The following is a 55,917-nucleotide window of genomic DNA, read 5'->3' as shown; positions in this document are numbered from 1 at the left end:
AAGGACGGACTGGCCTACAATCGCACGTTGTTGGAAGAATACGGAATCAAACCGCCGGAAACAATGGATGATTTTATGAAGGCATTGAGACAGATTAAAGAAAAAAGCGGCGGAACAGTCACCCCCTTCTGGTTTGCCGGCTATGAGAAAAGCTCATTTGCCCAATATTACGATCAATTCGCCGCACCGCTTCTCATCACAGATCCCGCACACCGTTACAAAAAACAACTGTTAAACGGAACCTTCCGCTGGACACACTTCACCTATTTATCTGACAAACTGAAAGAGATGCAAAAGGAAAACCTGCTCAATATAGATGCCGTGACGGCAAAACGGTCCCAGCTCATTGAACTGATGGCGCAAAACAAAATCGCCTTTACGCTGCAGGGCGGCACCCTCGGCCAAGACGTCGCTCAAATCAATCCGAAGGTAAAAGTCGGAATCATACCGACCCCGGCCGTCCACAAGGGAGACGCGCCGGTTTGGATCGGAGGCGAACGTTACACGCTGGCGGCATTCAAGGATTCCCCGCGGCTTGAAGAAGCGAAACAGTTTATCGCATTTATGGCCCGACCCGAGCATGCAAAATCAATTGCCGAAGCGACCTCGCTTCCGGCCGGATTAGTGAATGTGCAAACGGACATTTTCTACGCAAATGACTATAAGCGCTATCAGCATATTAAGGTGCAGCCTTATTTTGACCGCCTTTATTTGCCGAACGGAATGTGGGATGTGATGGGAACAGCCGGGCAGGAGCTGATGGCCGATATCTTAACCCCCGCTGAAATTTCAGCGAAACTCGGCAGGGAATATAAGCGGCTCCGGCTTCAATCTGATTCACGGGGAGCTGAAAAAGAATGAGTGATCTTGCAAAAGAAACCCAAGGATTTCAACATCAAAAGCCGGTAAAACCCGCGTCACTATGGTGGATGTACGTTCCCGCTCTTGCCACGGTTTTTATTTTCATGATTTTTCCGTTTGTCAAAGGCGCTTTTATCACATTTACAAACTGGAACGGCTTCTCACAGACGTATCAATGGGTGGGGGTTACTCAATATAAAAGGCTTTTTACAGATCCGGACACGTGGCTTGTTGTGAAAAACACTTTGCTTTACGGCATCGGAAGCACTTTTTTTCAGAATATGCTCGGACTTTTATATGCGCTGCTTTTGAATCAGAGCTTAAAAATGAAGGCGCTCACAAGAACGATCGTCTACCTGCCCGTCATTATCAGTCCGCTGATTATGGGATACATTTGGTATTTTATTTTCTCATATGACGGGGGTGCGCTGAATGATGTACTTGGCGCACTGGGAATCGGTCCTGTCAACGCCTTGGCAAGCCCTGCGGCAAACCCGTGGATTATCGTCATGATTAACACGTATCAATACGCAGGCATTGCGATGATTGTATATTTGGCGGGGCTGCAAAGCATTCCAAAAGATTATTACGAAGCCGCAAAAATGGATGGCGCGGGAGGTCTTCAGCCGTTTTTCACCATCACCCTGCCTTTATTGATGCCGGCTGTCACCATCAACATGGTCATCAATATCATCGGCGGGCTGAAGCTGTTTGATGTCATTTTCGCGCTGACCGCAGGCGGGCCGGGCAATTCCTCTCAATCGATGTCGACGTTTATGTATGATTTATATTTTAAACGGCAGGATGCGGGATATGCCGCCGCCCAAGGCGTGTTTATGTCCGTCATTATTCTTGTCATCAGCTTTTCGGCTCTCGTGTATTTCAAGCGAAAGGAGACGGAAATGTCATGAAAACAGCCCGAATGCGGATTTTTACGCTGTTGGCAGCCGTTATCTCGTGCGTTCATATTGTCCCCTTTTATATTTTGCTGACCACGTCATTAAAAGCAAAAGGTGACTACAGTTCAAAATGGTCGCTGCCATCTGCCTTTTCATTTCAGAATTTTCGTGAAGCATGGGAACGTGCCTCTCTCGGGCAATCCTTTCTGAACACGATCATCATTACAGCCGTTTCCGCCGCTTTATTAATTTTCATGGGTTCGCTTGCCGCATACCCGCTCGCTAGAAGAAATACAAAGCTGAATAAAATCGTCTTCGGCCTTTTGATTTCAATCATGATCATCCCGCCTTTGACTTCCATGGTTCCTTTATACAAGATGGTCGCTGATGCGGGGCTGATCAATACGCATGCCGCAGCCATTCTCATTAATACGGCTGCATATATGCCGCTGACCGTTTTCTTATACTCAGGGTTTATCCGCTCTTCCATTCCGAAAGAGCTTGAGGAAGCCGCCAGGATGGACGGCGCGGGATTGATCAGGACTTTTTATACAATCGTGTTTCCTTTGTTGAAACCGATTACCGCAACGGTCTGCATTATTTCCTGTGTGTTTATCTGGAACGATTACCAATTTGCGATTTTCTTTTTACAAGATCAAAAGATGCAGACATTGACCGTGGCCATGGCGGGATTTTTCGGCGAAAACGCGAACAATCTTCACTTAGTCGCCGCAGCCGCAATTATGGCGATGCTGCCGATGGTCGTATTGTTTTTGGCGCTTCAAAAATATTTTATCTCAGGGCTGTCCTCCGGGGCGGTCAAAGGCTGAGAAGAAAAGGGAGGAATTTCTGTTGAAGAAAATTACGTTTATCGGAGCGGGGAGCACGATTTTCGCAAAAAATGTACTGGGGGACTGCTTACTGACTGAAGCATTAAACGGGTTTGAATTCGCGCTTTATGATATTGACGCTGTACGGCTGAAAGAATCCCAGCTCATGCTGGAAAACATGAGAGACCGCTACAATACGAGTATATCCATCATCTCCTACGATGACCGAAAACAGGCGCTGAAACACGCCGGCTATGTGATAAACGCCATTCAGGTCGGAGGCTATAAACCCTCGACGGTCATTGACTTTGACATCCCGAAGCGGTACGGTCTCCGCCAGACGATTGCCGATACCGTCGGAATAGGCGGCATTTTCCGTTCCCTTCGCACCATCCCCGTTTTATTTGACATCGCAAAAGACATGGAAGAGGTCTGCCCGGATGCGTGGCTGTTAAACTATACAAATCCGATGGCCTCTCTGACCGGAGCGATGCTCAGACATACAAATGTCAAAACGGTCGGCCTGTGCCACAGCGTCCAGGTATGTACCAAAGATCTGTTTGACTCACTCGGCATGGATCACGAAGGTACGGAAGAACGCATTGCCGGCATTAACCATATGGCTTGGCTTTTGGAGATTAAAAAAGACGGAATTGATTTATATCCTGAAATTAAAAGACGGGCACGCGAAAAACAAAAGACGAAACATAAGGACATGGTGCGGTTTGAGCTGATGGATAAATTCGGCTGCTACGTAACGGAATCATCTGAGCATAATGCCGAATATCACCCGTATTTTATAAAAAGCCGGTATCCGGAGCTGATAGATGAACTCCAAATTCCGCTTGATGAATATCCGAGGAGATGCGCGGAACAAATCAACAATTGGGAAACGATGAGAGACGGCATCATCAACAACCAAAACCTGACGCATGAACGCTCAAAAGAATACGGTTCGAGAATTATTGAAGCGATGGAGACGGGCAAACCGTTCACATTCGGCGGCAATGTGCTGAATACCGGGCTGATACCGAATCTGCCGGCGAAAGCGGTCGTTGAAGTGCCTTGCACAGCCGTCAAAAACCACATTATGCCGTGCTATTCGGGCGAACTTCCCGAGCAGCTCGCGGCGCTCAACAGAACAAACATTAACACACAGCTTTTAACCATCGAAGCGGCCGTTACATTAAAAAAGGAAGCCGTATATCAGGCGGCCATGCTTGACCCGCATACAAGCGCCGAGCTTTCCATGAATGACATCATATCTTTGTGCGATGACTTATTTGAAGCGCACAAAGACCGGCTTCCGGCTTATCACTGATCATTCGCGTTCCGGTCCTGGGCGGGCCGGACGCTTTTATATGTTCAGTACCAGTTTGACCGTCTGTAAAGTGTGTCCTTTAAAATCTTCTTCAAATTCACATACCCATTGAAACCCTTTCGCTTGATAAAAGGATAAGGCAATGCGGTTCTCTTTTTCTGCATGGACATAAAGCTTTTTTACCCCGCCGGACTGCCTGATGCTTTCTTTAAGGAGTGCCGTGCCTATCCCGCTTCCCTGGCAATCCGGGTCAATATAGATGGCGGTCAGCTCCGCATTTCCGTCTTTTTGAACCGGGGTGGCATTTGCAAAACCGAGCACTCGCCCCTCTTCTTCTGCCACAAAGAACAGAGAATGCAAGAGCCGGCGTTCCATCATCTCATCCTGATAGGCGGATTCGAGAAACTGATCCTGAATGTGTCTGGGAATAATCCCTTCATACGTATGATGCCAGCTTCGTTCTGCGACTTGCCGGACCTGTTTGATATCGTTTGTTTTCATCGCGCGGATCATCGGTTTCACCTGATTCGCCTCCCGTTTTTTTATAAAAAAAGAAGAAAAAGACGACGTCCCTTTTCTTCTTCCACTTCAAAGCGTTATTTCTTCGGCTTTGTTTCGCCTTCCCACTCCAGCATGCCGCCTTCAACATTAACCGTACGGAAGCCCTGCTCATGTAAATACATACAAACGTTCATGCTTCTTTTTCCGGAACGGCAGATAAATACATATTCCTTGTCCTTGTCTAACGCATCCATCTTCTCAGGGATGTCCCCCATGCGGATGTGAACGGCCTCCGGAATCATTCCTTCGGCAACTTCTTCGTCCTCTCTGACATCAATCAGATACAGCTCTTCTCCCGCTTTTAATTTTTCTTCCAGTGCGGCTGTGCTGATTTCATTTATTTTCAATGTGTGACACTCCCATTCATCTTTATGGTGTTAAGTATACCAAAGCCCGCGGTGCAATTTCTATGATAGAGGCCTGATAAAAAAGCCCCTCTCTGTAGGAGAGGGGCTTCGCCCGGTCAGTTTGCCACGATATTGACAAGCTTGCCCGGTACGGCAATGATTTTTCGGATCGTTTTTCCTTCAAGCTGCTCTTTTACTTTTTCGTCAGCTTGTGCGAGCTGTTCTAACGCTGCTTTATCAGCATCAGCCGGAACCATTAATTTCGCTTTTACTTTTCCGTTCAGCTGGACGACGATTTCCACTTCATCGTCCACCAGTTTTGATTCGTCATAAGCAGGCCAAGCCTCGTATGCAATCGAACCTTCGTGGCCGAGTTTTTCCCACAGTTCTTCCGCCAAATGCGGCGCAATAGGAGAAAGCAGCTTCACAAAACCTTCGATATATTCTCTCGGCAGTTCATTCGCTTTGTAAGCTTCATTAATGAAGACCATCAGCTGAGAAATGCCCGTATTAAAACGAAGGGCTTCGAAGTTTTCTGTCACTTTCATGACCGTTTCATGATAGACGCGCTCAAGAGTTTCGCCCGCGCCTTCTGTCACTTTGCCCGTCAGCTCGCCGTTTTCCTCGATAAACAAACGCCATACGCGGTCAAGGAAGCGGCGCGCTCCGTCAAGGCCTGATTCAGACCAGGCGATAGATGCATCAAGCGGCCCCATAAACATTTCGTACAGGCGGAGCGTATCTGCTCCGTGAGACGCCACAATTTCATCCGGATTGACGACGTTTCCGCGGGATTTACTCATTTTTTCATTATTTTCCCCGAGAATCATTCCTTGGTTATACAGCTTTTGGAACGGTTCTTTCGTCGGCACGACACCGATATCGTAGAGGAATTTATGCCAGAAACGCGCGTACAGAAGGTGAAGCACGGCATGCTCCGCTCCTCCGATGTAAATATCAACGGGCAGCCATTTATCCAGTTTCTCAGGTGAAGCGAGCTGATCCGGATTTTTCGGGTCGATAAAGCGGAGGAAATACCAGCAGCTTCCCGCCCATTGCGGCATCGTGTTCGTTTCTCTTCTGCCTTTTTTGCCCGTTTCAGGATCAGTGACTTCCACCCACTCTTTAATGTTGGCAAGCGGTGATTCACCTGTTCCGCTCGGTTTGATCTCATCGGTTTTCGGCAGAATCAGCGGCAGCTCTTCCGCCGGAACGGCTGTTGACGTGCCGTCTTCCCAATGAATAACCGGAATCGGCTCGCCCCAATAGCGCTGGCGGCTGAACAGCCAATCACGCAGACGGTATGTCACTTTTTTCTCACCGTTTTTCGTTTCTTCAAGCCAGGCGATCATTTTTTCAATCGCTTCCGCTTTTTTCAGTCCGTTCAGAAAGCCGGAATTGACATGCTCTCCGTCCCCCGTGTACGCTTCTTCTTCCGTGTTTCCGCCTTTTACGACTTCTTTGACAGGCAGGCTGAACACTTTTGCGAATTCAAAATCACGTTCGTCATGCGCCGGCACGGCCATTACAGCGCCTGTTCCGTAAGAGGCGAGGACATAATCCGCTATCCAGATCGGCAGCTTTTCCCCGTTTGCAGGGTTTACGGCATATGCGCCCGTGAAGACGCCCGTTTTTGTTTTCGCAAGATCCGTCCGTTCCAGGTCACTTTTCGCCTGAACTTCTTTAACATAAGCATCTACCGCTTCTTTTTGTTCAGGCGTCGTGATGGCCTCCACAAGCTCATGCTCAGGAGCCAGTACGGCATAAGCCGCGCCGAACAGCGTGTCCGGTCTTGTCGTAAACACGGTAAACGTGTCATCAGTGCCGTCGATCGCGAAATGCACGTTTGCGCCTTCTGAGCGTCCGATCCAGTTGCGCTGCATGTCTTTAATGCTTTCCGGCCAGTCAAGGTCTTCTAAATCTTCAAGAAGCCTGTCCGCATAAGCGGTGATTTTCAGCATCCATTGTCTCATCGGGCGGCGTTCAACCGGATGGCCGCCCCGCTCGCTTTTGCCGTCAATGACTTCTTCGTTCGCAAGCACCGTTCCGAGCGCCGGGCACCAGTTGACCGGCACTTCGTCTACGTAAGCGAGCCCTTTTTCGTACAGCTTGGTGAAGATCCACTGCGTCCACTTGTAATAGTCCGGATCAGTCGTATTGATTTCACGATCCCAATCATATGAAAATCCGAGCGATTGAATCTGGCGGCGGAAATTATCGATATTTTGTTTTGTGAACTCGGCCGGATCATTCCCCGTGTCAAGCGCGTATTGCTCGGCAGGAAGCCCGAACGCGTCCCATCCCATCGGATGAAGCACATTGTATCCTTGCATGCGTCTCATGCGCGAAAGGATATCGGTTGCCGTATAGCCTTCCGGATGTCCGACATGAAGGCCGGCTCCTGAAGGATACGGGAACATGTCAAGCGCGTAAAACTTCGGCTTGTCATTCTCTTCACTGACGGCGAACGTTTTATGATCCAACCAGTAATTCTGCCATTTCTTTTCTATTTTTTCGTGCTGAAAACTCAACGTAAAAACCTCCTTCTGATTGAATACGGCGTATGTAGTCCAAGTATTGACGGGATGAGAAAGATTATATTCAGATTATTCTAAAACTAAAAAAACTCCCTCATCCCAAAAAGGGACGAGAGATTTTTATTTCCCGCGGTACCACCCTCGTTAGCACGGTTTTGAGCCGCACTCACTTGATACTTTTAACGCAGTTATGCGTCAGCGGTTTTGCCGCTGCAACTCTGAGGCGAGTTCGGAAACAGACTTGATTGACTTGCACCGGCCGTCAACTCTCTGATTGCAAAATCTGCTTCTTACTGCTCCTCTTCACTGTTCTTATCGCTACCGTAATCTTACCTGTATTTTATAGAATTCTGTTCATAAGTGCAAGCAGGTTTGTATACAATGGGAATGTACCCGGAACGGGTCATGAGCGGGGATATTATTTTGATGGAGGATTTTTTTGCTGGTGTGGTTTTGCTTCGGCCGAATCACTGTTTTGTTCTCTGACAAAATCAAAGCTCCTGAGAACAGCTTCTCCGCCGTAGCCTGCGATTATGGATAAGATGACGAGTTGAATTCCTGAATCGGGGTCAGCGGATAAGACAAGTAAGATGGAAGCAGCCATTCCGATAAAACCATCTTCCAAAAAACCGAGATAGATAAACCGCTTTGTCATTCTGGGTTTCTCCAGCCTGCCTCTCTTTTTCACATGACCGAGAACCCCCATGATTCCTCCAATTACACAAGCAATTATTACCTGATGCAGCATCTTCATCACCTTCCTAAAGCCCTTATTTAGTAAAGCGACTTCAGGCCATCCAGCCCCCTTACGAATACGATGATTTTCGATATCTACATACCGGCGATTGAGCAGGAAAGTAAAAAGCTTGTTTCTTCCATTATATGTGAACACATGATCGGTAAGCTTGATGCATTAGATTCATTTTTCACCCAGTGACAATGACCTAGTCACTTACTTAGCGATGGTGTGCCTTCCCCTTATATATTCAGTGTATATGAGGACAAGCCCGAATGACAAATTGCAAACTTCGGCTGCTTGAAATCAGAACATATGTTATGCTACGGTTACTGTAGATTCATTTAAAAAGGGGAGAAACAATGGCTGAAAAAGCGCGCAGCTTTACGGCCAAAAGGGGGTTTTACATGGCTGACTCAAATGTATTCGGAAAACTGGAGCAGCTGGAGCTTATCAAAAAGGCGCTTGATCACGCACGCATCGGCGTGGTGATTACAGACCCCTCTCTTGAGGACAATCCCATCATATATACAAATCAGGGATTTATGGATATGACAGGCTACTCTTCCGAAGAGATATTAGGTAAGAACTGCAGATTTCTGCAAAGCAAAGAAACCGACCGTCAACAAGTCGCGAAAATCAGAAAGAGCTTAACCCAGAAAGAAAAGATCACGGTGCGGCTGAAAAATGTCAAAAAAGACGGCACCCCGTTTTGGAATGAACTCAACATTGATCCTCTTTATGTTGAAGACAAGCTCTATTTTGTCGGTTTTCAAAAAGACATTACAGAGCAGAAAGAATACGAAAAGCTCCTTGAGGATTCCCTCACAGAAATCACGACGCTGTCTACACCGATTGTTCCGATCCGAAACGGCATCTCCGCCTTGCCGTTAGTGGGAAACTTAACGGAAGAACGATTTGATTCAATTGTGACAACTTTGACGGACATATTAACCGCATCTAAAGATGATTACTTAATTATAGACTTATCAGGTCTGGCCGAGGTAAACGAACAGACCGCAGACCGGATTTTCAAATTGCACCACCTGCTTAAATTAATCGGCACGGAATTGATTATCACCGGGATCAAGCCTACCCTCGCCATGAGAATGAATCAGCTTGATGCCAGCTTTTCTTCATTAAAGACGTATTTAAACGTTAAGGACGCGGTCAACGTGCTTCCGGTCGTATAAACAAAAAAATCCCGCCGAAACAGCGGGATTTTTTTATGTCGTCATCGCACTTGGACGTTTTGTTTATTAACGGTTTTCAGGCGTTTGTCGTACAGCACCGTCGCTGCGATGCTGACAACAAGAAGCACCATCAGGATCAACAGCAGCACGCTCATTCCGTACTGATCAACCAGCACGCCGCCAAGGAGCGGCCCGATCATTCTGCCGCCCGTCGCCGCACTGTTGACGAATCCTTGGTAAAATCCTTCTTTCCCCTTAGGCGCAAGCTGATTGGCAATGGTAGGCACGGCAGGCCAGACAAGCATTTCTCCGACGGTTAAAATCACCATTGCGGTGAGGTACATCGGAAATTGCTTGGCGCTGAGAAGCACGCCGAACGAGACGATAAAAATACAAAAGCCGATGACCATCTGCGTTTTTAACGCACCGGACCATTTTTTCAGAACAGCTCCCATGAGAGGCTGTCCGGCGACAATTAATATTCCGTTTACGGTCCAGAGCACACTGTATAATGAAAGCGGCATACCGATGCTTTGAGTATGTGACGCAACGGTTGTGGACCACTGCGAATAGGCGATCCACCCGAGAACATACCCGCCGCTCAATATGAGAAGCGCCGTAAATTTCGTTCTGCTGCTGACAGGCTCGTAGTCCAGAACAGAAACCTGGCTCGCATTTTGGGTTTTGATATTTCGAAACCCGAAAAATACGATAAGGAAAAACAGCACATACAGCATAGCATTGGCTAAAAACACGTACGTAAACGAGTACGCCGCAACCATCCCGCCGAGTGCCGAGCCCACGGCGACACCTGCGTTCTGAGCTACATAAATCGCATTAAAAGCTCTCCGCCCGCCTTCTTTCCATACCGCTCCCGCCATGGCGTAACTGGCCGGAAACACGATACCGGAACCGAAGCCGACAATGATGAGCAGCCAAATATAAACGGGCCATTGATGAAACAGAACGAGTCCGAGAAGACTTGCCAATGTGATCATAATGCCCAGCATAATGGATTTGAATCCGCCGATTTTATCAAACAAAAATCCGCCGCATAAATTCCCCGCCACACTGGCCCCGGAATTCAGCATCAGAACAACCCCCGCAACAGTCAGCGATTTCCCTAAATGATTATGAATATAGATCGTATTCAGCGGCCACAAAAAAGATGCGCCCGTCACATTGATAAACATTCCGATGATTAATATCTTCAAAGCGCGCGGCATACCGATCCCCCTCTCTCTATAAAAAACCCCATGAAAAAACGGAAACCGCAAGCCGCGGCTCCGTATCGAACACGTTATCATAGCACATTCATTCTATCGCCGCGGACGTCTTTTTTCAACATCAGAATCTGAAAAAAATAATGCCGGAATGTTGAAAAATTACAAATGATTGGATTCACAAAAACAGGCCGGCCTCATGCTCTTTTCCTCAGCAGCCAAAACAGAATATACAGAATGAAAAAGCTCAATATCACCGCCGCTTCCATTGATAGAAGATACCACGGCCAAGGTCCGAAAACGTTCAGAAGCGAAGCGGTCTTCGGTTTTTTCATTAAATATAAGTAATTTGCATTCAGCACACGATCAATAAAAAAGACACACGCCCCGTACAGATTTACGATCAGCACCGATACCCACAGTCCGCGCGCCGACGGTCTGTACTTTTCTGCAGCGGCCATGAATAGACAGGTAAGAAAAACACAGCCGTGGGAGATGAAAAACACGATGTACCGAAAATGAGGGAAAGAATACGCCCCTAAATCAGGTGTTGCCATCGCCTGTACGGCGCTGCCCAAACCGGCAAAATAGAGGAAGGCGAACAGTTTTTTGCTTTTTGTCATGACCATCAGCATTGCCAAATAGACGGAAAGGTCGCTCAGCTGCAGCGGCAGAGCTGTTTTCAGCGACCAGGCATGATGACAAAGCAGCCATATATGATAGCTGATCTGCGACACGGCAAGGAGAATGAACAGTACATAGCGGAAAACGCGATTCGACCGGCCGTAGTTGAGCTTTTTCCGGAATACGATCACGCCCGCCCCCAGCAATCCGATGATCAACAGCGTGAAAATGTGTTCCTTGGAAAAAAGATGAAAGGCTCCTGTTTCAGATTTCAATTGAAAATACTTCTGCATAAGGCTCCCCCGCGCGAGAAAATGACGTATGTCTATTCTTTTAAAAATCGCTTTCTTCTATTCATACAAAAAAAGCCTCCGCTTATGCGGAGGCTCCTCAACTTGTTTTACAATGCGGATTGAATGACCTTTTTATAGTATAGCACCGACAGCATGCCGAAGATGGAGTACAGCAGCGTATACAGCGCCATGACGATGATCATCGGCGTCCACACTTCCGTTCCGAATAAAAACCATCCTGACTGAACGGCAAAATAGCTGTGGAACAGCCCGAGAACGAGCGGAATCCCGAAATGATACGCCTGCTTCCGGCGGATGCCTTTCAGCAGATCCCCCGTTGTGAAGCCGAGCTTCCGCAATATCGTGTAATCAGCCTTCTCATCCTCACACTCGCCCATTTGTTTAAAATAAAGGATACAGCCTGAGGTGATCAGAAAGGTTAACCCCAAAAAGCCGACAATAAACATGATCAGCCCCATGTTTTTCTTTTGGGTGTCAGCCGTTTCAAATTGTGAAAGCGCGCCGTCAGAATAGTGCTGCGCTTGAAACAGACCATCAGCTTTTTGGATGTCCTCTTCACGTTTGAGTGTAATGCCGAAAAACCGATTTGATTTTCCCTGAATGGACGGGTCGATATCTTTCTCGATCCGGTCAAATACCTGCTGCGTGACGATAACGGTCGGCAGCCCTCCGCTTGTAAATGTATATGACAGAAGGAAGTCGTTCTTCAAGCCCTTATACGCCAGCGGTATTTTATCCGTTTTGCCGTTTATATCAATGGATCCTGACGTTTTCAGGTCGAGAAATCTTTTCATCATATCATTATATCCGGTAAACACGGCTTCTCCGTCAGAAAGCTCCGTCCCTTCTGCGTCTTTCTCGCTTATAATCGGCAGCGCCAAGCTGGACGGGTCTTGTTGAAAGCTTTTCATGTCGCCGTTTATGATGTTCTTCATATTGACACCGGCTTGAATGGTCTTGATTGTTTTCACTTTGTGTTCAATTCCGTTTTTCTTCAATAAAGCGGTAAATGAGTCAGTCTCCTTTTGGTTATCAAACGCAAAGTCCGCGGCTGTATTTTGCTCAGCCGATTTTTCCGCGGAATAGTACGAGATATAGCTTAAAGACAGCAAACCGATTGCCAGCGCCGAAAGAGTCGTAATAATCGTCAGCAGGACGGCGTTTGACTTCATCCGGAACATGATGGATGACAAAGAGAGCACTTCACTGACATTCAGATACCCGCCTTTTGATTTCCGGATGAGATTTGCCAGAAAGCTGACCGAACCTTTATAAAACAGATAGGTTCCGATAATGACCGAGCCGAGAATAAACACCATGGCCGAAAACAGTTCATTCATGCTCGTAAAACTGCCTCCGAATAAATCCGCGGACACGGCATAGCCGGCGATAATGGCCGCAATACCGACAACACCGATCGACATCTGCACCCAAGAAAGCCGTCTTATGCCGCTTTCTGACGATGACGCGGTTTTAAATAAAGACAAAATGCTTTGCCGTTTAATAAATAAGTAATTCATCATCATAATCAGCACGTAAATCGCCCCGAACACAATTAACGTCTGAACGAGCGCCTTGCTTGAAAAAAACAGTGAGACAGAGGCTTTCACACCGACTGTATGAAACAGCATCATCATACATAATTTCGAGAGAGAAAAGCCGGCAAAAATACCGATCCAAATCGATCCGAAATACAAAATGAAATTTTCTGTGCTGAGTATGCGGAAAATGTGCATTTTCGTCATGCCGATTAATCGGAATAAGCCGATTTCCCGGCCGCGCCGTTTAATAAAAATGGTGTTGGCGTATAAAAGAAATACCGACACGATCGCCACAAGCAGTACAGAGGCGGCCCGGATTGCCGCCGCTCCTTTTATGGAGCTTTTCATTTCATCAAGCGCCGGATCGTATTGCATCGTGACAAACGCGAAATAAAGGGCGGCGCTGAACACCAGCGCAAAAACGTAAAGGTAATAGTTTTTCATATTCTTTTTCAGGTTCTGGAAGATCAAATGATGAATACTCATGCCTGAATCCCGCCCAATACACTTTGCGTTTTCATAATATCCTGAAAAAAGTCCGGTCTGTCCTGGCCGCCTTTATTCAGCTGTGTATACACACGGCCGTCTTTAATGAAAACCACACGTCCGGAATAGCTGGCGGCAACCGGATCATGCGTCACCATCACAATGGTGGCGCGGCGTTTTTGATTCAGACGGCTGAGTTTATTCAGTAAATCCATGGCAGCCTTTGAATCGAGCGCTCCGGTCGGTTCATCAGCAAAAATAATGCCCGGCTCGTGAATAACAGCTCTTGCGGCAGACGTCCGCTGTTTTTGCCCGCCGGAAATTTCACTCGGATACTTATGTCGCAAATCATAGATCCCAAGCTCCTCTGCCGTCTCGGCAAATCGCAGGTCCGCCTCTTTCTTAGACATTTTCGTAATGGATAACGGCAGAAGTATGTTTTCCTTCACGGTCAGGGTGTCCAATAAATTATAATCCTGAAAAATAAAGCCGAGATGCCGTTTTCTGAATTCGGCAAGCTGCTTTTCTTTCATGGATGTAATCTCCGTCTCATTCAGTTTAATGGTGCCCGCGCTCACTTTATCAATGGAGGAAAGCACATTCAAAAGGGTCGTTTTCCCTGATCCCGACGGGCCCATAATGCTGACGAATTCCCCTTTGTGAATCTGAAGATCAATTCCTTTCAGCACCTCTTGTTTATTCAGCTTGTTTCCGTAGCTTTTTTGGATATTGCCTGCTTCTAAAATCATCACGTTCTGATTCTCCTTTTACATTGGTTATCTTTATTTTAAAAACAGAAGCCGTTTTTTTCGTTTGATTAAGCGAACAAAAGAGAAAAGCATGTGACACTTTTGTCACACGCTGAACATGCTGACGGCATCGTTCTGTTTCGGAAACACCAAGGTAAAAACCGTGCCGCTTTCCGGCTCAGAGCGCACGCTGATCTGGATAAGAAGCGGAGCCGCGGCTTTTTGAGCCAAATACAGGCCCATCCCCGTTGACGCGTGATCACGCCTCATTCGCGTCGAGGTAAATCCCTTTTCAAAAATGCGCGGAAGATCTTTGGGCTCGATGCCGATGCCGCGGTCTTCGATATCCACATGCACCCGGCCGTTTTGTTCATAGCTTTTTACGGTAATGTCATCCGCCTCACTGTATTTGACGGCATTGCTTAACAGCTGCCTGATGATGAAGGAAAGCCATTTTCCGTCACTGTGAACGTCTGGTGAATCAAGCTGAATGTCAAACCCGATCCCTTTTTGTATACACCATGATTGCAGATTTTTAATTTCTTTGAAAACGAGCGGTCTGAGCTGAATTCGCTGGAATGATAAATCATTCTCAATAAAAGACAATCGTTTCTGATGAAGCTGCTGGTCCAGGAGATGGTGAATCCGCAGCCATTCATACAGCAAAGGGGCTTTCAGCGGCTGTTCATCAAGGCGCTCGATCATGAGATGCATCGCTGTCAGCGGTGTTTTGACCTCGTGAATCCATGACATCAGATCGTCCTTTTCATGCTCTGACGCCGCCTGAAGGTGAAGTGAGCTTTTTCTTAACTGCTCTGTCTGCCCTTCAATGCTTTCTTCAACGATAGACTCAAACGGACTGTCAGGCGCTTTAAGATAAGACATGTCTAAATTGGCGTCCCACTCTCTTAAGCTTTTATAATAGGCGGTCTCTTTACGATAGCGGAACAAGAGAAATACAAGAAACACAAGAAGAGACAGGTAAACGAAATACAGCACCGAAAAAAACGGAATAGACGGATCAATATACGCCGCAAAAAGAAGCACAGCCTGCTGCAAAAGAAACATCGCGATCCAGCTCTTTCTTTCGAGCAGAAATGACTTAATCATAAAGACCGTCTTCTTCCTTTGCGATGTATCCCTGCCCCACCTTGGTTTCAATCATTTTCCCGATGCCTAATTGATCGAGTTTTTTCCGCAGCCGGTTGACATTCACCGTCAGCGTATTATCACTGACGAAACGCTCATCATTCCATAGGCTTCTGATGAGTTCTTCCCGGCTGACGATTTTATTTTTCTGCTCAGCCAGCAGTTTTAAGATCAGCATTTCGTTTTTGGTCAGCTCGACCGAACCGTTTTTACGGCTGACCGTGTTGGTTTCTGTGTCAATGACCGCCCCGCACCATCTTTTCATCAGCGCCGGTTCTGTGCCGTATTGATGCACACGGCGGAACACCGCCTGTATTTTCGCGATTAACACATCAAAGTGAAAAGGCTTCTGAATAAAATCATCTGCCCCGAGCTGCATCGACATGACCATATCCGCGGGATGATCGCGCGAGGACAAAAAGAGAATCGGCACGTTTGATTGGGAGCGTATCATTCTGCACCAATGAAAGCCGTCAAATTTCGGCAGCTGTACATCAATGATCACCAAATCAGGCTTGATTTCGGTAAACTCCCGGATGACCCGGCTGAAATCTTTTATTCCGTGCACCGCAAATGACCAGCCCGTTAATCTCTCTTTCATCTCGTGAAATAAAGTGTTATCATCTTCTATTAACAAAATGTGAAACATGGTATCCGCCCTTTTCTGAGAGATAGAGGAAAAACCGGCTGATGTCCAGCCGGCTTTTTTCCTTTACAGTTCTCTTCTTAATGCGGTCAGAACGTTGGTTTTTGTCGCTTTGCGGGCCGGATTCATACCGGAAATCACCGCGACCCCCGCACAAATGACAACTGCGATCACAACGAGGCTGAGCGGGATATAGGAGAAGGTATAATGAAGATCTTCGGCTCCGGTGTTTCCCCCTACCGCTTTCAAAATAACCGGCACAGCCAGATTGACGGCAAAACTCACTCCGTAAGAAATGATAATCCCGATGACAGAACCTAATATCCCGATATAGGCGCTTTCCATCAGGAACATTCTGCGGATGATGGACGGGCTTGCGCCGATCGCTTTCATAATCCCGATTTCCTGCGTTCGTTCCGTCACCGCCATCGTCATCGTATTGAAAATACCGATGGCAGAAATCACGACGGCGATAAAGCCGACAAAGATCAGGCCGATTTTAAAGACGAGGAAAAAGGTGTTGACGCCCTTCAGCTCGGTTGTGACAGATCTGACATAAAAGCCGTCATCCGTGAGGTCATGGGTAAGCTGATCGACATGATCGAATTTGTCCGCATACACATTGATGCTTTTTTCCGCATTTCCATTCTTCAGATCCAAGAATGTTGAGAAGTCTTTCTTGAATTGATCACTCACAAAAATATTTGTATCCTCCATCCAATCTTGGGACGGTTTTTTTGTAATTCCGACTACTTTAAAGTCGTACGTTTTCGTTTTCTCAACGTCTCCGTCTTTGTTTGTTTTGGAGATGCTCAGCTGTATCGTTTTATTAAGCAGGTCTTTCGTATAGCCTTTTGGTTTTTTCACCTCCGACATGTCGCCTTGGTGATCATTTAACTCTTTGTCGTAAGCGTCAGCCTCTTTTTTCGTCAATAGGTTCTTCGCAAAATCATAGCCGACCACGATTTCATTCTCTGTACGGGCGACTCTTCCCTGATCAAGCTCCATATTGGCTTTGACTTCATCGTTCATGTTTGTCAGCACAATGGCTGAATCTTCATTTGTTCGGTTTCCCAATGACGCTTTGTTCGGTTCATACACTTGTGTTCTTTCAACGACAGACTTGACATTTTTATACTTTTCCAAGTCTGATTTCTTCACGGCTTTTCCGTTCTCTTGGCCGAGCACATTGATTTCCGTAACAATCTGCTGGCTCATCGTAATGTCTGTAATCGTTTTTTGGATGCCGAATCCGACGGACGCCAGCACCACTAAAAACGCGCACGCCATTGTCGTCGCCAGCACCGTCATGAAAACACGCAGCCGGTTTTTCTTCATATTTCTTCTGATAAAGTGAATCTGATCCTTAAATCTCAACAGTAACGCCCCCTTTTAATACACCGTCATGCAGCTGGAATTTTGAATGCGCGATCGAAGCGACTTCATCGTCATGCGTAATGATGACAAATGTAATCCCGCGCTCCCGGTTCAGCTGCTGAATTAATGCAAGCACCTCAAGTTCCGTTTCTGAATCAAGGCTGCCCGTCGGCTCATCAGCTAAAATAATTGACGGATTTAAAATCAGGGCTCTTGCGATACTGACACGCTGCTGCTGGCCGCCTGACAGCTCATTCGGATAATGATTCGCATGATTCTCAAGTCCGACCCGTTTCAGCATGTCCGCGACTTTCTGCTTGCGTTCAGACGGTTTGACGCCTTTTAAGGCAAGCGGCATTTCAACATTTTCATAGGTTGTCAGACTCGGAATGAGCTGAAAGCTTTGAAAAATAAAGCCGAAATGCCCGAGGCGGAACTGCGCCCACTCTTTTTCACTGAAGCTCGTCACATCAGTGCCGTTAATGACGATACGGCCCTTCGTCGGCGCTATGTATCCGGATATTAAATTCAGAAGCGTTGATTTTCCGGAACCGCTCCGACCGACGATACAGGCAATTTCCCCTTTTTCAACGGTCAAAGAGACATCCTTCAATACCGGAACCTCACTCTCTCTGCCTTTCCTGCCGATTTTAAATGAATGATCAATATGCTGTACTTCTATCACGTACACCACTCCCCCTTATATCTGTTTCGTTTTTTTATAGATGAAGTAATAACTGATGAAAAACCCGATAACCGCGCCGATAAGCATGCCGAATATGTAACCGGTATACGAACCGTTATAAGCATATCCGCATACCCCCGCACTTCCCAGCATACTGAGCGACATGACGAGCAATTGAATGATGCGTTCAATGTGTTTGCTCAGGATAAAATGTCCGCTTCGTTCACTCGGCATTTTCAGGAAATTCACATAGCCGAATAGATAGAAACAACATCCCATTAATGCGGAGATGAACAATGCGTGTTTCATGTAATACATCCATGATGTATGGATGTAAGCGGCAGGCATGAAATAGATCAGAAATCCGCTCCAAGGGAAATCAATATCCGGCACAGCCTGCCTGCCAAAAAGGAACTCAGCGTTTAACAGATAAATCGTCATAACCACGATCGGAAAGACGGAAACCGTGAACGCTGTAATCAGCTGCGCCGCTAAATTGCCCGTTATCGTGCCGGCAGCTGTCACTAATGCATAAATCATCAAGCTGATGACCAGCATCCCTGCGCTGAATGATTGAAAATGATGGACAGCGTCAGGTTTAAGCGCTAGAAACAATATGTCAGATACTCCGTAAGAAACAAACTGCGAGCCGGCTAACACGGCTGCTCCCAAGAAAAACTTCGTATGAAATATCCGGCTTCTCGAATACGGAAGACTCAGTGTAAACATCCTTTCAGCCCGGCCTCCTCTTATCAGAAAAAGCCCCATCATAACCGGAGGAATGAAATGAAGCCCAATCAAATTCCGATTGCTGTAATCAATACTGAACGTACAAACTGAACCTGAATATTGATGAAGCGCACTCAAACAATCCTTATAGTGAAAATACTCATTTATAATTGCCAAAGGGCCTAAAATAGCTAAGAACCCCGCTGTAAGAAGCAGCAGCGTCTGCCGCTGCTTCCATTCTTTATAAAGCAAACCGCTAATCGGCACCTTGCCTTCCTCCAAACTGTTCATTTTCAAACAGATCTACATATGCTTTGACTTCCTGTAAACCGTAAAATAACTGATGAAAAACCCGATAACCGCACCGAAGATAATGCCGGCTAAATAGCCGAACATCGTGTCTGTGACCCCATATCCGAAAACGCCGAAACCCATAACAGCAAAGGCAATCACCAAGATTTGCACCGGACGGTCCAATTTTCTCCAAAGAAAGAATCTGCCGTTCCGTTCATTCGGGTGTTTCAGAAAGCTGACATAACCGATCAGATAAAAGACAAGGCTCATCACAATCGGAATGATTAAAACCAAATCCCTTTCTCTGATCCAGTCGTTAAACACATATCCAATAGGGGTTACAAATATAAAAAGACGGGATTCGATATAACTGCTGATAAAAGAAAATTGATCTCCCACACTAAAATCGAAAACAACCTCCAAATTCGCGGCCGGCAGACCGATGAGTAAAAAGGGCAGTACCGTGACGGTAAACGCCGTTAACAGCTGGGCGAATATCTGTCCCGTTAATGCGCCGGATGCCATTAACAAGGCGTAAGCCATAAAACTGATGACAATCATTCCGATTGAAAAATGATCAAAATCGTACGTATGGCTCGGTTTCAGCAAAGATATCAGCAATGACGCCGCTCCATAGCCTATCACCTGAGGAACAACAATGACTGCCCCGCCGAGCCAGAATTTCGTCTGAAAGATTTGGCCTCTGCTGTAAGGCATGCTTAACAAAGCATCCATCGTTCCCTTTGTCCGTTCCAAGCCTAATAAGAAGACGGCAATGATGACACTTACAATCCAGCTGAAGGAAAGAGGCGACCCATTCGTATAATTGACAACGAATTCACAATCTTGAAGAGCTTGGTTATTCATACATTCTTGATATGTTGAGTAGTTGTTATAAACCAAAAAAGGGTTTGCCGCCATTAAAAGAATGCCGCTGCATAAAAACAACCACTGATTTTTCTTCCATTCTGTGTACAACAATCCCCGCGGTATCATTCCGGTCCTCCTCTCTTACACATGCTTCGTTTTTTTATATATGGCAAAATAACTGACCAAAAATCCGATCGCTCCTCCGACCAGCATCCCGGCCACATACCCTGTCATCGTCTGTCCCGTCGAGTACCCCGCCAGGCCAAAACCGAGAACGGCGATTATAATCACCACAATCTGAATGGGCCGGTCAAGCTGTCTCCAGAGAAAAAAACGGCCGTTCCGTTCCGCCGGCTGTCTGACATAGCAAAAGTACCCGATGGCATAAAATACAATGCTCATCACTGCCGGGATGATTAATATATACTTGCTGGCAGATACCCAATCTGTATCTATGTACATGATCGGAATCAAGTATTGAAAAAGATTGTTTACTTTGAGATAAGCCTCGACTGACGGCATCAGCTCATACATGCTGACTCCGAAGATGACTTCTACATTGGACAGCGGCAGCGTAATAATCAGGTAAGGCGCTATCGACACAGTAAACGCCGTTAACAGCTGGGCGAACGTATTGCCCGTTAAGCAGCCTGCACTCGCGACCAATGCAAAAGCCAAAATACTCACAATAATCTCTCCGACGCTGTAATGGTGGAAGAAATATACGCGCTCAGGCTTTAACAGAAGAATGAGCAGCTCAGCCAGCCCGTAGCCGATCACCTGAGCGCCGGTAATGACCGCCGCCCCGAGCCAAAATTTAGTGTGAAACACCTGAGCGCGGGAATAAGGCAGACTGAAAAGCGCATCAATCGTTCCTTTCGTACGTTCCAGTCCGAATAAGCAAACCGCTAAGATGACAGCGGGCGCCCAGTTCAAGTTCAGCATTCCGCTATCCAAAGAATTCACATAAAACTTACAATATGCTCCGTGGGTGTCCAGACAGCCTTGATAAACCAGATAGGTATTTAACACTTCAAATGGATTGACCGCCGCTAAAAAAATGCCGACCATCACAAGAACAGTTCGATTCTGCACCCATTCCCTGTACAGCAATCCCCTGTCTACCATCTCCGGTTCCCTCCAAACTTCGCGATGAAGACCTCTTCTAAGTTCACAGGAAGTTCATTCCATACTTTCGGCCGCAGCTCTTGCAGAAAGTTCTTTTTCTTCTCATCGTTCTTTTGAATCAGCACCGTATAAAACACACCGGCATGGTCGAGAATCGGTATGTTTTGTTCTCTGATCTTCAAGGCGACGTCCTCTTCAAATGCCATTTGGATTTTCATGTACTCTTCCTTCATATCATCCAAGTCCATCACATTCGTCAGCTGATTTCCTTCCAAAAACCCGATCCGGTTGCACATTCGCTCAATATCTTCTAAACGGTGTGAGGTAATCAGAATGCTCGTTTCCCGTTCAGCCACTTCATCCACCATAAGCTGCAGCACGTCATGACGCGTTACGGCGTCAATTCCGTCCGTCGGTTCATCCAAAAGGATAAGAGCCGGGCGTGAAGCAAAGGCAAGGACGAGCGCAAGCTGTTTTTTCAGGCCTGTCGATAATTCACGGTATTTCTTCGTTTCCGGAATGCCGTACCTGTTCATCAGCTCATTGGCGTAAGTCACATCAAAATTCGGATAGATTCTGCTTACAATTGCAACAAGCTGTTTATATGTATACTTGTCATAAAAAGGATTTTCAACAGGCATATAAATGATGTTCTGTTTTACTTTCGGATGCCGCTTTATTTCCACCTGATTAAATAAAACCGTCCCTTGATCCGGCAGCAGAATCTGCTGAATGAGCCGGAGCAGTGTTGTTTTCCCTGATCCGTTTCGCCCGAGCAGCCCGAAAATTTCCCCTTTTCCGATGGTGAGCGAAATATCCTTGAGCACTTCTTTACCGTCTATCGTTTTTGAGAGATTCCGCAATTCAATCATGATCCTTGCCTCCTTTCACATCAGCGCTGATTTCCTTTATCCATTCCTGCAGCTTCTCCAGCTCAACTCCCGCGTAATGGGCATCGATGATGAGCTGTTTCAATTGCTCTTTTATCATCGTCATCTTCCCTTCAACCAATGTCGTTTTTGCATTCTCCGATATATACGTTCCTCTTCCCCTCAGCGTTTCAATGACACCATCGCGTTCGAGCTCCTTGTACGCTTTGCTGACTGTGTTCGGATTGGCGATAATGATCGTTGCCAATTCCCTGACAGAAGGAAGTTTATCCCCCGGCTTCATGATCCCTTTTAAACAAAGCTCTTTCAGTTGCTGTATGATCTGCTCATAAATCGGAGTTGAGCTTCTCGGATCGATTTGAATCATTTACTTCCCTTCTTTCTTTTACGAGCTGCTCTCTTTCTTTAAATGTTCTGCCATTGAAAACCGATGACGACAAGAACGACAAACAGACTGCTTGCCAAAACCGAGGCGGCGATAATAAGAGGCACATCTTGTTTTACGGATCTTTTGTTTTTCATGAAAGTTCCCCTTCCCTATGCTTAACATTTATATGTCGATTTCATTTTTTGAGTGTTTTATGTGTATTACATCAAGTAGTACACGTAATACAATAAACACACTCCGCCCTATTGTCAATTCTTTTTTTAAAAAAATACAAAAAAACCCGCCGGGATTCCGGCAGGTTTGCTGAACCATTTGAAACGGCGCGGTCAGTAATCAAAATTACGCTGCAAAATCATATTGTTTTGCAAGGTCTGCAGCTGCAATCTCATTCGGTAAAGCTGCTCTCTTTGCTGATCATTCGCAGATAATGACAGCTTGTTTAATTCATTCACCGCGTTTTCAAGCATCATTTGCGCTTCACTGTACTCATTATCATTATAATGCTCTTGTTTTGAAGCGGTTATAAATTGCTCATTCGCAAATTCATACGCCTGTTCGCTTCTTTGGAGATGTTCATCTACTGATTGTCTTGTTGCCAACGAAACCCCTCCTCAGTGAATGGGAAATCAAACTTAGTTTGAGCGGACCAAAAATAATAACACCCGAAGGTTGCAGGAAAGAGAACCAAATTTTCCGAGTTTAAGCTAAAGGAATGAGAATCCTGCCTGCAGTCATAATAAACAAAAGAAAGCCGCATCCTGTTTTCAGATTGTGAACCCCCATCATTCATGCTACAATTTTAGGATGCATCTGATGTGAGGGAGGCTTTTTGAACATTGAACGAGAATAACCCTTTTCCTTATTCAAATACGGAAAAACGGTACCATACATTAAATTATCATCTGCGGGAGCATTTCGGGCATAAAGTGTTTAAAGTCGCGCTTGACGGCGGTTTTGACTGCCCGAATCGGGACGGCACGGTTGCACACGGAGGCTGCACATTCTGCAGCGCGGCGGGCTCCGGCGATTTTGCCGGCAATCGGGCCGATGACTTACTCACGCAATTTCACGATATCAAAAACCGCATGCACGAAAAGTGGAAAGACGGCAAATATATCGCATATTTCCAAGCGTTCACGAATACGCATGCTCCGGTAGAGGAGCTGCGAGAAAAATTCGAATCCGTCCTCAAGCTTGACGGCGTTGTCGGCATGTCGATCGCGACCCGTCCGGACTGCCTTCCGGACGATGTCGTGGAATATTTGGCCGAACTGAATGAGCGAACCTATTTGTGGGTTGAACTCGGACTGCAGACCGTGCATGAGCGGACCGCCCTTCTGATCAACCGCGCCCATGATTTTGACTGCTATGTTGAGGGTGTCAATAAACTGAGAAAACACGGCATCCGCGTTTGTTCCCATATCATTAACGGGCTTCCGCTTGAAAACAGGGACATGATGATGGAGACGGCCAAAGCCGTCGCTGATTTGGATGTCCAAGGCATTAAAATTCACCTGCTTCACTTATTAAAAGGCACACCGATGGTGAAGCAATATGAAAAAGGAAAGCTGGAGTTCCTTTCTCAAGAAGAATATGTAAGTCTTGTATGTGATCAGCTCGAAATCATTCCCCCGGAAATGATCGTTCACCGCATTACGGGAGACGGGCCGATCGAATTAATGGTCGGACCGATGTGGAGCGTCAATAAGTGGGAAGTACTGGGCGCCATTCAAAAAGAGCTGGAAACACGGGGAAGCTATCAAGGAAAGCTCTTCAGAAAAATCGGGGAGGAGACCGCCCTATGACCTTGATGCACATCCTCCCTTTCAGTAAAGAATTGCTGAAGTCCGCCGCACAGGAAGGTGATATCACGGTTGACGCGACGATGGGCAACGGACATGATACATATTTCCTGGCCAGCCTTGTCGGTGAAACAGGACATGTCCATGCCTTTGATATTCAAGCGGACGCACTCGCTAAAACGAAGGAGCGGCTCGGTGCCGACTTCAGTCCGCGCGTCACGCTTCACCATAAGAGCCATGATCAAATAAAGGCATCGCTGCCTGAGGATGCGCACGGTCGTGTGGCTTGCGCCGTGTTTAATCTCGGCTATCTGCCCGGCGGCGATAAAAGCATTACGACAAACGGCCACTCAACCATTTCCGCGATCGAACAGCTCCTTGAACTGCTGAAGGAGAACGGGCTGATCGTTCTCGTTGTGTACCACGGGCATCCTGAAGGCAAGACGGAAAAAAGTGCATTACTGGAGTACTGCAGCAATCTTGATCAGGAAAAAGCGCGCGTGCTGAGCTACGGCTTTCTCAACCAGCGAAACGACCCGCCGTTTATTATAGCGATTGAAAAGAAATCTGCCGGCAAATAAAGAATCGGCCTGACATAAGCGGGCCGATTCTTTTTGTGTTTACTTTTTCTGAAAAATCAATTACTATGAAATAATGGAAAAAAGTTCATCTTTTAAGTGTAACATCTGGGAGGAGCGGCAGTTTGAATATTCTTCGCATCATATTTTCAAGTGTTCCCTATGTGATGTTCGTCATCATTTTATCAAGACATTTAGGATTTGAGTTCGCAAAAACCTATTACTGGTGGTTTGCTGCATTTTTTGTCATCGGGCTGATCGGCAAATTCGCAATGCACCTTGCGGCAAAAAAGAAACCGTTAAAAAAAGAGACAGCGTAAAATGCGCATGTCTCTTTTTCATCAGAAATATTAAGCGTAAGCACTTTCACCAATTACGAACTTTTCGTCCAAGCCATCTTCTGAAATTTGCGGTAAGCTCTTCCGTTGATATAAAAGAAAAATGACGTTTTTCCGCTTGCCCTGATCAGCTTTCGCGCGAGGCGGCCCATTTCTTTTTGGCCGGCGACTTTGTCATCGGATAAATAGACGCCGAGCAGCCCCCTGTTGATCAGCCGGTGAAAATTTTCATGCGGAATGCCTTGCAAATGTTCATCCGCTTTTTCAATAAAATGCTGCAGTCTCTGCATCATTTCTTCATGAGACTGATAATACGTACAGAAATTCAGATCGCCTTCAAGCAGATCCTCTTCCTGGTCAATTAAATAATCGAGCAGTATGTGCAGCCCTTGTATGTACGGAAAATAACTGCTGCGGATTTTCTCAGCGGTATGTTCGTTAAAATCAGGCTGGAATGAGTAAGCAACGAGACAGAAAATACCTAACGTCGATCCGGCGCAGGCCGAGAACTCAAACCACTCCATTTCCGGAAGCTGTGACCGGTACTGCTCAAACCAGCCTTTAAGCCTCGGAACGCGTTCATGCTCAACGACATGCTTATGAACCTGAAGATCGCAATAATAATCACACAGCTCAAGCAAATAAGGTTTAATGATACCGTAATGTTCTATTGACCCGAGCACCCGCTGGCATGTTCTGACCAGCTCATGAAGATAACCGCCGTCATCCCGCTCGTCTCTGTACTGATAGTACGGCCGCACCTCGGCACCGACCGTCAGCGCGTCACGCATGGAGAGATGAAGCATGCGGAAGTCCTCGGGATCAAGCGAGGTGCTGCGGTCGCACAGATTGTCCAGATAATCACTGATTGTCTGATACGCGATGATAAATTGCACGCATTTCTGTTTCTGCTCTCCTGAAAGCAAGGCTAAAATGCCGCCGCCTTCACAATGAAACGACTTATCACGGATACTTGCGGCCGCCTGCTGCCGCAGTTCGGTATTTTTAATGGAATCTGATTTTTCCCGCCACATGTTCAATTCCTGATGAACGAGCGGAAAAATTTCCCGATACACTTTTGCCATAAGGTTAAAAGGATGTTCCGGTACTGTCAACATATGCACCCCCAGCGAATTCAAATATACTGATCTGTAAAGGCTTTTGCCGCCTTAAACACAGTTTCTCTTTCCGGTTCATTAAAAATTTCATGATAAAGCCCTTCCCATTCCCGGTACGATTTATTATGGGAAGCCACACCGGAAAACCATTTGCGGACCTTCATTTTATCGACGATTTTGTCATCACCGCCCTGCATAAGCAAAAGCGGCACCTTTAAAAACGCATCAGTCGGCACCATAGCGGCATCAATGGTTTTTAAAAGCTCTCTGTACCATCTTACGGATACCTTCGTGACATATAAAGAATCGTTTTGATCCGCTTCAATCATATCCGCATTCCTCGTTGCCATATCAGGTGATAAGCCGGAATCCACTCTGAGGGACGGAGCGAGGACGTTCAATCCTTTAGACGCAAAATCAAGGACTTTATTGACTTTTATTTGCAGACCCAGACAAGGTGATGATAAAATGAGTGCCGTAATGCGGGGATTTCTCTGCTGCTTAAACCATTCTATCGCAATCAGTCCGCCCATGCTGTGGCCCAAAAGGAAAACGGGCGCTTCAAGCGTTCTCGCTTTATCAATCCATATATCTACTTCATCAATGTATTCTTGGAAAGAGCGAATATGCCCTCTGGCGCGGGTCGACGTTCCCTGACCGGGCAAATCGCCCATCACCACGTTATATCCGGAAGATCTCCACATTTCAACGAGCCATTTATAACGTCCGTGGTATTCGCTTGCCCCGTGGATAATGACAATGGTACCGACGGGCCTGTCTGCTTTCCAAGTCCACATGCAGTTCACCTCTTACATAAATTTAGAGAAAGAAGGATGAGACATGATAATCTACCCTTATAAACAATTTACGCCTGACATACATCCTGAAGCGTTCATTGCGGATAACGCCGTCATTACGGGCGACGTCGTGATCGGAGAACAATCAAGCATTTGGTTCTCAGCCGTCATCCGGGGGGATGTTGCGCCGACAAGGATCGGAAAAAGAGTCAGCATACAAGACTTGAGCTGTCTGCATCAAAGTCCGAACCGCCCGCTTCTTATTGAAGATGACGTCACGATCGGCCATCAGGTTACACTGCACAGCGCAATCATCAAAAAGAATGCTTTAATCGGTATGGGCTCCGTCATTCTTGACGGGGCGGAAATCGGAGAAGGCGCGTTTATCGGCGCCGGAAGTCTCGTTCCTCCGGGCAAAACCATTCCTCCCGGCTGTCTTGCGTTCGGCCGGCCCGCAAAGGTTATCCGCCGGCTGACAGAAGAAGACATACGGGACATGGAAAGAATCAGAACGGAATATGTTGAAAAAGGCCGATACTATAAAACACTGCAAGAGAAATAAAAAAGATCAGCTTTGTTTTATTACTGTACCATTTTTCAAAATATTATTTAAGTAAAAACCATTTGCATTCTCCCGATTGTCAGGAAACAGAAGCAAAATGTTCAGGAATTTGTTTTATTCTTCCCCGCCGGCCCGATCCTATGAAAAAAAGAGCCCATGTCCCGGGCTCTTTTTTTACGCTTTTTCGGCGAATGTCTGTCCGTTTTCCAGACCTATGTCTTTTCTTTTATGGAAACCTTTCCCGTAATAGGCGGCTAATAATATGCCGAACCAGACAGGCCCGATGATGACGGCCACCCGGGTCTCTGCATTAAAAGCCATCAGCACAACGACAAAAGCGAGAAATGCCAATGAGATATATGAGGAAAAGGGGTATAAAGGCATTTTATATTTCAGTTTTTTCCGTTGTTCTGGCTGTAAGCTTTTCCGGTATTTCATTTGGGAAAGCAAAATAATCGACCATGTCCAAATCGCACCGAACGTCGCAATGCTCGTCACCCACGTAAACACTTTCGCCGGCACCACGTAGTTCAGCAAAACGCCGATGCATAACGCGCCCGCTGAAACCAATACCGCTTTTCCCGGCACACCGCCTTTTGTGACCGTACCGTATGCTTTAGGCGCTTCATTTTGTTCCGCCAGATTGAACAGCATGCGCCCCGTGCTGAAGATCCCGCTGTTGCAGGAAGAAAGGGCCGCCGTCAATACGACAAAATTAATGATTCCGGCTGCAGCAGGTATTCCGATTTTTTCAAATGTCAAAACAAACGGGCTTCCGCCTGAACCGATTTCCTGCCACGGATAAATTGACATAATGACAAACAAAGCTCCGACGTAAAAAATGAGAATGCGCCAAAAAACAGTATCTATGGCACGCGCCAGTGATTTTTCAGGATTTTTGACCTCACCGGCTGTGACACCGATCAGCTCAATCCCGAGATAGGCAAACATGACCATTTGAAGCGACAGCAGCACCCCTTTAATCCCATTCGGGAAAAAGCCGCCGTGGCTCCATAAATTGCTGATTCCGAGCGCAACGCCACCGTTTCCGAGGCCGAATACGATCATCACCAGACCGATCGCGATCATTGACAGAATCGCCAAGACTTTAATGAGCGCAAACCAGAATTCAAGCTCACCGTACGCTTTAACCGCCAGAAAGTTGACAGCCGTCATAATGACGAGTGCACAAAGCGCCCAGATCCATGACGGCACGTCAGGGAACCAGTAGCCCATATAAATGCCGACCGCGGTGATTTCCGCCATGCAGGTAACAACCCATAAAAACCAATAATTCCAGCCTGTTAAAAACCCGGCAAGCGGACCGAGATAATCTCTGGCATACCGGCTGAATGAGCCGGCTACAGGCTTTTGAATCGCCATTTCCCCTAATGCCCGCATAATAAAAAACATAATCAGCCCGCTGCAGGCGTAAGCGGCTAAAATCCCCGGCCCGGCAAGCTTTATGGCAGAAGCCGACCCGAGAAACAGCCCGACTCCTATCGCGGCGCCCAACGACATAAGCGAGATATGCCGCTCTTCCAAGCCGCGGTGAAGCGTTTTTTCTTTGTTTTGCATAACTCTCCCTCCCCCTGATTTTGACAAAGAAACAACAAACCGAGACGAAATAGCCAGAAAACACTTTCCGGAATCTACCCGATTAGTCCTATTATAACCTTTTTCTGAATATTGCGTAATACTTTGTCGAAAACAGAGCGGAATAGACGGTTTACAAAAAAACAATAGAAAAAAGGCTTTCGATAACATCGAAAGCCTTTTGGATTAAACGAAAATGACTTCTTTCGGCTGATGATTCAGCTCTTCCGGCACCAGTCTTTTTTCGACATTGATGCTGTGCCAGATCATGAAGATCAGCACGGTCCAGATTTTGCGGCTGTTGTCCGCTCTGTCGGCACAATGATCTTCCAGAAGCTGAAGGACATAATCCTTTTCAATATAAGCATCTGTTTCACTTTCACGAATGATGTTGCGAACCCATTCGTTCATTTCATTTTTCAGCCAGTGGCGGATCGGCACAGGGAAGCCGAGCTTTTTGCGGTTAAGCACATGATCAGGCACTACCCCTTCAGCAGCTTTGCGCAGAAGGTATTTCGTCGTGCCGTTTTTCGTTTTCAGTTCATCCGGAATTTTAGAAGCCACGTCAAACACGACTTTATCAAGGAACGGCACGCGCAGTTCCAAAGAGTTGGCCATCGTCATTTTGTCAGCCTTTAACAGGATGTCGCCGCGCATCCACGTATGGATGTCAACATACTGCATTTTATTAATGTCGCTGTATGAACGGCTTTCCGTAAAGTACGGCTTCGTGACATCACGGTATGAAAGCTCTGGATTGTAATGTTTGAGCAGCTGTTTTTTCACGGGCTCTTCAAAAATCTTCGCATTACCGATATAACGCTCCTCAAGCGGTGTGCAGCCGCGGACTAAGAGGCTTTTCCCTCTCATTCCTTCAGGCATGACGGACGCCACATGAAGAAGCATTTTTTTCAGACCGGACGGAATGCGTTCAAACGGTTTAAGCGAAAGCGGTTCGCGGTAAATATTGTACCCGCCGAACAGCTCGTCCGCGCCTTCCCCGGATAACGCGACCGTTACATGTTTTTTCGCTTCTTTCGCGACAAAGTACAAAGGAATCGCCGCCGGATCTGCAAGCGGGTCATCAAAGTGCCAGACGATTTTCGGAAGCTCGTTCATATACTCCTCAGGAGAAATGACTTTGCTGATGTTTTCAATCCCGAGCGCGGCAGCCGTTTCCTTCGCTACGTCAACCTCACTGAAGCCCTGCTGCTCAAAACCGACGGAAAATGTTTTGAGGCTCGGGTGAAATTCTTTCGCAACTGAGACGATAAAAGAAGAGTCGATACCGCCGGATAGAAACGAACCGACAGGAACGTCACTTCTCATGTGAACTTTGACAGAGTCAAAGATTGCGTCTCTGACTTCTTTCACCAATTTATCTTCATCAGACTGAACAGGCTTAAAGTTCGCTTTGAAATATGTTTTAAACGCGATGTCGCCTTCCGGGCGGATCGTAAACTGGCTGCCCGGCTCAACTTTTTTCACTTCAGCGTCAAGCGTGCTCGGTTCAGGAACGAATTGGAAAGACATATATTGCTGTAAAGAAGCTGTATCAAGATCAATGCCGTTTTGAGCGGCCATTAAACTTTTTCTTTCAGATGCAAAATATACTTTATCCCCGATGGTTGTGTAATACAGCGGTTTAATGCCGAACGGGTCTCTCGCGCCGTACATGACGCGGTCAGCTTTGTTCCAGATTAAAAACGCAAACATTCCGCGAAGCTTTGAAGCAGCTTCTTCTTTATAATGACGGTATGTCGCAAGGAGCACTTCGGTATCGGAATCTGTATTGAAAGTGTAGCCTTTCGCTTCAAGCTCTTCTCTCAGTTCAATGTAGTTATAGATTTCGCCGTTAAAAATGATCCAATATTTTTCGTCTTCATATGATAAAGGCTGTCCGCCGTTTTCTACGTCAATAATACTGAGCCGTCTGAAGCCGAATCCGACGTGCTCGTCATGATAATACCCATCGCTGTCAGGACCGCGGTGAACGATCATTTGGTTCATTTGTTTGATTAGCTCTTCTTGATCTGCGGTTTGAGTTAATGGATGCTTATTAAAAACACCGACAAATCCACACATAGTATAGCCTCCATAAGTGTAATTTTCTAATTGGACCCCCTTTTTATAGACGCTTTGTTACGCCATTGGTTTCACGCTATGTAAAAAATAAGCATGGCAGCATCTACAAAAAGGGAAAGCCGCTTAAGTAAGCGGCTATAAAATTATTCTCCTAGTGCTTCTTTGCGAAGCGCATCCGCCTTGTCAGTACGCTCCCAAGGAAGATCCACATCATGACGTCCGAAGTGGCCGTAAGCAGCTGTCTGCTTATAGATCGGGCGGCGCAAATCAAGCATTTTAATAATGCCGGCAGGTCTCAGGTCGAAGTTATTCCGTACGACTTCGATCAGTTTTTCTTCAGAAGCTTTTCCTGTATCAAATGTATTGATGGAAATAGAAACAGGCTGTGCCACGCCGATTGCGTATGCAAGCTGCACTTCACAAGAATCAGCAAGACCTGCTGCCACGATGTTTTTCGCTACGTATCTCGCAGCGTATGCCGCAGAACGGTCTACCTTCGTCGCATCCTTACCGGAGAATGCGCCGCCGCCGTGGCGTGCATATCCGCCGTATGTGTCAACGATGATTTTACGGCCGGTCAGACCCGCATCACCTTGAGGTCCGCCGATTACGAAACGTCCCGTAGGGTTGATGAAGTATTTTGTTTCTTCATCGATCAGTTCCTCAGGCACGACAGGATTAATGACATGCTCTTTCAGATTGCGCTGAATCTGCTCAAGCGTAATTTCCGGGTGGTGCTGAGTTGAAATGACGATCGCGTCGATGCGGACCGGCTTGTTGTTTTCATCATATTCAACGGTAACTTGCGTTTTGCCGTCAGGGCGAAGGTACGGAAGAATGTCTTCTTTGCGGACTTCGCTCAAACGGCGGGCTAATTTATGCGCCAAAGAGATCGGAAGCGGCATAAGCTCTTTCGTTTCGTTACACGCATAACCGAACATCAGGCCTTGGTCTCCCGCTCCGATTGCTTCGATTTCAGCATCGCTCATTGTGCCTTCACGCGCTTCAAGAGCTTGATCGACACCCATTGCGATATCCGCAGACTGTTCATCAATTGATGTTAAAACAGCGCAAGTCTCCGCATCAAATCCATATTTGGCGCGTGTGTAGCCGATTTCTTTAATCGTTTCACGGACTGTTTTCGGAATGTCAACGTATGTTGATGTAGTAATCTCTCCGCTTACCAGCACAAGTCCTGTCGTTACAGATGTTTCGCAGGCCACGCGCGCGTTCGGGTCATTTTTTAAAATCTCATCTAAGATACTGTCAGAAATTTGGTCACAGATTTTGTCCGGATGACCCTCAGTAACAGATTCAGATGTAAATAGTCGACGGTTTTTACTCATTCACTTTTCCTCCTGAAAAAAGATCTTTTGCAAGACCTTTTCATATGATACGGAACTCGCTCCCTCTTAATACAATGTCATACTATATCAGAGAATGTTAATTGGCATATTTTATGAAATAAAAAAACCTTTTCCACTCGAGGAAAGGGTTTGGTCTGTGTGCCTTTCACTCTTATCGCTCAAGGAAAATATTAAACCTTGCATCAGGTTAGCACCTTGGTTTCCCACAGTGTTTTCACCTGCTTTTTTACAGAGAAACCGGTTGCTGGGCTTCATCGGGCCTGTCCCTCCGCCAGCTCGGGATAAGAGTATCCGCTCAATGAAATATCTTATCGTAAAAGGGCGGAAAGTGTCAATATGAATTAAAGCGATTACGCGCCTTTATTTCGGGAAGCAATGGAAAAACACAAACAAAAAACCGCAAATAGTATAGACTATTTTCAGATATATGTTATACTAATTCCACATTCAGCGAAATACAAATAAACCGGCAAAGGAAGGTTTTTATGAAATTAGTTGATTTAACCGCAGATCTTCAAGCATTACTTGCAAGTCCGAATGTGCATCATAATTTATCAGCTCCAAAACTTACCGAAAAAGTGATCAGCCGAAATGAAGGAACGCTGACATCAACGGGCGCCGTACGCGCCACCACCGGCGCATATACAGGCCGGTCACCTAAAGATAAATTTATCGTCCGTGAACAAAGCACAGAAAATCAAATTGATTGGGGCGCGGTGAATCAGCCCATTTCTGAAGAGGCGTTTGAAAAGCTGTACGCCAAAGTCGTCAGCTACTTAAAACAGCGGGATGAACTGTTTGTGTTTGAAGGATTCGCGGGAGCGGATGAAAAATACAGACTCCCGATTACGGTCGTAAATGAATTTGCGTGGCACAATTTATTCGCGCGCCAGCTGTTTATCAGACCGGAGACGGATGAAAGAGACACGCAAGCGCAGCCTTTCACCATTCTCTCAGCTCCGCATTTTAAAGCAGATCCGGAGACGGACGGCACGCATTCGGAAACATTTATCATTGTCTCTTTCGAAAAGCGCGTCATTTTAATCGGCGGCACCGAATACGCCGGAGAAATGAAAAAATCAATATTCTCCATTATGAACTTCCTGCTTCCGCAGCAGGATATACTGCCGATGCACTGCTCAGCCAATGTCGGTGAAAAAGGCGATGTCGCCCTGTTTTTCGGCCTTTCCGGCACAGGGAAAACGACGCTTTCAGCCGATGCGGACCGCAAACTGATCGGCGATGACGAGCACGGCTGGTCAGATTCCGGCGTTTTCAACATTGAAGGCGGATGTTACGCTAAATGTATCAATCTCAGCGAGGAAAAAGAACCGCAGATTTTTCGTGCGATCCGCTTCGGGTCTGTTCTTGAGAATGTCGTGCTTGATGAAAAAACGGGTGAAGCGGATTACGACAATTCCTTCTACACGGAAAACACAAGAGCCGCATATCCGATTGAGATGATCGGCAATATCGTGCAGCCGAGCATTGCCGGCCATCCGCAGGCGATCGTCTTTTTAACGGCGGACGCATTCGGCGTGCTTCCTCCGATCAGCAAACTGACGAAGGAACAGGCGATGTATCACTTCTTAAGCGGGTACACCAGTAAACTCGCGGGAACCGAGCGCGGCGTGACATCTCCGCAAACGACTTTCTCGACGTGCTTCGGTTCACCGTTCCTTCCGCTTCCGGCGCATGTATATGCCGAAATGCTCGGGCATAAAATCGACGAACACGGCGTTCAAGTCTTCCTGGTCAACACAGGCTGGACCGGCGGAGGGTACGGAGTCGGAGAACGGATGAAACTTTCGTATACAAGAGCGATGGTCAAGGCCGCTATTGAAGGCAGACTGAACCAGACTGACATGACGGCAGACAGCATTTTCGGCCTGCGCAGTCCCGTTCATGTTCCGGGCGTGCCGGATGAAGTTCTTCAGCCTGAAAACACGTGGAGCGATAAACAAGCATACAACGAAAAAGCGCTGTTTTTGGCCAATGAGTTTAAAGAAAACTTTAAAAAGTTTTCCCATGCGGACTCGATTGCCAAAGCCGGCGGACCTCTCGTGTAATCAAAAAAGCCAAGGGCGTTTATGCCCTTGGCTTTTGTTTTTTCAGTTTGTCGAATGGAGCGACGTGAGTCTGTATGTAATGCTTGTCCGGCCGTTCGCCCATTCGAGCTTTTGGACCTCGCCGGTGCCGGATTTCTCGCCGGTTTTCGTTTTGCGCACGTCCATCGGAATATCAAGAGGATAGACGCGGTAGCCCTCTTTCTCCAATAAAAAGATATTTTCCTCTATCCGTTTTTCATTGCCTTTTGTCACAATCATGGTATTAAATTCAACAGGCATTCCCAAAATGAAAATCCCCTTTCATTCTCTTATTCTTTATTATCATATCATAAATCAGGCATCTTACCGTGTCTTCATCCATTCCGCCAGCCGCCGGACAATGCGTCTGTTTTCCTGCGGCGGAAAATAATGCGTAAAACCGCTGTAATACCAAGTTTCCACCGGTTTCCCCGCCTCTTTCAGCTTGTCCTCGATCATTCGGGCGTGTTCGATCGAAACATTCTCATCATTCTCTCCATGGATGAGCAGCACAGGGGCCTGAATGCGGTCTGCGTTTTCAAACGGTGAACGCCATCTGTATTCATCCGGCACCTTTTTCGGCGTGCCTCCGATCACCCGCTTCATCATCCGCCGCATATCCTTCCGCTCTTCATAAGTAAGCACCATATCGCTCACACCGCCCCATGATACGAGCGAAGCCGCTTGATGCCCCATTTCAATCGCTGTCAAAAGCCCCATGATACCGCCCCGGGAAAAACCGAAAATATGCACCCGCCCTTCCCTGACGTTCGGATGCTCCCGAAGCAGGCGGAAAGCGGAAAACGCGTCCTCTCTGTCCTCTCCCGCAAAATCTTCATTTCCCTCGCCGCCCTGGTTGCCTCTGTAATAGGGCGCAAACACGACAAAACCTTGGGAAGCGAATTGAACGATTCTTCCGGGGCGTACCATGCCGACATTTTTTATGCCGCCGCGCAAATATAAAAAACCGTCATATGTTCCCGGCGCCGCAGGCTCGGCAAGAAGCCCCTTTACCTTCAGCCCTTCTGACTCATAGCATACCTCAAAGAGGCGGATATGCGGACTCGGAGACGGGAACCTTTTCTTTTCTGCCAGCAAAACAATGGCCTCCTTATATCATCAGTTTTTTTATTCTTTCCCAACGTGAATATGGGCACTCACACATTTTTTATACCCATCATACGATATGTAAAGCAGAAAAGGTTATTTAACGCTTAAAACAAGGAGGTTACACCGTGAACAAATGGCTCAAAACGGGCTGCGTTTTTGTCATATGCGCCTTTTTCCTGCTCATTCTTCCGGCCTGCAGACAGGAAGAAAGTCTGACAAAGGTAAAGGTGGCGGAAGTCACACACTCCATCTTCTATACGCCTCTGTATGTCGCTGAAGCAAAAGGTTTCTTTAAAAAAGAAGGGCTCCAAGTGTCACTTCAAACAACATGGGGCGGAGACAAAACGATGACATCGCTTTTGTCAAACGGGTCAGACATCGCGCTGGTCGGTTCTGAAACATCCATTTACGTGGAGGCGCAGGGAGCAAAAGATCCGGTCATCAACTTCGCACAGCTGACACAGACGGACGGCACATTTCTCGTGTCACGGAAGGATGAGAAATCATTCAAATGGAGCGATTTAAAAGGAAAAACATTTCTCGGCCAGCGAAAAGGCGGCATGCCCCAAATGGCCGGTGAGTACGTCCTGAAAAAGAATCACATAGAGCCGAAAAAAGACATTAACCTCGTTCAAAACATTGATTTCGCCAATATTTCCAACGCATTCGCATCCGGAACGGGTGATTATGTGCAGCTGTTTGAACCGACGGCATCCCAATTTGAAAAAGAAGGCATCGGCCATATCGTCGCATCCTTCGGAGAAGCTTCCGGCCAAATGCCATACACAACCTTTATGGCAAAAGAAAGTTATTTGAAAACCAATGAAAAGACGGCGGAAAAATTCACCCGCGCCATCTATCGCGCCCAACAATGGGTGGAAAGCCATCCGGCCAAAGACATCGCAAAAACGATTCAGAAGGAATTTGCCGATACCGATCCGGCCATTATCGAAACATCAATAGAGCGATATAAAAAACAAAAGTCATTCTCTGCAGACCCAGTTCTGCAAAAGGATGAATGGGAACAGCTTCAATCTATTATGGATGAAGCCGGAGAGCTCCCGAAACACATTCCGTACAGCAAACTCGTCAACACAAAAATCGCCAAAAAAGTCACCTCAGAACAATAGGAGGAACATGAATGTCTTTTTTACATGTGGATCATGTAACACATACTTATTTCTCGCTGAAAGAAAAGACAACCGCCGTGAAAGATATACATTTTCAGATTGAAAAAGGGGATTTCATCTCCTTTCTCGGACCGAGCGGATGCGGAAAAACAACACTCCTGTCCATTCTGGCCGGCCTTATCACCCCTTCGCAAGGCCGGGTGCTGATTGAAGGAAGCGTGCCGAACCATAAAGAACACCAAATCGGTTATATGCTTCAGCAGGATTATTTATTTCCTTGGAAATCAATTGAGGAAAACGTGCTGCTCGGTTTACACATTTCAAAAACATTAACAGAAGAAAAAAGAGCTGAAGTTCTCAGCCTTCTGCCTAAGCTCGGATTAATCGGCGTTGAAAAGAAATACCCGAAAGAGCTGTCAGGCGGGATGCGGCAGCGGGCGGCACTTGCCAGAACTCTTGCACCGGACCCGGGACTGCTGCTCCTTGATGAACCGTTTTCCGCGCTAGACTTTCAAACGAAGCTTTCTTTGGAAAACCTTGTCTTCAGAACATTAAAGGATTTTCAAAAAACCGCCGTGCTCGTCACCCACGATATCGGTGAAGCCATCGCCATGAGCGATACAATCTATTTATTTTCGAATCAGCCGGGCACCATCCACCAAATATTCACCGTGCCTAAGGAGCTCGCGGCTTTAGATCCGTTTGACGCGCGTCAGGATCCGGCCTTTCAGCCGCTGTTTCAAACCATATGGAAGGAGCTGAATTCCCTTGAAAAACAGCAGCGGCACGATTGAACAGCTTCATCAGCAGTTTAAGAAAAGACACCAAAAAGAAAAGCTCCGGATCCGTGCGTATCAGGCCGCCATTTTCATCGTATTTTTTGCCGGCTGGGAAATATCGAGCAGGGCGGGCTGGATCGATCCGTTAATCTTCAGCTCACCCTCCGCCGTTTGCAGGCTTTTAGTTGAAAAGATTGCGGACGGATCCCTTGCGGCGCACATCGGCGCAACCTTAGGAGAAACCGTTCTCGGCTTTTTGCTCGGCACGCTCCTCGGCACATGCCTCGCCGCTCTGTTATGGTGGTCAAACAGGCTCGCCCGGGTTTTAGACCCGTACCTCGTCATTTTAAACGCGATGCCGAAGGTCGCACTCGGACCGATTCTCATCGTGGCACTCGGACCGAATTTCACAAGCATTGTCGCCATGGGAGCAGTCATCAGTGTCATTATCACGACAATCGTCGTCTTTACGGCTTTTCAGGAAGTGGATGAAAACTATATTAAGGTGATGAAAACCTTCGGAGCGAAAAGAAGCATCATGTTTAAAGAAGTCATTCTGCCGGCATGCGCCCCCGCGATTATTTCCGCGCTTAAAGTGAACGTCGGTTTATCCTGGGTCGGTGTGATCGTCGGCGAGTTTCTCGTTTCCGAAAAAGGTCTGGGCTACATGATCATTTACGGATTCCAGGTCTTCAATTTCACTCTTGTATTCTTAAGCCTTCTGATCATCGCGATTTTTGCGACATTGATGTATCAGGGAGTCGAACTGTTAGAAAGAAAATGGACGAAAGGAAAAATTTAAAAAAGACCCGTGCGTAAACGCCGGGTCTCCGTTTTTTATGATTGAAATACGCCGTCCTCTTTCAGCTTTTTCAGACTGATCGGAAGCACCGAATCTTTCATAATGAAACTGAATTTTTTATTTCGGGGGAGATTCTCCGGCAGTTCGCTGAACAGCACCGGCCCCTTTGTTTCAAAATAGTCAGCCTGTTTTTCAAGCTTTTCAATATCGGCAAAATAAATATTCTTCACGATTACCTTTTCCCTGCCGAGAACTTTATACTGTCCGACGTACTTCAGATGTCTTACCGCGGCGCCGGTTTCTTCTTTCACCTCGCGCAGGGCCGCTTCCTCCGCACATTCCATCGGCTCCACTTTTCCGCCCGGAAATTCAAACCCCCGGTCTTCGTGCTCAGTCAAAAGCCACTTATCTCCGTATCGGCATATGACCCATACGTGCTTCGGGCTGTCTGAAAAAGGCTGGTGTTCAAAGGAGAGCTGAACAGTGTTCTGATAATAGTCTTTAAACTCGTACATGTTTATCCCTCTAATCCGTTCCTTCATATCTTCCATACATCATACCACAGTTGCGTTTGTTCGGAAGCCCTTTATCAAAAATTCAGAGGAAAACCATCATACCCGCTAGTATAGCCTCCTTTGAAGCAAATGTTACGGTTTGCGCTTGAATTTATTTTTCAAAGTATCCAATAGGTCGACAAGCACCTGCGGAACCGGTATGCCCAGCGAGCTTGCCGTAATCACGATCTGAACCGATTCGTATAAGATATAAAACATGATAGCCAAATTACGGATGGCACCTTCGGTATGAAGCAGCTGGTCAAAAAAATGGCAAACTGAGACTAATGCCAGGGTCACGATTTTTTTGACCAGCCGCGCAAAAAGCTTTCTTGCGCTCAGCTGCTGCAAAAGAGATTCTTTTAAGCTTGTACTGATAAACTCAATCGCCATGACCGATAGCAAAATCAGAAACGAATACTGAAAACCTCCGAAGAAAAACCCCGCTGCCGACATGATCACTGCAAAAAACGAAAAGATGCCAAAGTCTTTGCCCACTTGATCCAACATCCTTTCACAGAAACGGCCTTACATTATTCTATGAAAAGTGAATGGAACGGACTGGATTTTTCAGAAAAATGGACAACACCTCTCTTCGGCAGCCAAATAAAAGACCGAGTGCTTTATAGCCCCGGTCTTCCCTTGTTGATTATCCCAAATACGCTTTCAGCATCCAGTTATGTTTTTCGATATTCTGGTGAATGGCAAGCAGCATATCACCGGTCGTTTCGTCTCCTACCTCATCTGCGAGATCCATGCCGCTTTTCAGCTCTTCCGCAATGACAGTGAAATCATCATAAATGTTCTGTACCATTTGTTCTGCGCTCTCATTGCCTTCCGCTTCTTTTACAGACGCTGTCTTCAATGATTCCGTCATTGTGCCGATCGGCTTGCCGTTTAATGCCAGCAGACGTTCTGCCAGATCATCAATATATGTAGCCGTTTCGTTATACAGCTCCTCGAACTTTTCATGCAATGTGAAAAAGTCCTTCCCTTTGACGTACCAATGATAGTTATGTAATTTCACATACATGACCGTCCAGTTTGCAACTTGCTTATTGACTGCGTCCAATAGTTTTTCTGACATGCCTATCTTCCTCCTTTGGTTTACTATTGATATACCCTATATATCGTGTGTTAAAACAAAATTTTTAGCCCTTGATTTTACGGATGGAAAATATGTTATGATTTGTTAAAAAGGAGGGATTTCATGCTGCTTCTTCTGAGCTTCGGCTTTCTTATCGTGCTCGCCGTGCTGCTTTTATCCATCTGGTCGACTGTAAGAGCTTATAATGTAAAACATACGATTGACCCGCCGGAGGACGCATCAAAAGGCTTGACAGATAAAAAAAATCCTTAATGATGATGCGTCTGTTCCTCATGGCCGGAGGAATCATCGGCAGCTTCAGCACCCCCGACACGCACTTTTACAGTCGGCATATTATGCTGCTGTTTTGCCGTTACGTGGGATTGAACGGTATACACACCCTCTTCATCAAATTCAGTCCGCAGGTGATACGCCCCTTTTTCCTCCTTGGCCTTGCTTGTTTTGCTGCTGCCTTTTTTTCCTTCTTTCCATACTTCAAACATGACTTCATCCGCATCCGTGACACGCTTGCCGCCGTAAAAAACTTCCGCCTTGTATTCCGCTTTTTCATGCGGTGCAGTCGTTTCCGGTCCTGTAAGCTTGACCTCAAGCGCTTTAGGCTCTTCATCCGCGGAGGTTTTGTCCGAATTGCCCCCGCAGGAAGATAATAGAAATACCATACCGCACATACCTGCCAATACAGCCCGTTTCATCCCATCACTCCTTTATGTTTGCTTCTATTTTAGCAAACGCTTACACATAAGGTGTGACATTTTTTAGAAATATGTAAAAAAGCCTTTTTGCATGTCAGCAAAAAGGCCTGTTTTTTATCCGAACACTTTCAGCAAATCTTCTTTATCCTGTGACAGCCAGAAACGCATCAGACGTTTCGCGCCTTCTAAATCATGAAGTTTCGCCTGGCCGCACTGTTTTTCGTTGGCCGCCGGAATCTCCGTAATATCGATGGCTTCTTTCAGCGTAGCGTCAAGCAGGTCTACAATTTCTTCCGCTGTCGGCTCGCCGCTGACAACAAGATAATAGCCTGTCTGGCAGCCCATCGGTGAGATATCTATGATGTCGAAGTGATCGTATTTCTCAGAATGTGTGCGAATCGTAAACGCAAGCAAGTGCTCAAGCGTATGAATCGTATCCGGCTTCATCGCCTGTTTGTTCGGCTGGCAGAAGCGAATGTCAAACTTATTCACGACGCCGTCTGTTCCGACTTTATGCACTCCGCAATGTCTTACATACGGAGCCACAACCGCATTATGGTCAAGCTCAAAACTTTCTACTGAAGGCATAATGGCACTCCCTTTTTTTCAGAATATGCATCCATTATAACACAGTTTTCCGATAAGAATTGTGGCGGAAGCTTTTCAATCTGAAATTTTTTTTCTATACTAGCATCAGAAAGGTGGTTTTTTGATGAAAACCATAATGATTGCGTTCATCCGCGGATACCAGAAGTTCATATCTCCGCTGACGCCGCCGTCATGCCGCTTTTATCCGACGTGTTCACAGTACGGAATCGAAGCCGTCAAGACTCACGGCGCATTAAAAGGCGGATGGCTGACACTGAAGCGGATTTTAAAGTGCCACCCTTTTCATCCGGGCGGTGTTGATCCCGTACCGGACAAAAAACAAAAACATTAGTCCATATGCTGGTAGCCGTCGATCACCAGATCAAGTTTACCGGTTTCAGGATCAATCACCAGACCGTGCACCGGCACATTGTCGGGGAATAGCGGATGGTGTTTAATGACGTTTACGCTGTCTGTAACACTCGCTTCTACTGAATCAAAGCTTTTCAGCCATTGATCAAGATCAACTCCTGAGTGCTTCAGCATGTCAATCCGCTCTTTCGGAATACCGCGGTCGATAATTTTATCGAGCATATCCTCGCTGTTGATTTTGCTCATGCCGCAATCATGGTGGCCGATAACGCAGACTTCATCGGCGTTTAATTCGTATACGGCCACTAAAAGGCTGCGCATGATACTTCCGAACGGGTGGGCGACAAGCGCGCCGGCACTTTTAATAATTTTCACATCGCCGTTTCGCATATTCATCGCATGCGGAAGCAATTCTACAAGACGTGTGTCCATACAGGACAAAATCGCCATTTTTTTATCCGGGAATTTAGATGTTTGGTATTTTTCATAATCTTTGTTTTTAGTGAACTGCTCATTAAATTGCATGATATCGTTTAGAAGACTCATCTTGGTGTTTCCTTTCTGCTTTTTTATTCACAATATAACATAAGACGGGTCATTTCGTCACTCCCCGCACGAGATGACAAAGTGCTCAATAAATAAGACAAACCCCATTGGGCTTGTCTTATTTTCCCATATTGTATTTTTTGTTGAACTGTTCGACTCTCCCGCCTTTTTCGTTGAACTTTTGGCGGCCTGTATAAAACGGATGGGTATCTGAGCTGACTTCCACTTTAATCAGCGGGTATGTTTTTCCGTCTTCCCACTCTGCCGTTTCCGCTGACGTTTTCGTAGAATGGCTTAAAAAGCGATAGCCGCTGTTCACATCTTGAAAAATCACTTGATGGTTATCCGGATGAATATCTTTTTTCATGCTGATCTCCCTTTCTCAAATCGTAATAATTACGTTTTATTTTAAACCTTAAATATCCGCTTGTCAATCATATATGCCCTGATCCCTTGATTTCTAAACCCTGCACATATATGGAATCGGAAGAATAATCTAATCGCTTCAGCAAATAATATAACCACATTACATAAAACGGTAATTTAGAAAGGCGGTTTATGATCGTGGATGATTTAGTATTAGCCAGAAGTCTGTTCGGGACAACCATGGGCTTTCATATTATTTTTGCGACGCTTGGTGTCGGCTTGCCTCTGATGATTTTAATGGCTGAATTGATTTATCAAAAAACAAAAGATCCTCATTATGCCATTATGGCGAAAAGGTGGACGAAGGCGCAGGCTGTTCTGCTCGGCGTGGCGATACCGACCGGAACGATCGCGGGTACACAGCTTGCCCTTTTGTGGCCCGGATTCATGGAGGTCATCGGCAGGGTGATGTCACTCCCGTTTCAGATTGAAATTTATGCTTTCTTTATCGAAGCGCTGTTTATGTCCATTTATGTCTACGCCGCTGACCGGCTGACTCCGGCGATGCGCATCATTGCCGTTATTTTCGTTTTGATCGGCGCCGCGGCATCTGCCGTCTTAATCACAAATGTTCACGCATTTGAAGGAACGCCGGCCGGCTTTAAAATTTCAAACGGCAAAATCACTGACGTCGAACCGTGGGCAGCGTTTTTTAATCCAAGCTTTTTCACCACCGCGGGCCATGTCGTTCTGACGGCTTTCATGACCGGGGCATTTATCGTTGCGTCAGTTGCGGCTTATAAAATGCTGAGAACGAGAAAACAGGAGCAGGTATACCGCTTTCACCGAAAAGCGCTGCTGCTCGCCTTAACGATCGGCGGGATATTCTCCATTATTGCCTCTTTAAACGGTCACGAGTCAGCCCAGCTTCTTTACGAATACCAGCCTGAGAAGCTTGCGGGCGCAGAAGGGCTGTTTGAAACTAGATCACACGCTCCGCTTGCGATCGGGGGTTTTACTGATGCAAAAGAAGAAAAAGTAAAATGGGCGATAGAAGTGCCGTGGGCTTTAAGCTTTTTGGCTGCAAACAGCTTTGATACCGTCGTCAAAGGATTGAACGCGTTTCCGAAAGACGAGTGGCCGCCTTTATTCATCCATACACTGTTTAACGGAATGGTCGGCATCGGAATGCTGCTCATTTTGTACTCAATCATCGGCATCGTGTGGAGAAAAATTTTAAAGAAAGACAGCTTTCCGACTTGGCTTTTGATTTTATTTTTAACCGCAGGACCGCTCAGTCTGATCGGAATTGAATTCGGGTGGATATTCGCTTGTACGGGGCGGCAGCCATGGGTGATTTACCATCTCCTGAAAACGTCTGATGTCGTCACGACAACCGGTTCAATCGGTTTGCTGTTCATCCTGTTTACAGTGGTTTACGCCATTTTGGCAGCCGCAGTCATTTATGTGCTGCTTTATTATTTCCGCAAACATCCCGTTGAGGAGGATGTAAAAGCTGCGGAATCCTAACTATAGAAAGGGCTGAATTAAAATGGACATTACCATGGATGCTCTCATTGCGATATCAATCGTATGGGGCTTCGTGTTTATCTACGCGGTCATGGCAACGATGGACTTCGGAGCCGGCTTTTGGTCGATGATTTATTTAAATAGAGAACAAACAAAGGCGACAAACATCGCCAACCGTTATTTGTCCCCGACATGGGAAGTGACCAACGTCTTTATCGTCGCGATCGTTGTCGCCCTATTCAGCTTCTTTCCAGGGGCAACCTTCGTGCTGGGAACCGTTTTATTGATCCCGGGAAGTATTATTTTGCTGCTCTTAGCCATCCGCAGCGGCTTTCTCGTCTTCTCCAATACGGCGAAGGAAAGAAAAATCATGAGATATATCTCCGGAATTTCAGGTTTCATTATTCCCGCTGTGCTGATTTTGGTCCTTCCGGTCACACACGGAGGGTTTATTGAGAAGACGGGCGGAGTGTATCAACTGAATTTGGCAAATGTCTTTACAAGCCTTAATGCGTATGCGTTTATCGGCTTTGCCATTTTAAGCACTTTATTTTTATCTTCACTGCTTCTGGCCGATTTTTCAAATGTTGCGGAAGAGGAGCATGCGTACCGCATCTACAGACGGAGCTCTTTACTAACAGGGCCGCTGTCGCTTCTTTTCGCCTTCTTCATTATGCTGACATTACGCTCTGAAGCCGGCTGGCTGTATACGGGGATGATGAAAGACAAGACATGGCTCATTCTGTCTGTCATCACATTTATCATTGCCGGCGTGGCTCTGTTTTTGCCGAATAAGCGCTTCGGCCGCAACCTCGGCAAACCGAGAATCGCCATGATCGCCATTGCGCTTCAATACTTTCTGGCAAGCTATGCATACGGACGGGCGCATCTTCCTTATATGATTTATCCGGATATTACGGTCATGTCAGGATTTACGGAGCCGGCAACCTTCAGGGCGCTGTTTATGACGTATATCGTCGCTTTCATCATTTTGTTTCCCGGGTTTTATTTCTTCTGGAAGCTCTTTATGAAAGACAGACGTTATATCCGCCAGGAGGAATAACAAAAATCAGGGCGGCTCATACTAATGGCGTACCTTTTATCTTGGAGGGGAGCCAGCATGGACCAAAAAATTCTGTGTGAAGTCAATAACTGTTCATATTGGGGCAGAGGAAACAAATGCACGGCCGACGCGATTTATGTGGTCAGCCATACAGGCGAAACCGCTGAAAAAAGTGAAGAAACGGATTGCAAAACCTTTAAACCGCATGATTTATAAAAGAAAAGAGCTGTTTTATACAGCTCTTTTTCATTTCCGTGCCGCAAGCCTTTTTGAAATCAGCCCTTGAGCCGGGGAAAATCGCGCGGATGAGATGCATGGCAGAAAGGCGGTTCGTCGGCAAATATAGGCGGCAGACGGTACGATCAGTATCGCATTCATGACAAGCACAGAATTTTTTATCAAGATGTACATGTTTGCCCAGCCAGAAAGCAACACCTGCGATGTAAAGCCGACACTGTTTGAAGAATAAAAAAATCATCGCATCCGCCTATTAAAAAAACCGGCTGATACAGCCGGTTCAAACGGGGGAAGGGGTGATGATGAACAATTTCAATATAACAGCAGCATACAGGCAGCTCAACTCGCTGAAATGTCTTTTTATCAGTTGTTTGTCGTAAAAACGTCCATTTGGGTGACGTATTTTCTCATTATTTCCTGATTGACTTCAACACCCAGTCCGGGACCGTCCGGAACAGAGATGAATCCCTCTTCGATCCGCATGTCGGGAGTGACAATATCCTCCTCCCAGTATCGGTCTGATGAGGAAATATCACCCGGTATCGTAAATTGCGGCAGCGAAGCAAGCGCGACTGTCTGCGCTCTCGAAATGCCGGTTTCAAACATTCCGCCGCACCAAACCGGCATGTGATGCTCTCTGCATAAGTCATGTATTTTTAAAGCCTCTGTCAGGCCTCCTACACGCGCCGGTTTTATGTTAATGATTTTACAGCTCCCAAGCTCAATCGCCCGCCTTGCGTCATCATATGAGCATATGCTTTCATCAAGGCATACCGCGGTTCTCAAGTGTTTCTGCAGGTGGCGGTGATCGACAATATCATCTGCCTGAAGCGGCTGTTCTATCATCATGAGCTGGAATTCATCCAACTCTTTCAGCCTGCTGATGTCTTTCAGTTCATATGCCGAGTTGGCATCCGCCATCAGCGGTACGTTCGGAAAACGGCTGCGGATGGCTCTGACCAGCTCAACGTCATGGCCGGGCTGAATTTTTATTTTTATACGTTGATAACCTTCTTTTACGTATTGCTCAATTTCCCGAAGCATCTCATCAGCCGAAGCCAGACCCACCGCCACGCCGGCGGGCACTTTATCTCTTTTGCCCCCTAAGGCTTCTGCGAGAGATATCCCCTTTTTCTTGGCATATAGATCCCACACGGCTGATTCAAGCCCCGCTTTTGCCATGCGGTTTCCTTTGAAACGCGCGAGACTGTCAGGCACTTCTGACGGATGGAAAAACTCGCGGCCTACGACATTTGGGATGAAAAAATCTCTCAGCATATGCGCGCATGTCTGAATCGTTTCTTCTGTATACCACGGAGAAGAAAACGCCGATACCTCCCCCCAGCCGGTTCTCCCGGTTTCATCGATCGCTTCCACGATCAAAAATTTACGATCCTGCAGCGTTTCAATACTTGTTTTAAACGGTTTTTTCAGCCTCATACTTACATGATAAAGGGTGATTTTTTCAATCTTAATCATGACAATTCTCCTTTACGAAGCTCATTCAGCCGATGTCTCATCAGTTTATTGGACGCGTTCCGCGGGAGCCCGTCAACCTCGAAAAAAGCAGCCGGTATTTTATATTTTGCAAGCCGCTCACGGCAAAAGGCGGTCAGCTCCTCAGAACTGACAGAAGAAGTCAGCACGAGAAAAGCATGCGGCACTTTCCCCCACTTCGGATCTTCGGCTCCCGAAACACCGGCCTCCGCTACAGCCGGATGGGCAAGCAGCGCCGCTTCCACTTCTGCCGGGTAGATGTTTTCTCCGCCTGAAATAATGAGGTCCGACCGCCTGTCCAGCACGTATAAAAACCCTTCATCATCCAAATAGCCAAGATCGCCCGTTTTAAACCATCCATTATGAAAAGCGGCCTGGTTTGCGTCGTCACGATGGTAATACCCTTTCATTACATTCGGGCCTTTCACCGTAATTTCACCGTGTTCAAACGGCGCACAAGGGTTTCCGTCTTTTTCAATTCTAATTTCGCATGAAAACAGCGGTTTACCGGCCGAGCCGAGCTTGTCCATGCTGAATTCCGGAGAAAGCGTGACAATCTGTGAGCAGGTTTCAGTCAAGCCGTAAGATTGGAATACCGGAAATTGTTTCCTGCGGCATTCTTCGAGGAGCGGCAGCGGTGCCGGACCCCCGCCAAGCAGAATGCAGCGCAGTGATTCAGGACATTGTTCAGTTTCCGCAAGCAGGCCCGAAAGCATGGTCTGCACCGCTGAAATGATCGTGACCTGATGGGAGCTGATGCTGTCCAGCACATCAGTGACAGAAAATTTTTGATGAAGCACGACAGGCATGCCGTAAATGACCGACTTAAACAGCGCAGACAGACCGCTGATATGAAACAGCGGCAGCGCAATAAGCCAGCGGTCCCGCTCCGTGACCCCCAGATTCAGCGCAGACGATACAGCGCTGGAATAATGATTACCGAAAGTCTGCTGCACCCCCTTCGGTCTTCCCGTTGTTCCTGACGTATACATAAGAGTCGCCGTATCATCAAGCGTTACATAAGCTTCAGGTTCAATGTCTCCCGCGGCTTTGGCCTGCAGCTCGTCCACGTCCGCAGCGGCGACTGCAGATTCATAATCTTCGCGGCAAAAACCGTCCTCCGTCAATAAAAGCTTTGCCTGTGAATCTTCGAGCTGAAACAACCGTTCCTGTTTTGAGAGCTTCGTATTCAACAGCACAGCTTCCGCCCCTAATAAGAAGCAGGCGTGAACGGCATAAACCATTTCCGGTCTGTTAGAAAGCAAAATCGCGGCCCGGTCCCCTTTTTTAAGCGAGCAGTATTTGGACAGCCGCGCGGCCATTTGTTTAGAAGCATGATATAATTCTCTGAATGTCATCTGTTTGTTTTCAAATATGAGAGCGATTCTCTCTGGTGTCAGCTGAGCCCTTTGAATGAGCCAATTCGGCTGTTCTGTCAGCATGTTATCATCTCCGAGGTAAAAGTACTGTTTTTGAAAAGAAAACAGCTTGGACCAGAGCGGCTCAAGCTGTTTCGTAGTGTCATCTGATCACGGAAAACGAGGGAATTGACCGAAATCGGGACTGCGTTTCTCTTTAAAGGAATCGCGGCCTTCTTTCGCTTCGTCAGTCGTGTAATAAAGAAGCGTTGCATCTCCTGCAAATTGCTGAATTCCGGCGAGGCCGTCTGTATCTGCGTTAAATGCCGCTTTAAGGAAACGAAGGGCTGTAGGGCTTTTCTCAAGCATTTCTTCACACCATTTAATTGTTTCCTCTTCAAGTTTCTCTAATGGGACAACCGTATTGACAAGCCCCATGTCGAGCGCTTCCTGCGCGTTGTATTGACGGCACAGGTACCAGATTTCACGGGCTTTCTTATGTCCGACGATACGCGCCAGGTAACCTGAGCCGTAACCGGCATCAAAGCTTCCCACTTTCGGTCCGGTTTGGCCGAAAATCGCGTTATCGGCCGCAATCGTTAAATCACAGACGATATGAAGCACATGGCCTCCGCCGATGGCATAGCCTGATACCATTGCTACGACCGGTTTAGGAATAACACGGATCAAACGCTGAAGATCAAGCACATTCAGACGCGGGATCTGATCGTCTCCGACATATCCGCCGTGACCGCGGACTTTTTGGTCTCCGCCTGAACAGAATGCTTTATCTCCCGCTCCCGCAAGAACGATGACACCAATATTGGAGTCATCACGCGCACGAGCAAACGCGTCAATCATTTCTGATACCGTCTTAGGAGTAAATGCGTTATGTACCTCCGGGCGGTTAATTGTTATTTTTGCAATACCGTTATACGTCTCGTACAGGATTTCATCGTACTGACGTTCACTTTTCCATTCTGCAGCCATTGATATGACCTCCTTCATTTTTGCCTGAGTCCGGCCGAAAAGCTATTTTCTTTATGCTTTACAAGCCGTATAAAAACTCACTTACTATCTTACCAAAAATTCGCGGCTGTTCCACATGTACCGTGTGCCCCGCCTGTTTGACAACCTCTATTTTACTTGATGGGAGCAGGTTATGCACCTTTTGATTAATAGCGCAAAACTTTTCATCCCATTCACCGCATATGAGCAGAACGGGTGCTTTGATGCGGTGTAATGCCTCCCACCAGGAAGGCTGTGAGCCCGTCCCCATTCCGAGCAGGCTGCCTGCAAGTCCGGACGGATTATTTTTCATCCTGCCGGCACGGATGGACGCCTTTACGCTGTCCGGCAGAGAAAGCTGCGTGGCAAACAACGGAATGCCCTCCCAATAATCGACAAACGATGTTATACCTTCCCGCAATATAAAGTCAGCAAGCTTCCGGTCTGACTGAATCCGCTTTTTGCGTTCCTGAAGCGTGCTGAGGCCCGGGGTTGTACTTTCCAAAACAAGCGCTGACACCCGATGCGGAAATGCCTGTGCAAAGGAATACGCAAGTCTTCCCCCCATAGAATAACCAATAAGTTTCACTTTGTGAAGTTTTAATTGATCAAAAACGGCGGCAAGGTCCGCAACCTGCCGGCTCGCACTGTACCTTGCCGCTTGCACAGGCGCGTCTGTCTCCCCGTGACCCAGGCAGTCAATCATCACCATTCGTTCGCCGGGAAACATGCCGCGTAAAAACATCCATGATTCTTTGCTGCCCGTAAATCCATGCAGACAAACAATAGCTTCAGATGATTCGTGTCCGCTATCAGCAGCACGATAGCATACGCCGTCGGCCGTTTTAACTGTTACAGTTTCCATTCTTTTTTCACTTCCCGCACTGCGGCCTGCAGCAGATCGCGATGGAATTGAACTCTTGATGTCCGATCTGTTTTCAGCTCGATTATATGAAGTCCGGGCTTGTCCGCCTGCGGCTGATACGCATCCTTAAATGCTTCCCATGTCTCAGGGCAAGTATACGTCCCGCCGTACAGTGCGGCGGCATGCCGGAAATCAAGACCCGTCGGCGTACCGAACAGTTCTTCAAAATGAGTCTTATCAGATGCCTGCGGCAAAAACGAGAAAATCCCGCCGCCATCATTGTTTATTAAAATAACCGTAAGCGGAATTCCAAGTTTTTTAGCCGCTAACAGCCCGTTTAAATCATGGTAAAACGATAAATCTCCAATTACAAGCGTGACAGGAGCTTTTGTACCTTCACACAGTCCCATAGCCGAGGAGACAACTCCGTCAATTCCGTTAGCGCCGCGGTTGGCATAGACACGGAAGGAGCGATCTTGTTTTTCAAAGAACGTATCCACGTCGCGAATCGGCATGCTGTTTCCGACAAAAATCGAACTGCCTTCAGGGACAAGGTGCTGAAGCTGACGATATACATTTCCTTCAAATGATAAATCATCCATGCTCGCGTCCTGTAAATGACTCCGGAAACGCTCATTGACAAACTGCCATTTCTCAAGCCATCCGGACGGCCGCTTTCCGGTTTCAGCTGAACGGACCGCTTCCAAAAACACCGACGGATGGCAATGAATCATATGCGCGCCGGCCTGGGTGGGATCTCTCCATCCTCCGTCTTCATCGACGATAAACTGCTCAATGGCAGGATCATCTCTGAGCCATAAAAAGAGCGGTTTAGAAACCGGCATCGGACCGAAGCGGATCACAGCGTCAGGGCGCAGCGCCTCTTTTATTTCTTCATCTTTTAAAAACGAGTCATAAGCATCAATAATCAGCGTCTTATCATGCTCCCCGTTTCGGAGGTTTGAAAGCGGATCAGCCAAAATCGGGAACTGAAGCATCTCGGCAAGAGCGATGATTTGCTGCTTTTCTGCTTCACCGTGAATTTCGCCGCAGACGATCATACCTCTTTCGGTACCCGCGAGACGCTCTGTAATATGACAGAGAGAGTCTTGAGCAGCTGACTGAATCCCTGTTGTGACTGAGACGTGCCGCCCCTTTCTCATTCTTTCAAAAGGTCCGGCTGATAAATCCGGCATCAAAGGCTCTCTGAGCGGCACATTGATATGGACTGGCCCCATCGGGCGCTTCCCGGCTTCACTTACGGCTCTGCCGGCCAATGTTCTGATATAGGTCAGCATTTGAGGATTTTCCTCAGGCAGAGCCAAGTCTGTGAAAAACTTAACAAAGTTACCGAACAGAAAATGCTGGTTAATCGCCTGAGGCGCCCCCACTTCCCTCAATTCATGAGGCCGGTCAGCAGTCAGGACAATAAGAGGCACTCTTGAATAATGAGCTTCAATCACGGCCGGATAGAAGTTAGCCGCCGCCGTTCCTGACGTACAAATCAGCATGACCGGACGCTGGCGGGCTTTTGCAAGACCGAGTGCGAAAAAACCTGCGGATCGTTCATCAATCTGTATATGGACTTGAATATCCGGGTGGGCCGCCGCCAAAACCGCCAAGGGAGTTGACCTCGACCCCGGGCAAACAACTGCGTCGGTGACACCCGATAAAGCGAATTCATCAATAAAGCTTCCGATATAATGTGTAATCGGGTTTGTCAAAGCCTTTCACCTCCTAAAGCAGAGATCATCGGCTTTAGTTTAATTTGTGTTTCTTCATATTCTGATTGCGGATCTGAATCTTCAACAATGCCGCAGCCTGCGAAAAGCCGCGCACTTTTGCCTTCAATCAGCCCTGATCGGATAGCCACGACAAATTCTCCGTTTTCCCTGCCGTCCATCCAGCCGATCGGTGCCGCGTACCATCCGCGTGTCATTGGTTCAATATCAGCGATAATCTCAACAGCTTTCTGCTGGGGAGCTCCGCCCAATGCCGGTGTGGGATGCAGCTTTTCAATTAAATCAAACAGCGAAGCGGACGTTTTAAGATGGCCTGTGATCGGCGTATATAGATGCTGAACACTTTTTGTTTTATATAATTGCGGACCTGCAGGCTTTTTCACATCGCTGCAGCTCGACAAAAAAGAATCGTGTATCATCTTAACCACAAAATCATGTTCCGCGAGATTTTTTTCGTCATGCAGCAGCTCTTTGCCGAGACGCTCATCTTCTTGTTGATTTTCTCCGCGCTTAATTGAACCTGCCAGACAGGTGGACATGACGTCTTTGCCGGATTTTTTGATCAGCCGTTCCGGTGAAGCGCCGACAAAGCATTTATCTCCCTGCTCAATCGCAAAAACATAGCTTGTCGTTTGGTCCGTCAAAAGCTTGCGGACAACGCTCTCCGCCGGAATAGGCCCATCATATGACAAAACGACTTCCCTTGCCAGCACGACTTTATCATATTGATTTGCTTTCATATCATTTGTTGCTGTTTTAATGGCTTCAAGCCAGTTTTCCACATCAAGTTCTTCCGCTTTTGTTAAAACAGGATATTCTTCATACTCGATTGAAGAAACTGAAAAAGCTTCCGAAAAAGATTTCAGACGTTTAAGCGTATCTTCTGCCTGATTACCGTCTGCCGCCCATTGATTGACGGTTAAATAATCACCATCTGCCGTCTTTGTCAGCATGAGTGAGGGGATAAAGAACAGTCCTTCTTCGAACCCGTTCCATTCGTCTCCTCTCTCTTCAGCGGGATTAAATGAAAAACCGCCGAATAAGACAGGACCGACCGCGGTATGCGCCGCCTCTTCTTCTTCATGAATATGAAAAGCCGTCTTTTTAAAGCGCTCCCATTGTTCAAAAACGTCGTGATAACGCTTTCCATTTTTTTCATTCGATTGGAACAGCGCTTCTGTGCCAAGACCGACTATTGTTAATTCACTACCGGGTTCTGACCAAAAAAATCGTTTGCCTTTATATTTTTTTGCTCCGTCTTTGAAAAATGATAAAGGGTCTAAAGACGCAATACGTCTTGAATAGCTCAATAAGACAGCATGGTTGACTTGTTTGGCTTTATGTAATGCATGATCTGCTTCCTCTCGGAACGTATGCTGCACCGTTGTCACCATGAGACATTCCTCCATAATCCGTTAAATGCTTTTAATACAATACACCTGTGATGACTTTGTGTCAAACACACAGATGTGAGCACGACAAAATGCCTGCATTTCTTATTATAAACCTTTTTGCGCAAATGAATAAAGAAACAAACTTGAATTTTCTTTCCCCACTCTCGGCAATCACTGTATCCTTTTACTTCCTCATGGGAAAATGACTATTTTTATCCACCATTTTTCTGCGCAAAAGCGTTCATACTAACAGTAAGCATCACATAGAAACGAGGGATTGATATGCTTACAAACGAACAGATCACACACTTAAAAAAAGAATTGGAAGAAGCCAGACATGATATTTTGAGCCGCTTTAAAGAAAATGATCAATTTCAGTTAGCTGATGAATTCCCGTATCAGTCATCCGGCGAATTGTCTTCCTATGACAATCATCCCGGCGATCAGGCGACCGAATTATACGAGCGGGAAAAAGACCTGGCTCTGCTCGACCATGAACGGGAGCACCTTCGCGACATTGATTACTCTCTGAAACAAATTGAAAACGGCACATACGGCACATGTGAAGTCAGCGGCAAGGACATTCCTTATGACAGACTCGAAGCTCTGCCGACGGCTACGACATTGGCGGAATATTCCTCGCAGGATGCCGTTTCCAAAGACAGGCCGATTGAGGAGGAAACACCGTTCGGACAGTTTGAATTTGATGATGATGAATCAATCCGGGCGACTTACGATAGTGAAGATGCTTATCAGGATGTTGAGGAATACGGAAACTCAGAAACGCCTCAGGATTTAGAGGATCCTCCGCTCAGCTATGGGGATATGACAATGAACTCAGAAGAAAACATCGGCTATGCTGAGGATTATGAAAACTTTATCGCGACAGATATTACCGGAAAAAACATTTCCGTGTATCCAAGCAAAGCACACGAAAAATATGAACAGGAACTGGACGAAGAAGGAATTATGACGACCTTTGGCGATCTTCATGCTGATTAAAACCCCGGCCTGCCGGGGTTTTTGAATACAAATAAATGGTTTGCTGCATTTTTACACTGAAAACTCATACACTTAATGATGCATGAACCTTTTAAAAGGTTTAATATTTCCAAAAAAGGGAACTAACGTATTGACATTGAATGACGGAGGGAACAAATGAAAAAGAAGTATATCGGTGCGATTATTGTATTTATCATTACATATGTCTTGTTTTCTTTAGCGGGGGTTCTCTTTCCCATCGACCGTGAATGGTATGACGCACTGCAAAAACCTGACTGGACGCCGAGCGGATCAGTGATCGGCATCATATGGGCGGTTTTGTTTGCGCTTATTTCGCTCTCAGCAGCCATGATATACGCAAAGTTTTCATGTAAAGAATCCAAAGCTTTTTGGGTGATGCTTCTCATCAATTATATCGTGAATCAAGGATTCAGCTATTTTCAATTCACACAGAAAAATTTGCTTGCTGCATCTATCGATTGCCTGCTTGTGGCGGTGACAACACTCATTCTGTTGCTCATTGCCGGTAAATACAGTAAAGCTTCAGCCTGGCTTCTGGTCCCTTATTTATTATGGAGCGCTTTTGCCACATACCTGTCTTTTACCATTTACACTATGAACGCATAATAAAAAACCTTGCATAATATGCAAGGTTTTTTAATGACCCGTACGGGATTCGAACCCGTGTTACCGCCGTGAAAGGGCGGTGTCTTAACCGCTTGACCAACGGGCCTTATGGCGGAGAAGGAGGGATTTGAACCCTCGCGCCGCTTACACGACCTACACCCTTAGCAGGGGCGCCTCTTCAGCCACTTGAGTACTTCTCCGTATGGCTCCACAGGCAGGATTCGAACCTGCGACCGATCGGTTAACAGCCGATAGCTCTACCACTGAGCTACTGTGGAAAAATCATCATGGTGGGCCTGAGTGGACTCGAACCACCGACCTCACGCTTATCAGGCGTGCGCTCTAACCAGCTGAGCTACAGGCCCATGACAATATAAAAATGGAGCGGGTGATGGGAATCGAACCCACGAGTGCCAGAGCCACAATCTGGTGCGTTAACCACTTCGCCACAACCGCCAAAACAATATTAAATTAAATGGTGGCTCGGGACGGAATCGAACCGCCGACACACGGATTTTCAGTCCGTTGCTCTACCAACTGAGCTACCGAGCCTTTTTTATAAATGGCGGTCCGGACGGGACTCGAACCCGCGACCTCCTGCGTGACAGGCAGGCATTCTAACCAACTGAACTACCGGACCATTTTTTGGTTGCGGGGGCAGGATTTGAACCTGCGACCTTCGGGTTATGAGCCCGACGAGCTACCGAACTGCTCCACCCCGCGATGATAATTAAATTAGATATGGCGGAGGAAGAGGGATTCGAACCCCCGCGGGCTTTGACACCCCTGTCGGTTTTCAAGACCGATCCCTTCAGCCAGACTTGGGTATTCCTCCGTAT

At 46.8% G+C, this 55,917-nt stretch carries 59 protein-coding genes, 9 tRNA genes, 1 riboswitch and 1 other annotated feature (1 of these 70 only partly in view); of the genes, 20 read left to right on the top strand and 48 right to left on the bottom strand.

All coding sequences use genetic code 11. The annotated features are described in order from the left end of the window. The 4 genes in view from BR62_RS0117420 to melA are tightly spaced (at most 22 nt apart) and all read left to right on the top strand, a layout consistent with a single transcriptional unit that may run on beyond the window. Positions 1-861, top strand: the 3' portion of a protein-coding gene (locus BR62_RS0117420) for an ABC transporter substrate-binding protein (protein ID WP_015240413.1). Its footprint begins 417 nt before the window's first position; the window shows 861 of its 1,278 coding nt (coding positions 418-1,278); its start codon lies off the left edge, out of view; its stop codon occupies positions 859-861. After that, the gene (locus BR62_RS0117415; RefSeq protein WP_015240414.1) at positions 858-1,772 is read left to right on the top strand and encodes a carbohydrate ABC transporter permease; all 915 of its coding nucleotides are present in this window, start codon (positions 858-860) and stop codon (positions 1,770-1,772) included. The genes BR62_RS0117420 and BR62_RS0117415 overlap by 4 nt, the downstream gene beginning before the upstream one ends. Beyond that, positions 1,769-2,590, top strand: coding sequence for a carbohydrate ABC transporter permease (locus BR62_RS0117410; protein WP_032871664.1), 822 nt, complete (start codon positions 1,769-1,771; stop codon positions 2,588-2,590). Before BR62_RS0117415 ends, BR62_RS0117410 begins: the two co-directional genes overlap by 4 nt. 22 nt (positions 2,591-2,612) lie before the next feature. After that, the gene (melA, locus tag BR62_RS0117405) at positions 2,613-3,911 is read left to right on the top strand and encodes an alpha-galactosidase MelA (protein ID WP_032871663.1); all 1,299 of its coding nucleotides are present in this window, start codon (positions 2,613-2,615) and stop codon (positions 3,909-3,911) included. Positions 3,912-3,947: 36 nt separating this feature from the next. Here the strand turns inward: melA and BR62_RS0117400 are convergent, their stop codons facing one another. From BR62_RS0117400 to BR62_RS0117385, 4 genes are all read right to left on the bottom strand, one after another. Further along, complete coding sequence (locus BR62_RS0117400; protein WP_079978510.1) at positions 3,948-4,424, bottom strand: GNAT family N-acetyltransferase; 477 nt, start codon at positions 4,422-4,424, stop codon at positions 3,948-3,950. An 83-nt stretch (positions 4,425-4,507) separates the two neighbouring features. Continuing rightward, positions 4,508-4,819, bottom strand: coding sequence for a rhodanese-like domain-containing protein (locus tag BR62_RS0117395; RefSeq protein WP_003152299.1), 312 nt, complete (start codon positions 4,817-4,819; stop codon positions 4,508-4,510). 116 nt (positions 4,820-4,935) lie between these two features. Continuing rightward, on the bottom strand, positions 4,936-7,350 hold the full coding sequence (gene leuS / locus BR62_RS0117390) for a leucine--tRNA ligase (protein WP_012118235.1): 2,415 nt from the start codon (positions 7,348-7,350) through the stop codon (positions 4,936-4,938). A gap of 108 nt (positions 7,351-7,458) precedes the next feature. Beyond that, positions 7,459-7,672: a binding site (T-box leader), on the bottom strand. A 102-nt stretch (positions 7,673-7,774) separates the two neighbouring features. Then, entirely contained in the window at positions 7,775-8,110 is a 336-nt protein-coding gene (locus BR62_RS0117385; RefSeq protein ID WP_015418038.1) for a DUF4257 domain-containing protein, read from the bottom strand. Positions 8,111-8,499: 389 nt separating this feature from the next. Here BR62_RS0117385 and BR62_RS0117380 point away from each other — a divergent pair, with 389 nt between their 5' ends. After that, positions 8,500-9,285 (top strand): YtvA family blue-light photoreceptor, encoded by a 786-nt coding sequence (locus BR62_RS0117380; RefSeq protein WP_007408808.1) that lies wholly within the window; start codon positions 8,500-8,502, stop codon positions 9,283-9,285. Positions 9,286-9,326: 41 nt separating this feature from the next. Here the strand turns inward: BR62_RS0117380 and BR62_RS0117375 are convergent, their stop codons facing one another. The 14 genes from BR62_RS0117375 to BR62_RS0117310 all read right to left on the bottom strand — a co-directional run bounded on the left by BR62_RS0117375 (position 9,327) and on the right by BR62_RS0117310 (position 22,977). Then, positions 9,327-10,511: an MDR family MFS transporter gene (locus tag BR62_RS0117375; protein WP_015240418.1), complete on the bottom strand. Its 1,185-nt coding sequence runs from the start codon at positions 10,509-10,511 to the stop codon at positions 9,327-9,329. A gap of 194 nt (positions 10,512-10,705) precedes the next feature. Next, the gene (locus tag BR62_RS0117370) at positions 10,706-11,425 is read right to left on the bottom strand and encodes a YwaF family protein (RefSeq protein WP_032871662.1); all 720 of its coding nucleotides are present in this window, start codon (positions 11,423-11,425) and stop codon (positions 10,706-10,708) included. A 107-nt stretch (positions 11,426-11,532) separates the two neighbouring features. Next, positions 11,533-13,473, bottom strand: a complete 1,941-nt coding sequence (locus BR62_RS0117365; RefSeq protein ID WP_032868344.1) for an FtsX-like permease family protein — start codon at positions 13,471-13,473, stop codon at positions 11,533-11,535. Continuing rightward, complete coding sequence (locus BR62_RS0117360; RefSeq protein WP_015240420.1) at positions 13,470-14,225, bottom strand: ABC transporter ATP-binding protein; 756 nt, start codon at positions 14,223-14,225, stop codon at positions 13,470-13,472. Before BR62_RS0117360 ends, BR62_RS0117365 begins: the two co-directional genes overlap by 4 nt. Positions 14,226-14,327: 102 nt before the next feature. After that, positions 14,328-15,332 carry a sensor histidine kinase gene (locus BR62_RS0117355; protein WP_032871661.1) on the bottom strand — a complete coding sequence of 335 codons (1,005 nt, stop codon included), beginning with the start codon at positions 15,330-15,332 and terminating at the stop codon, positions 14,328-14,330. Then, positions 15,325-16,020, bottom strand: a complete 696-nt coding sequence (locus BR62_RS0117350; protein ID WP_014305616.1) for a response regulator transcription factor — start codon at positions 16,018-16,020, stop codon at positions 15,325-15,327. Before BR62_RS0117350 ends, BR62_RS0117355 begins: the two co-directional genes overlap by 8 nt. A 63-nt stretch (positions 16,021-16,083) precedes the next feature. Then, positions 16,084-17,394: an ABC transporter permease gene (locus tag BR62_RS0117345; RefSeq protein WP_015240422.1), complete on the bottom strand. Its 1,311-nt coding sequence runs from the start codon at positions 17,392-17,394 to the stop codon at positions 16,084-16,086. Further along, positions 17,384-18,079, bottom strand: coding sequence for an ABC transporter ATP-binding protein (locus BR62_RS0117340; protein ID WP_032871660.1), 696 nt, complete (start codon positions 18,077-18,079; stop codon positions 17,384-17,386). Before BR62_RS0117340 ends, BR62_RS0117345 begins: the two co-directional genes overlap by 11 nt. Positions 18,080-18,094: 15 nt before the next feature. Beyond that, positions 18,095-19,075: a hypothetical protein gene (locus tag BR62_RS0117335; RefSeq protein ID WP_032871659.1), complete on the bottom strand. Its 981-nt coding sequence runs from the start codon at positions 19,073-19,075 to the stop codon at positions 18,095-18,097. 36 nt (positions 19,076-19,111) lie between these two features. Then, positions 19,112-20,098 carry an ABC transporter permease gene (locus tag BR62_RS0117330; protein ID WP_032871658.1) on the bottom strand — a complete coding sequence of 329 codons (987 nt, stop codon included), beginning with the start codon at positions 20,096-20,098 and terminating at the stop codon, positions 19,112-19,114. 15 nt (positions 20,099-20,113) lie between these two features. Then, a complete protein-coding gene (locus tag BR62_RS0117325; protein WP_020956238.1) occupies positions 20,114-21,100 on the bottom strand; it encodes an ABC transporter permease subunit in 987 nt (328 codons plus the stop codon). Then, positions 21,094-21,972, bottom strand: a complete 879-nt coding sequence (locus BR62_RS0117320; RefSeq protein WP_020956239.1) for an ABC transporter ATP-binding protein — start codon at positions 21,970-21,972, stop codon at positions 21,094-21,096. The genes BR62_RS0117325 and BR62_RS0117320 overlap by 7 nt, the downstream gene beginning before the upstream one ends. Beyond that, on the bottom strand, positions 21,965-22,357 hold the full coding sequence (gene ytrA / locus BR62_RS0117315; RefSeq protein ID WP_003152275.1) for a GntR family transcriptional regulator YtrA: 393 nt from the start codon (positions 22,355-22,357) through the stop codon (positions 21,965-21,967). The genes BR62_RS0117320 and ytrA overlap by 8 nt, the downstream gene beginning before the upstream one ends. A gap of 347 nt (positions 22,358-22,704) precedes the next feature. Then, positions 22,705-22,977 carry a YtzC family protein gene (locus BR62_RS0117310; protein WP_016938496.1) on the bottom strand — a complete coding sequence of 91 codons (273 nt, stop codon included), beginning with the start codon at positions 22,975-22,977 and terminating at the stop codon, positions 22,705-22,707. A 237-nt stretch (positions 22,978-23,214) separates the two neighbouring features. Here BR62_RS0117310 and BR62_RS0117305 point away from each other — a divergent pair, with 237 nt between their 5' ends. From BR62_RS0117305 to BR62_RS0117295, 3 genes are all read left to right on the top strand, one after another. Then, on the top strand, positions 23,215-24,183 hold the full coding sequence (locus BR62_RS0117305) for a tRNA modification radical SAM protein MnmL/YtqA (protein WP_007408822.1): 969 nt from the start codon (positions 23,215-23,217) through the stop codon (positions 24,181-24,183). Then, positions 24,180-24,761, top strand: coding sequence for a tRNA 5-(aminomethyl)-2-thiouridylate-methyltransferase MnmM (locus tag BR62_RS0117300; RefSeq protein WP_032868307.1), 582 nt, complete (start codon positions 24,180-24,182; stop codon positions 24,759-24,761). The genes BR62_RS0117305 and BR62_RS0117300 overlap by 4 nt, the downstream gene beginning before the upstream one ends. A gap of 122 nt (positions 24,762-24,883) precedes the next feature. Beyond that, the gene (locus BR62_RS0117295) at positions 24,884-25,078 is read left to right on the top strand and encodes a hypothetical protein (RefSeq protein WP_003152265.1); all 195 of its coding nucleotides are present in this window, start codon (positions 24,884-24,886) and stop codon (positions 25,076-25,078) included. 53 nt (positions 25,079-25,131) lie between these two features. Here the strand turns inward: BR62_RS0117295 and BR62_RS0117290 are convergent, their stop codons facing one another. Together BR62_RS0117290 and BR62_RS0117285 are read right to left on the bottom strand one after the other, a co-directional pair. After that, on the bottom strand, positions 25,132-26,211 hold the full coding sequence (locus tag BR62_RS0117290) for a tetraprenyl-beta-curcumene synthase family protein (protein WP_025285155.1): 1,080 nt from the start codon (positions 26,209-26,211) through the stop codon (positions 25,132-25,134). 20 nt (positions 26,212-26,231) lie between these two features. Continuing rightward, a complete protein-coding gene (locus BR62_RS0117285) occupies positions 26,232-27,011 on the bottom strand; it encodes an alpha/beta hydrolase (protein ID WP_003152261.1) in 780 nt (259 codons plus the stop codon). Between the two features lie 46 nt (positions 27,012-27,057). Here BR62_RS0117285 and BR62_RS0117280 point away from each other — a divergent pair, with 46 nt between their 5' ends. Continuing rightward, positions 27,058-27,573: a gamma carbonic anhydrase gene (locus tag BR62_RS0117280; protein WP_025285156.1), complete on the top strand. Its 516-nt coding sequence runs from the start codon at positions 27,058-27,060 to the stop codon at positions 27,571-27,573. Between the two features lie 174 nt (positions 27,574-27,747). On the opposite strand, the gene alaP is transcribed toward BR62_RS0117280, so the two are convergent. The 3 genes from alaP to metK form a co-directional block, all read right to left on the bottom strand. Then, positions 27,748-29,151: an alanine permease AlaP gene (gene alaP, locus BR62_RS0117275; protein ID WP_007408827.1), complete on the bottom strand. Its 1,404-nt coding sequence runs from the start codon at positions 29,149-29,151 to the stop codon at positions 27,748-27,750. Between the two features lie 204 nt (positions 29,152-29,355). Next, the gene (gene asnB / locus BR62_RS0117270) at positions 29,356-31,254 is read right to left on the bottom strand and encodes an asparagine synthase (glutamine-hydrolyzing) (RefSeq protein ID WP_003152255.1); all 1,899 of its coding nucleotides are present in this window, start codon (positions 31,252-31,254) and stop codon (positions 29,356-29,358) included. A 143-nt stretch (positions 31,255-31,397) separates the two neighbouring features. Continuing rightward, on the bottom strand, positions 31,398-32,600 hold the full coding sequence (gene metK / locus BR62_RS0117265; RefSeq protein ID WP_003152253.1) for a methionine adenosyltransferase: 1,203 nt from the start codon (positions 32,598-32,600) through the stop codon (positions 31,398-31,400). Between the two features lie 169 nt (positions 32,601-32,769). Beyond that, positions 32,770-32,909, bottom strand: a riboswitch (SAM riboswitch). A 197-nt stretch (positions 32,910-33,106) separates the two neighbouring features. Here metK and pckA point away from each other — a divergent pair. Continuing rightward, a complete protein-coding gene (gene pckA / locus BR62_RS0117260; RefSeq protein WP_007408828.1) occupies positions 33,107-34,690 on the top strand; it encodes a phosphoenolpyruvate carboxykinase (ATP) in 1,584 nt (527 codons plus the stop codon). Between the two features lie 42 nt (positions 34,691-34,732). On the opposite strand, the gene BR62_RS0117255 is transcribed toward pckA, so the two are convergent. Next, positions 34,733-34,975, bottom strand: a complete 243-nt coding sequence (locus BR62_RS0117255) for a DUF2584 domain-containing protein (protein ID WP_003152249.1) — start codon at positions 34,973-34,975, stop codon at positions 34,733-34,735. A gap of 57 nt (positions 34,976-35,032) precedes the next feature. Next, complete coding sequence (locus BR62_RS0117250) at positions 35,033-35,806, bottom strand: alpha/beta hydrolase family protein (protein WP_032871657.1); 774 nt, start codon at positions 35,804-35,806, stop codon at positions 35,033-35,035. A 137-nt stretch (positions 35,807-35,943) separates the two neighbouring features. On the opposite strand from BR62_RS0117250, the gene BR62_RS0117245 reads away from it, so the two are divergent. From BR62_RS0117245 to BR62_RS0117235, 3 genes are read left to right on the top strand one after another with little or no spacing between them, the layout of a single operon-like run. Beyond that, positions 35,944-36,948, top strand: coding sequence for an ABC transporter substrate-binding protein (locus BR62_RS0117245; RefSeq protein ID WP_032871656.1), 1,005 nt, complete (start codon positions 35,944-35,946; stop codon positions 36,946-36,948). 11 nt (positions 36,949-36,959) lie between these two features. Further along, entirely contained in the window at positions 36,960-37,742 is a 783-nt protein-coding gene (locus tag BR62_RS0117240) for an ABC transporter ATP-binding protein (RefSeq protein WP_032871654.1), read from the top strand. Beyond that, the gene (locus BR62_RS0117235) at positions 37,717-38,529 is read left to right on the top strand and encodes an ABC transporter permease (protein WP_032871653.1); all 813 of its coding nucleotides are present in this window, start codon (positions 37,717-37,719) and stop codon (positions 38,527-38,529) included. The genes BR62_RS0117240 and BR62_RS0117235 overlap by 26 nt, the downstream gene beginning before the upstream one ends. A gap of 35 nt (positions 38,530-38,564) precedes the next feature. On the opposite strand, the gene ytkD is transcribed toward BR62_RS0117235, so the two are convergent. The 3 genes from ytkD to BR62_RS0117220 form a co-directional block, all read right to left on the bottom strand. Further along, on the bottom strand, positions 38,565-39,044 hold the full coding sequence (ytkD, locus tag BR62_RS0117230; protein ID WP_003152244.1) for an RNA deprotection pyrophosphohydrolase: 480 nt from the start codon (positions 39,042-39,044) through the stop codon (positions 38,565-38,567). Positions 39,045-39,176: 132 nt separating this feature from the next. Continuing rightward, entirely contained in the window at positions 39,177-39,581 is a 405-nt protein-coding gene (locus BR62_RS0117225; RefSeq protein WP_015240432.1) for a phage holin family protein, read from the bottom strand. Between the two features lie 151 nt (positions 39,582-39,732). Next, positions 39,733-40,170, bottom strand: a complete 438-nt coding sequence (locus BR62_RS0117220) for a Dps family protein (protein WP_007408835.1) — start codon at positions 40,168-40,170, stop codon at positions 39,733-39,735. A 123-nt stretch (positions 40,171-40,293) separates the two neighbouring features. Between BR62_RS0117220 and ytzI the strand changes: the two genes are divergently transcribed. After that, positions 40,294-40,443: a YtzI protein gene (gene ytzI / locus BR62_RS0117215; RefSeq protein ID WP_007408836.1), complete on the top strand. Its 150-nt coding sequence runs from the start codon at positions 40,294-40,296 to the stop codon at positions 40,441-40,443. Here ytzI and BR62_RS0117210 read toward each other — a convergent pair. Then, positions 40,440-40,883, bottom strand: a complete 444-nt coding sequence (locus tag BR62_RS0117210) for a FixH family protein (RefSeq protein ID WP_020954287.1) — start codon at positions 40,881-40,883, stop codon at positions 40,440-40,442. The genes ytzI and BR62_RS0117210 overlap by 4 nt on opposite strands. A gap of 114 nt (positions 40,884-40,997) precedes the next feature. Further along, positions 40,998-41,471, bottom strand: a complete 474-nt coding sequence (locus tag BR62_RS0117205) for an S-ribosylhomocysteine lyase (protein ID WP_003152237.1) — start codon at positions 41,469-41,471, stop codon at positions 40,998-41,000. A 124-nt stretch (positions 41,472-41,595) separates the two neighbouring features. Between BR62_RS0117205 and yidD the strand changes: the two genes are divergently transcribed. Beyond that, a complete protein-coding gene (gene yidD, locus BR62_RS0117200) occupies positions 41,596-41,823 on the top strand; it encodes a membrane protein insertion efficiency factor YidD (protein ID WP_007408838.1) in 228 nt (75 codons plus the stop codon). Here yidD and BR62_RS0117195 read toward each other — a convergent pair. Together BR62_RS0117195 and BR62_RS0117190 are read right to left on the bottom strand one after the other, a co-directional pair. After that, the gene (locus tag BR62_RS0117195) at positions 41,820-42,389 is read right to left on the bottom strand and encodes a beta-class carbonic anhydrase (RefSeq protein ID WP_003152233.1); all 570 of its coding nucleotides are present in this window, start codon (positions 42,387-42,389) and stop codon (positions 41,820-41,822) included. The genes yidD and BR62_RS0117195 overlap by 4 nt on opposite strands. A gap of 118 nt (positions 42,390-42,507) precedes the next feature. Further along, on the bottom strand, positions 42,508-42,756 hold the full coding sequence (locus tag BR62_RS0117190) for a type B 50S ribosomal protein L31 (RefSeq protein WP_007408839.1): 249 nt from the start codon (positions 42,754-42,756) through the stop codon (positions 42,508-42,510). Between the two features lie 197 nt (positions 42,757-42,953). On the opposite strand from BR62_RS0117190, the gene BR62_RS0117185 reads away from it, so the two are divergent. Genes BR62_RS0117185 through BR62_RS19395 form a run of 3 tightly spaced genes read left to right on the top strand, consistent with a single transcriptional unit; the run spans position 42,954 to position 45,564 of the window. Next, complete coding sequence (locus BR62_RS0117185) at positions 42,954-44,285, top strand: cytochrome ubiquinol oxidase subunit I (RefSeq protein ID WP_007408840.1); 1,332 nt, start codon at positions 42,954-42,956, stop codon at positions 44,283-44,285. A gap of 22 nt (positions 44,286-44,307) precedes the next feature. After that, positions 44,308-45,348 (top strand): cytochrome d ubiquinol oxidase subunit II, encoded by a 1,041-nt coding sequence (locus BR62_RS0117180; protein ID WP_020956244.1) that lies wholly within the window; start codon positions 44,308-44,310, stop codon positions 45,346-45,348. Positions 45,349-45,405: 57 nt separating this feature from the next. Continuing rightward, complete coding sequence (locus BR62_RS19395; RefSeq protein WP_007408842.1) at positions 45,406-45,564, top strand: DUF1540 domain-containing protein; 159 nt, start codon at positions 45,406-45,408, stop codon at positions 45,562-45,564. Here BR62_RS19395 and BR62_RS0117175 read toward each other — a convergent pair. The 7 genes from BR62_RS0117175 to BR62_RS0117145 all read right to left on the bottom strand — a co-directional run bounded on the left by BR62_RS0117175 (position 45,545) and on the right by BR62_RS0117145 (position 53,449). Next, positions 45,545-45,826, bottom strand: a complete 282-nt coding sequence (locus BR62_RS0117175; RefSeq protein WP_032871652.1) for a hypothetical protein — start codon at positions 45,824-45,826, stop codon at positions 45,545-45,547. The genes BR62_RS19395 and BR62_RS0117175 overlap by 20 nt on opposite strands. A gap of 122 nt (positions 45,827-45,948) precedes the next feature. Continuing rightward, positions 45,949-47,064 (bottom strand): o-succinylbenzoate synthase, encoded by a 1,116-nt coding sequence (menC, locus tag BR62_RS0117170; protein ID WP_020956245.1) that lies wholly within the window; start codon positions 47,062-47,064, stop codon positions 45,949-45,951. Beyond that, positions 47,061-48,524, bottom strand: a complete 1,464-nt coding sequence (locus tag BR62_RS0117165) for an o-succinylbenzoate--CoA ligase (RefSeq protein WP_020956246.1) — start codon at positions 48,522-48,524, stop codon at positions 47,061-47,063. Before BR62_RS0117165 ends, menC begins: the two co-directional genes overlap by 4 nt. 87 nt (positions 48,525-48,611) lie before the next feature. Continuing rightward, the gene (gene menB, locus BR62_RS0117160; RefSeq protein WP_007408846.1) at positions 48,612-49,430 is read right to left on the bottom strand and encodes a 1,4-dihydroxy-2-naphthoyl-CoA synthase; all 819 of its coding nucleotides are present in this window, start codon (positions 49,428-49,430) and stop codon (positions 48,612-48,614) included. Positions 49,431-49,488: 58 nt separating this feature from the next. Next, positions 49,489-50,313 carry a 2-succinyl-6-hydroxy-2,4-cyclohexadiene-1-carboxylate synthase gene (menH, locus tag BR62_RS0117155; RefSeq protein WP_007408847.1) on the bottom strand — a complete coding sequence of 275 codons (825 nt, stop codon included), beginning with the start codon at positions 50,311-50,313 and terminating at the stop codon, positions 49,489-49,491. Then, positions 50,301-52,037, bottom strand: coding sequence for a 2-succinyl-5-enolpyruvyl-6-hydroxy-3-cyclohexene-1-carboxylic-acid synthase (gene menD / locus BR62_RS0117150; protein WP_032871651.1), 1,737 nt, complete (start codon positions 52,035-52,037; stop codon positions 50,301-50,303). Before menD ends, menH begins: the two co-directional genes overlap by 13 nt. Further along, positions 52,034-53,449, bottom strand: a complete 1,416-nt coding sequence (locus BR62_RS0117145) for an isochorismate synthase (RefSeq protein ID WP_025285163.1) — start codon at positions 53,447-53,449, stop codon at positions 52,034-52,036. The genes menD and BR62_RS0117145 overlap by 4 nt, the downstream gene beginning before the upstream one ends. Positions 53,450-53,731: 282 nt before the next feature. Between BR62_RS0117145 and BR62_RS0117140 the strand changes: the two genes are divergently transcribed. Beyond that, positions 53,732-54,451 carry a TraR/DksA C4-type zinc finger protein gene (locus tag BR62_RS0117140; RefSeq protein ID WP_007408850.1) on the top strand — a complete coding sequence of 240 codons (720 nt, stop codon included), beginning with the start codon at positions 53,732-53,734 and terminating at the stop codon, positions 54,449-54,451. 156 nt (positions 54,452-54,607) lie between these two features. Then, positions 54,608-55,078 carry a TspO/MBR family protein gene (locus tag BR62_RS0117135; RefSeq protein WP_015240443.1) on the top strand — a complete coding sequence of 157 codons (471 nt, stop codon included), beginning with the start codon at positions 54,608-54,610 and terminating at the stop codon, positions 55,076-55,078. A gap of 34 nt (positions 55,079-55,112) precedes the next feature. Here BR62_RS0117135 and BR62_RS0117130 read toward each other — a convergent pair. The 9 genes from BR62_RS0117130 to BR62_RS0117090 all read right to left on the bottom strand — a co-directional run bounded on the left by BR62_RS0117130 (position 55,113) and on the right by BR62_RS0117090 (position 55,913). Further along, a tRNA-Glu gene (locus BR62_RS0117130) sits at positions 55,113-55,184 on the bottom strand. 3 nt (positions 55,185-55,187) lie between these two features. Continuing rightward, positions 55,188-55,278 (bottom strand) — tRNA-Ser (locus BR62_RS0117125). Between the two features lie 3 nt (positions 55,279-55,281). Then, positions 55,282-55,356 (bottom strand) — tRNA-Asn (locus BR62_RS0117120). Positions 55,357-55,366: 10 nt separating this feature from the next. Next, positions 55,367-55,443, bottom strand: a tRNA-Ile gene (locus tag BR62_RS0117115). A gap of 15 nt (positions 55,444-55,458) precedes the next feature. Beyond that, positions 55,459-55,534 (bottom strand) — tRNA-His (locus tag BR62_RS0117110). Positions 55,535-55,554: 20 nt separating this feature from the next. Continuing rightward, positions 55,555-55,630 (bottom strand) — tRNA-Phe (locus BR62_RS0117105). Between the two features lie 11 nt (positions 55,631-55,641). Then, a tRNA-Asp gene (locus BR62_RS0117100) sits at positions 55,642-55,718 on the bottom strand. A 6-nt stretch (positions 55,719-55,724) separates the two neighbouring features. After that, positions 55,725-55,801 (bottom strand) — tRNA-Met (locus BR62_RS0117095). 19 nt (positions 55,802-55,820) lie between these two features. After that, positions 55,821-55,913, bottom strand: a tRNA-Ser gene (locus tag BR62_RS0117090). Positions 55,914-55,917 lie beyond the last annotated feature (4 nt).

The sequence above is a fragment of the Bacillus sp. UNC69MF genome (genome assembly GCF_000746035.1).
GTDB classification, from domain to species: Bacteria; Bacillota; Bacilli; order Bacillales; family Bacillaceae; genus Bacillus; species Bacillus velezensis.
Note: the sequence above shows the minus strand (reverse complement) of the source record. Positions and strands in the feature narration are given on the sequence as shown.

What these genes read in the sequence shown, in the direction of transcription:
- BR62_RS0117175 (WP_032871652.1), bottom strand. Translation starts at nt 45,826, where the DNA reads ATGATTTTTTTATTCTTCAAACAGTGTCGGCTTTACATCGCAGGTGTT.
- BR62_RS0117165 (WP_020956246.1), bottom strand. Translation starts at nt 48,524, where the DNA reads ATGCTGACAGAACAGCCGAATTGGCTCATTCAAAGGGCTCAGCTGACA.
- menC (WP_020956245.1), bottom strand. Translation starts at nt 47,064, where the DNA reads ATGATTAAGATTGAAAAAATCACCCTTTATCATGTAAGTATGAGGCTG.
- BR62_RS0117380 (WP_007408808.1), top strand. Translation starts at nt 8,500, where the DNA reads ATGGCTGACTCAAATGTATTCGGAAAACTGGAGCAGCTGGAGCTTATC.
- BR62_RS0117180 (WP_020956244.1), top strand. Translation starts at nt 44,308, where the DNA reads ATGGACATTACCATGGATGCTCTCATTGCGATATCAATCGTATGGGGC.
- BR62_RS0117400 (WP_079978510.1), bottom strand. Translation starts at nt 4,424, where the DNA reads ATGATCCGCGCGATGAAAACAAACGATATCAAACAGGTCCGGCAAGTC.
- BR62_RS0117355 (WP_032871661.1), bottom strand. Translation starts at nt 15,332, where the DNA reads ATGATTAAGTCATTTCTGCTCGAAAGAAAGAGCTGGATCGCGATGTTT.
- BR62_RS0117350 (WP_014305616.1), bottom strand. Translation starts at nt 16,020, where the DNA reads ATGTTTCACATTTTGTTAATAGAAGATGATAACACTTTATTTCACGAG.
- menB (WP_007408846.1), bottom strand. Translation starts at nt 49,430, where the DNA reads ATGGCTGCAGAATGGAAAAGTGAACGTCAGTACGATGAAATCCTGTAC.
- metK (WP_003152253.1), bottom strand. Translation starts at nt 32,600, where the DNA reads ATGAGTAAAAACCGTCGACTATTTACATCTGAATCTGTTACTGAGGGT.
- BR62_RS0117385 (WP_015418038.1), bottom strand. Translation starts at nt 8,110, where the DNA reads ATGAAGATGCTGCATCAGGTAATAATTGCTTGTGTAATTGGAGGAATC.
- BR62_RS0117240 (WP_032871654.1), top strand. Translation starts at nt 36,960, where the DNA reads ATGTCTTTTTTACATGTGGATCATGTAACACATACTTATTTCTCGCTG.
- pckA (WP_007408828.1), top strand. Translation starts at nt 33,107, where the DNA reads ATGAAATTAGTTGATTTAACCGCAGATCTTCAAGCATTACTTGCAAGT.
- alaP (WP_007408827.1), bottom strand. Translation starts at nt 29,151, where the DNA reads ATGCAAAACAAAGAAAAAACGCTTCACCGCGGCTTGGAAGAGCGGCAT.
- BR62_RS0117220 (WP_007408835.1), bottom strand. Translation starts at nt 40,170, where the DNA reads ATGTCAGAAAAACTATTGGACGCAGTCAATAAGCAAGTTGCAAACTGG.
- BR62_RS19395 (WP_007408842.1), top strand. Translation starts at nt 45,406, where the DNA reads ATGGACCAAAAAATTCTGTGTGAAGTCAATAACTGTTCATATTGGGGC.
- BR62_RS0117330 (WP_032871658.1), bottom strand. Translation starts at nt 20,098, where the DNA reads ATGATACCGCGGGGATTGTTGTACACAGAATGGAAGAAAAATCAGTGG.
- BR62_RS0117325 (WP_020956238.1), bottom strand. Translation starts at nt 21,100, where the DNA reads ATGGTAGACAGGGGATTGCTGTACAGGGAATGGGTGCAGAATCGAACT.
- ytkD (WP_003152244.1), bottom strand. Translation starts at nt 39,044, where the DNA reads ATGTACGAGTTTAAAGACTATTATCAGAACACTGTTCAGCTCTCCTTT.
- BR62_RS0117300 (WP_032868307.1), top strand. Translation starts at nt 24,180, where the DNA reads ATGACCTTGATGCACATCCTCCCTTTCAGTAAAGAATTGCTGAAGTCC.
- BR62_RS0117145 (WP_025285163.1), bottom strand. Translation starts at nt 53,449, where the DNA reads ATGGTGACAACGGTGCAGCATACGTTCCGAGAGGAAGCAGATCATGCA.
- BR62_RS0117370 (WP_032871662.1), bottom strand. Translation starts at nt 11,425, where the DNA reads ATGCAGAAGTATTTTCAATTGAAATCTGAAACAGGAGCCTTTCATCTT.
- BR62_RS0117190 (WP_007408839.1), bottom strand. Translation starts at nt 42,756, where the DNA reads ATGAAAAAAGATATTCATCCGGATAACCATCAAGTGATTTTTCAAGAT.
- BR62_RS0117410 (WP_032871664.1), top strand. Translation starts at nt 1,769, where the DNA reads ATGAAAACAGCCCGAATGCGGATTTTTACGCTGTTGGCAGCCGTTATC.
- BR62_RS0117285 (WP_003152261.1), bottom strand. Translation starts at nt 27,011, where the DNA reads ATGTGGACTTGGAAAGCAGACAGGCCCGTCGGTACCATTGTCATTATC.
- BR62_RS0117205 (WP_003152237.1), bottom strand. Translation starts at nt 41,471, where the DNA reads ATGCCTTCAGTAGAAAGTTTTGAGCTTGACCATAATGCGGTTGTGGCT.
- ytzI (WP_007408836.1), top strand. Translation starts at nt 40,294, where the DNA reads ATGCTGCTTCTTCTGAGCTTCGGCTTTCTTATCGTGCTCGCCGTGCTG.
- asnB (WP_003152255.1), bottom strand. Translation starts at nt 31,254, where the DNA reads ATGTGTGGATTTGTCGGTGTTTTTAATAAGCATCCATTAACTCAAACC.
- ytrA (WP_003152275.1), bottom strand. Translation starts at nt 22,357, where the DNA reads ATGATTCAAATCGATCCGAGAAGCTCAACTCCGATTTATGAGCAGATC.
- BR62_RS0117140 (WP_007408850.1), top strand. Translation starts at nt 53,732, where the DNA reads ATGCTTACAAACGAACAGATCACACACTTAAAAAAAGAATTGGAAGAA.
- BR62_RS0117210 (WP_020954287.1), bottom strand. Translation starts at nt 40,883, where the DNA reads ATGAAACGGGCTGTATTGGCAGGTATGTGCGGTATGGTATTTCTATTA.
- BR62_RS0117195 (WP_003152233.1), bottom strand. Translation starts at nt 42,389, where the DNA reads ATGAGTCTTCTAAACGATATCATGCAATTTAATGAGCAGTTCACTAAA.
- BR62_RS0117320 (WP_020956239.1), bottom strand. Translation starts at nt 21,972, where the DNA reads ATGATTGAATTGCGGAATCTCTCAAAAACGATAGACGGTAAAGAAGTG.
- BR62_RS0117375 (WP_015240418.1), bottom strand. Translation starts at nt 10,511, where the DNA reads ATGCCGCGCGCTTTGAAGATATTAATCATCGGAATGTTTATCAATGTG.
- menH (WP_007408847.1), bottom strand. Translation starts at nt 50,313, where the DNA reads ATGGAAACTGTAACAGTTAAAACGGCCGACGGCGTATGCTATCGTGCT.
- BR62_RS0117135 (WP_015240443.1), top strand. Translation starts at nt 54,608, where the DNA reads ATGAAAAAGAAGTATATCGGTGCGATTATTGTATTTATCATTACATAT.
- BR62_RS0117415 (WP_015240414.1), top strand. Translation starts at nt 858, where the DNA reads ATGAGTGATCTTGCAAAAGAAACCCAAGGATTTCAACATCAAAAGCCG.
- yidD (WP_007408838.1), top strand. Translation starts at nt 41,596, where the DNA reads ATGAAAACCATAATGATTGCGTTCATCCGCGGATACCAGAAGTTCATA.
- BR62_RS0117365 (WP_032868344.1), bottom strand. Translation starts at nt 13,473, where the DNA reads ATGAGTATTCATCATTTGATCTTCCAGAACCTGAAAAAGAATATGAAA.